The organism is Psychrobacter sp. Ps2 (assembly GCF_022129405.1).
Lineage (GTDB): Bacteria > Pseudomonadota > Gammaproteobacteria > Pseudomonadales > Moraxellaceae > Psychrobacter.
Window position 1 is genome coordinate 57,672 of sequence record NZ_JADQAM010000058.1, and the last position, 57,671, is coordinate 115,342.

Annotated in this window: 47 protein-coding genes and 1 pseudogene (1 of these 48 only partly in view); 17 read left to right on the top strand and 31 right to left on the bottom strand. The window is 41.3% G+C overall.

All coding sequences use genetic code 11. The features are described from left to right. Positions 1-81 carry the start of a methionyl-tRNA formyltransferase gene (fmt, locus tag I3254_RS09615; RefSeq protein ID WP_238052706.1) on the bottom strand. Its footprint begins 990 nt before the window's first position, so 81 of the gene's 1,071 nt are visible here — the first part of the coding sequence; its start codon is at positions 79-81; its stop codon lies off the left edge, out of view. A gap of 327 nt (positions 82-408) precedes the next feature. Between fmt and I3254_RS09620 the strand changes: the two genes are divergently transcribed. Then, positions 409-3,162, top strand: a complete 2,754-nt coding sequence (locus tag I3254_RS09620; protein WP_238052707.1) for a hybrid sensor histidine kinase/response regulator — start codon at positions 409-411, stop codon at positions 3,160-3,162. Positions 3,163-3,267: 105 nt separating this feature from the next. Here the strand turns inward: I3254_RS09620 and I3254_RS09625 are convergent, their stop codons facing one another. From I3254_RS09625 to rpmH, 8 genes are all read right to left on the bottom strand, one after another. Beyond that, positions 3,268-3,942, bottom strand: a complete 675-nt coding sequence (locus I3254_RS09625) for a riboflavin synthase (RefSeq protein ID WP_238052708.1) — start codon at positions 3,940-3,942, stop codon at positions 3,268-3,270. Positions 3,943-4,373: 431 nt separating this feature from the next. After that, positions 4,374-5,429: a bifunctional diaminohydroxyphosphoribosylaminopyrimidine deaminase/5-amino-6-(5-phosphoribosylamino)uracil reductase RibD gene (gene ribD / locus I3254_RS09630; RefSeq protein ID WP_238052709.1), complete on the bottom strand. Its 1,056-nt coding sequence runs from the start codon at positions 5,427-5,429 to the stop codon at positions 4,374-4,376. A gap of 126 nt (positions 5,430-5,555) precedes the next feature. Then, positions 5,556-6,014 carry a transcriptional regulator NrdR gene (gene nrdR / locus I3254_RS09635; protein ID WP_057762240.1) on the bottom strand — a complete coding sequence of 153 codons (459 nt, stop codon included), beginning with the start codon at positions 6,012-6,014 and terminating at the stop codon, positions 5,556-5,558. Positions 6,015-6,101: 87 nt separating this feature from the next. Then, on the bottom strand, positions 6,102-7,481 hold the full coding sequence (gene mnmE, locus I3254_RS09640; RefSeq protein ID WP_238052769.1) for a tRNA uridine-5-carboxymethylaminomethyl(34) synthesis GTPase MnmE: 1,380 nt from the start codon (positions 7,479-7,481) through the stop codon (positions 6,102-6,104). A gap of 289 nt (positions 7,482-7,770) precedes the next feature. Next, positions 7,771-9,453: a membrane protein insertase YidC gene (gene yidC / locus I3254_RS09645; RefSeq protein ID WP_160021025.1), complete on the bottom strand. Its 1,683-nt coding sequence runs from the start codon at positions 9,451-9,453 to the stop codon at positions 7,771-7,773. Between the two features lie 215 nt (positions 9,454-9,668). After that, positions 9,669-10,049, bottom strand: a complete 381-nt coding sequence (yidD, locus tag I3254_RS09650) for a membrane protein insertion efficiency factor YidD (protein ID WP_238052710.1) — start codon at positions 10,047-10,049, stop codon at positions 9,669-9,671. A 1-nt stretch (position 10,050) separates the two neighbouring features. Then, positions 10,051-10,422: a ribonuclease P protein component gene (gene rnpA / locus I3254_RS09655; protein ID WP_179798535.1), complete on the bottom strand. Its 372-nt coding sequence runs from the start codon at positions 10,420-10,422 to the stop codon at positions 10,051-10,053. 179 nt (positions 10,423-10,601) lie between these two features. Next, positions 10,602-10,736, bottom strand: a complete 135-nt coding sequence (rpmH, locus tag I3254_RS09660) for a 50S ribosomal protein L34 (RefSeq protein ID WP_007394757.1) — start codon at positions 10,734-10,736, stop codon at positions 10,602-10,604. Between the two features lie 590 nt (positions 10,737-11,326). On the opposite strand from rpmH, the gene dnaA reads away from it, so the two are divergent. From dnaA to I3254_RS09685, 5 genes are all read left to right on the top strand, one after another. Then, on the top strand, positions 11,327-12,766 hold the full coding sequence (gene dnaA, locus I3254_RS09665; protein WP_102094841.1) for a chromosomal replication initiator protein DnaA: 1,440 nt from the start codon (positions 11,327-11,329) through the stop codon (positions 12,764-12,766). Between the two features lie 160 nt (positions 12,767-12,926). Continuing rightward, complete coding sequence (gene dnaN / locus I3254_RS09670) at positions 12,927-14,102, top strand: DNA polymerase III subunit beta (protein ID WP_160021028.1); 1,176 nt, start codon at positions 12,927-12,929, stop codon at positions 14,100-14,102. Between the two features lie 138 nt (positions 14,103-14,240). After that, positions 14,241-15,452: a DNA replication and repair protein RecF gene (gene recF, locus I3254_RS09675; RefSeq protein ID WP_238052711.1), complete on the top strand. Its 1,212-nt coding sequence runs from the start codon at positions 14,241-14,243 to the stop codon at positions 15,450-15,452. A gap of 511 nt (positions 15,453-15,963) precedes the next feature. Beyond that, positions 15,964-18,579, top strand: coding sequence for a DNA topoisomerase (ATP-hydrolyzing) subunit B (gene gyrB, locus I3254_RS09680; protein ID WP_238052712.1), 2,616 nt, complete (start codon positions 15,964-15,966; stop codon positions 18,577-18,579). A gap of 126 nt (positions 18,580-18,705) precedes the next feature. After that, positions 18,706-19,332, top strand: coding sequence for a manganese efflux pump MntP family protein (locus I3254_RS09685; RefSeq protein ID WP_238052713.1), 627 nt, complete (start codon positions 18,706-18,708; stop codon positions 19,330-19,332). Between the two features lie 106 nt (positions 19,333-19,438). Here the strand turns inward: I3254_RS09685 and rlmF are convergent, their stop codons facing one another. Both rlmF and I3254_RS09695 read right to left on the bottom strand, forming a co-directional pair. Then, positions 19,439-20,476, bottom strand: coding sequence for a 23S rRNA (adenine(1618)-N(6))-methyltransferase RlmF (rlmF, locus tag I3254_RS09690; protein WP_102094836.1), 1,038 nt, complete (start codon positions 20,474-20,476; stop codon positions 19,439-19,441). Positions 20,477-20,563: 87 nt separating this feature from the next. After that, the gene (locus I3254_RS09695; protein WP_238052714.1) at positions 20,564-21,319 is read right to left on the bottom strand and encodes a LysE family transporter; all 756 of its coding nucleotides are present in this window, start codon (positions 21,317-21,319) and stop codon (positions 20,564-20,566) included. Positions 21,320-21,548: 229 nt separating this feature from the next. Here I3254_RS09695 and I3254_RS09700 point away from each other — a divergent pair, with 229 nt between their 5' ends. From I3254_RS09700 to I3254_RS09720, 5 genes are all read left to right on the top strand, one after another. Further along, entirely contained in the window at positions 21,549-22,349 is an 801-nt protein-coding gene (locus I3254_RS09700) for a crotonase/enoyl-CoA hydratase family protein (protein WP_201580433.1), read from the top strand. An 80-nt stretch (positions 22,350-22,429) separates the two neighbouring features. Further along, positions 22,430-24,217, top strand: a complete 1,788-nt coding sequence (locus tag I3254_RS09705; protein WP_238052715.1) for a hypothetical protein — start codon at positions 22,430-22,432, stop codon at positions 24,215-24,217. Positions 24,218-24,579: 362 nt separating this feature from the next. Then, positions 24,580-25,737 carry a MalY/PatB family protein gene (locus I3254_RS09710; RefSeq protein WP_238052716.1) on the top strand — a complete coding sequence of 386 codons (1,158 nt, stop codon included), beginning with the start codon at positions 24,580-24,582 and terminating at the stop codon, positions 25,735-25,737. Between the two features lie 241 nt (positions 25,738-25,978). Further along, entirely contained in the window at positions 25,979-27,589 is a 1,611-nt protein-coding gene (gene guaA / locus I3254_RS09715; protein ID WP_238052717.1) for a glutamine-hydrolyzing GMP synthase, read from the top strand. Between the two features lie 180 nt (positions 27,590-27,769). Further along, positions 27,770-28,810 (top strand): hypothetical protein, encoded by a 1,041-nt coding sequence (locus I3254_RS09720; RefSeq protein WP_238052718.1) that lies wholly within the window; start codon positions 27,770-27,772, stop codon positions 28,808-28,810. Positions 28,811-28,931: 121 nt separating this feature from the next. On the opposite strand, the gene I3254_RS09725 is transcribed toward I3254_RS09720, so the two are convergent. The 3 genes from I3254_RS09725 to I3254_RS09735 all read right to left on the bottom strand — a co-directional run bounded on the left by I3254_RS09725 (position 28,932) and on the right by I3254_RS09735 (position 31,596). After that, positions 28,932-29,936 carry an oxidoreductase gene (locus I3254_RS09725; protein ID WP_238052719.1) on the bottom strand — a complete coding sequence of 335 codons (1,005 nt, stop codon included), beginning with the start codon at positions 29,934-29,936 and terminating at the stop codon, positions 28,932-28,934. Positions 29,937-30,128: 192 nt separating this feature from the next. Beyond that, a complete protein-coding gene (locus tag I3254_RS09730; protein WP_238052720.1) occupies positions 30,129-31,106 on the bottom strand; it encodes a zinc-binding dehydrogenase in 978 nt (325 codons plus the stop codon). Positions 31,107-31,341: 235 nt separating this feature from the next. Further along, a complete protein-coding gene (locus tag I3254_RS09735; RefSeq protein ID WP_179798547.1) occupies positions 31,342-31,596 on the bottom strand; it encodes a DUF2798 domain-containing protein in 255 nt (84 codons plus the stop codon). A 293-nt stretch (positions 31,597-31,889) separates the two neighbouring features. Between I3254_RS09735 and I3254_RS09740 the strand changes: the two genes are divergently transcribed. Next, positions 31,890-32,609, top strand: coding sequence for an aspartate/glutamate racemase family protein (locus I3254_RS09740; RefSeq protein ID WP_238052721.1), 720 nt, complete (start codon positions 31,890-31,892; stop codon positions 32,607-32,609). A gap of 25 nt (positions 32,610-32,634) precedes the next feature. Here I3254_RS09740 and I3254_RS09745 read toward each other — a convergent pair whose 3' ends face one another. The 8 genes and pseudogenes from I3254_RS09745 to I3254_RS09780 all read right to left on the bottom strand — a co-directional run bounded on the left by I3254_RS09745 (position 32,635) and on the right by I3254_RS09780 (position 42,057). Then, on the bottom strand, positions 32,635-33,678 hold the full coding sequence (locus I3254_RS09745) for a nitronate monooxygenase (protein ID WP_238052722.1): 1,044 nt from the start codon (positions 33,676-33,678) through the stop codon (positions 32,635-32,637). A gap of 149 nt (positions 33,679-33,827) precedes the next feature. After that, complete coding sequence (locus I3254_RS09750; RefSeq protein ID WP_238052723.1) at positions 33,828-37,418, bottom strand: hypothetical protein; 3,591 nt, start codon at positions 37,416-37,418, stop codon at positions 33,828-33,830. Beyond that, positions 37,418-38,166, bottom strand: a pseudogene (locus I3254_RS09755) (IS5 family transposase). Before I3254_RS09755 ends, I3254_RS09750 begins: the two are co-directional and overlap by 1 nt. A 46-nt stretch (positions 38,167-38,212) precedes the next feature. Next, positions 38,213-38,704 carry an ATP-binding protein gene (locus tag I3254_RS09760; RefSeq protein ID WP_238052724.1) on the bottom strand — a complete coding sequence of 164 codons (492 nt, stop codon included), beginning with the start codon at positions 38,702-38,704 and terminating at the stop codon, positions 38,213-38,215. Between the two features lie 229 nt (positions 38,705-38,933). Beyond that, the gene (locus I3254_RS09765) at positions 38,934-39,311 is read right to left on the bottom strand and encodes a DsrE family protein (RefSeq protein WP_102078217.1); all 378 of its coding nucleotides are present in this window, start codon (positions 39,309-39,311) and stop codon (positions 38,934-38,936) included. Positions 39,312-39,488: 177 nt separating this feature from the next. Next, a complete protein-coding gene (locus I3254_RS09770; RefSeq protein WP_201606242.1) occupies positions 39,489-40,040 on the bottom strand; it encodes an acyl-CoA thioesterase in 552 nt (183 codons plus the stop codon). 59 nt (positions 40,041-40,099) lie between these two features. Beyond that, positions 40,100-41,197, bottom strand: a complete 1,098-nt coding sequence (locus I3254_RS09775; protein ID WP_238052725.1) for an alpha/beta fold hydrolase — start codon at positions 41,195-41,197, stop codon at positions 40,100-40,102. 257 nt (positions 41,198-41,454) lie between these two features. Further along, the gene (locus I3254_RS09780; RefSeq protein ID WP_238052726.1) at positions 41,455-42,057 is read right to left on the bottom strand and encodes a YigZ family protein; all 603 of its coding nucleotides are present in this window, start codon (positions 42,055-42,057) and stop codon (positions 41,455-41,457) included. Between the two features lie 196 nt (positions 42,058-42,253). On the opposite strand from I3254_RS09780, the gene I3254_RS09785 reads away from it, so the two are divergent. Further along, the gene (locus I3254_RS09785) at positions 42,254-42,958 is read left to right on the top strand and encodes a 16S rRNA pseudouridine(516) synthase (protein ID WP_102091327.1); all 705 of its coding nucleotides are present in this window, start codon (positions 42,254-42,256) and stop codon (positions 42,956-42,958) included. Between the two features lie 377 nt (positions 42,959-43,335). Beyond that, positions 43,336-44,400, top strand: a complete 1,065-nt coding sequence (locus I3254_RS09790; RefSeq protein WP_238052727.1) for a disulfide isomerase DsbC N-terminal domain-containing protein — start codon at positions 43,336-43,338, stop codon at positions 44,398-44,400. A gap of 154 nt (positions 44,401-44,554) precedes the next feature. Here the strand turns inward: I3254_RS09790 and I3254_RS09795 are convergent, their stop codons facing one another. Next, entirely contained in the window at positions 44,555-45,373 is an 819-nt protein-coding gene (locus tag I3254_RS09795; protein ID WP_238052728.1) for a DUF2939 domain-containing protein, read from the bottom strand. A gap of 255 nt (positions 45,374-45,628) precedes the next feature. Between I3254_RS09795 and dnaJ the strand changes: the two genes are divergently transcribed. The 3 genes from dnaJ (at position 45,629) to I3254_RS09810 (ending at position 48,773) form a co-directional block, all read left to right on the top strand. Next, positions 45,629-46,765, top strand: coding sequence for a molecular chaperone DnaJ (dnaJ, locus tag I3254_RS09800; RefSeq protein WP_057757637.1), 1,137 nt, complete (start codon positions 45,629-45,631; stop codon positions 46,763-46,765). A 173-nt stretch (positions 46,766-46,938) separates the two neighbouring features. Next, positions 46,939-47,769, top strand: a complete 831-nt coding sequence (dapB, locus tag I3254_RS09805; protein ID WP_238052729.1) for a 4-hydroxy-tetrahydrodipicolinate reductase — start codon at positions 46,939-46,941, stop codon at positions 47,767-47,769. Positions 47,770-47,846: 77 nt separating this feature from the next. Then, entirely contained in the window at positions 47,847-48,773 is a 927-nt protein-coding gene (locus I3254_RS09810) for a hypothetical protein (protein ID WP_238052730.1), read from the top strand. 83 nt (positions 48,774-48,856) lie between these two features. Here I3254_RS09810 and I3254_RS09815 read toward each other — a convergent pair whose 3' ends face one another. The 8 genes from I3254_RS09815 to erpA all read right to left on the bottom strand — a co-directional run bounded on the left by I3254_RS09815 (position 48,857) and on the right by erpA (position 57,237). Further along, a complete protein-coding gene (locus I3254_RS09815; protein ID WP_102078237.1) occupies positions 48,857-50,032 on the bottom strand; it encodes a type III PLP-dependent enzyme in 1,176 nt (391 codons plus the stop codon). 146 nt (positions 50,033-50,178) lie between these two features. Next, positions 50,179-50,733, bottom strand: coding sequence for a peptide deformylase (gene def / locus I3254_RS09820; RefSeq protein WP_057757649.1), 555 nt, complete (start codon positions 50,731-50,733; stop codon positions 50,179-50,181). A 211-nt stretch (positions 50,734-50,944) separates the two neighbouring features. Next, positions 50,945-51,199, bottom strand: a complete 255-nt coding sequence (locus I3254_RS09825; protein ID WP_057757652.1) for a GlsB/YeaQ/YmgE family stress response membrane protein — start codon at positions 51,197-51,199, stop codon at positions 50,945-50,947. Between the two features lie 341 nt (positions 51,200-51,540). Beyond that, positions 51,541-53,022 (bottom strand): UDP-N-acetylmuramate:L-alanyl-gamma-D-glutamyl-meso-diaminopimelate ligase, encoded by a 1,482-nt coding sequence (gene mpl, locus I3254_RS09830; RefSeq protein ID WP_238052731.1) that lies wholly within the window; start codon positions 53,020-53,022, stop codon positions 51,541-51,543. Positions 53,023-53,282: 260 nt separating this feature from the next. Continuing rightward, on the bottom strand, positions 53,283-53,921 hold the full coding sequence (locus I3254_RS09835; protein ID WP_102078207.1) for a copper resistance protein NlpE N-terminal domain-containing protein: 639 nt from the start codon (positions 53,919-53,921) through the stop codon (positions 53,283-53,285). 442 nt (positions 53,922-54,363) lie between these two features. Further along, positions 54,364-54,876, bottom strand: a complete 513-nt coding sequence (locus tag I3254_RS09840) for a disulfide bond formation protein B (RefSeq protein ID WP_238052732.1) — start codon at positions 54,874-54,876, stop codon at positions 54,364-54,366. Positions 54,877-54,928: 52 nt separating this feature from the next. Then, positions 54,929-56,503 carry a glutamate--cysteine ligase gene (gene gshA, locus I3254_RS09845; RefSeq protein ID WP_238052733.1) on the bottom strand — a complete coding sequence of 525 codons (1,575 nt, stop codon included), beginning with the start codon at positions 56,501-56,503 and terminating at the stop codon, positions 54,929-54,931. Positions 56,504-56,856: 353 nt separating this feature from the next. After that, on the bottom strand, positions 56,857-57,237 hold the full coding sequence (erpA, locus tag I3254_RS09850; RefSeq protein WP_057757666.1) for an iron-sulfur cluster insertion protein ErpA: 381 nt from the start codon (positions 57,235-57,237) through the stop codon (positions 56,857-56,859). Between the last annotated feature and the right edge of the window lie 434 nt (positions 57,238-57,671).

Consider the following 57,671-nt stretch of genomic DNA (forward strand, 5'->3'; position numbering starts at 1 on the left):
TACCCTTAATCGGTTAGTAGTTGGGTTATCATGGTCAGTAAGCGAGTTGGATGTATCAAAGGTAGGAGCAGTTGTAGTCATAATCATGCATTATATAAGGTTTATTTGTTCATTATAGGTGAGTTTACGGCGCAGTGCCATGATTGTAATGACCTCAGTTCATGATAACCAATGACATTATTTGCCTTTATAATATCAAGGACATCGAACGTTCTATTTATATTTTTTACAAAACAATTTGGCGTTAATAACCACTCTCTGTAAACAGTAAGCCGTTATTCTGCTATAAATAGAAGGTAACACTAAAAATTTTAGACAATTCAACTGTCGTATAATTCACCTACTATATGTAGAAACTTCGTTTTTATTTCACTATATTCTTTCGTGTCGAGATAGGGCCACGCTTTCATGCAACAGTTTCAGTCCTTACAGCGCTTATTGATTTTTTATGCCTTGTCTCTCACGGTTATGTTACTGCTGTACTATGTCACAATGTTTGATGGGATGAAAAAACATAGTGAGCAACATAGCATAGATACTTTTTATGCCCTACAGCACAGTATTATTGAGCATGCAGCGCCTGTAGATAGTGAAATAAAAAGAATCTTAGAACAGCCTACTTTTGATCACCTTAGCTATCAGCTGATTTTAATGATGCCTTCTGGGCAGACCTATATCCATCATAATACTCGTCCTAATGAATCTGCTTTTTCTACCGTTGCTTTCCCTACCATCGGTACATCAGCTTCTAGCAGCAGCGACCATAGCTCTTATACCGTCAATAGCAATGAACTAACAGGAATCATTACTCTAAAAAGCGGACATCAGATTTATATCGTATTACGCCATGAACCTTTTGTTGTCGACTGGATATCTTACCGTTATTGGCTCCCTTTGATGGTCGCCATCGTACTATTTTTCATGGCATTGCTTTATATGCTTAATCGTCGTACTAACTGGGAGCAACTACTGGTTTATACCGATAATTTGAGTAGCCGCGCAAAAGAATCTTATACGCCGCCGCCGTTTCTACAAAAGAAATCTACTACCGAGTTTATGCTGTTAGGTCATGCGCTAAGTCGCGTTAGCTACCAACTACATAATGACTATCGGCGTATAAAAACATTGACTCATCGGTTAGAACGTTTGGTTGATCAGGCACCCTTACCGATGTTGATGAGTATACGACATGGTCAAATTAGCTTCTATAATCAACGCTTTGAGCAAGTATTCACTCCTCCTACTCACAGAGAGCAGAGCTATGAGCTGACTGATTTTGTTGAAGGGAAAGATGAAGCCACTCAAATACTGTTAAAAACCATCTCAAGTCTACGCGTTACTCGCACACTCATAGTTTATGGCTTGGAAAACAAACAAGCCTACCAACTACACGTAACACCATGGTTCGGTGAACATGGGCAAGTTCACGGTTTCACTGTGATTTTTAATAATGTTGATGAGATTTTCCATCAATCTGAACAACTACAGCTGCACAACCAACAACTGCAATTACAAATTGATGAATCAAACGAAGCCCAAGCATTTATAGGTCGTAAGTTAAGGTTACCACTAGAGAAGATAATTGATTCGTTGGAACCCATCGACCCTTCAACATTGACGGCTCAAGGCAAAAAAACTCTAAATACATTGATTACAACCAGTCAAAGCATGTTGACTGTGCTCAATGAGACGCTAGCAACAGAGGAAGTTGAAGTCAGAAAAACACGTCTAAGTATCGAAACGGTTGATATTTATAAGGTAAGCAAAGAGGTTAGCAATTTAGTCACAAAAGAAATAAGACAACAAGGGTTAGAATTAATTTATTTCTTTGCGCCGGACTGTCCTCGTTACATCGAAACTGATTACATTCGACTGCACCATATCCTATTAAACTTATTGAAAAACGCTATTAGTTTTACAACATCAGGCTATGTCGCGCTCACTGTTGATCGTATACCTGAAGATAAAGTAACGCGAATAAGTAATCAGGATTTAACTCCTAACAATGACACGACAGTGCCTGCGCAGACATCTTATTGGATTCGATTTAGCGTAAAAGACACTGGAGTAACTATTACTCCTGAGAGACAAAATCAATTAGTCAATATCTTGAATCAAAGCAATCATAACTTAGTTGAAGACAGTAATATTGGCTTGAGTGATGCCAATAGCTTTGCTCAGTTACTCGGCGGTTTTATCGAACTAAGTAATACGGTGGATAAAGAGACGGTATTTAGCCTCTACCTTCCTTATCCTTATGCCACTTATCAATCGGTATATCATCGTTGTTCGCAGCTGCCCCATATTCACCTTATCGCTATCATCAATCAGCCTCTAGTAGCTGAACATTTACAACGTTTGTGCGAGTACTTAACGATATCCGTGACTATCTACAGCACTTTAGAAAGAGCCACTGTACAGCAGCTAAAAAATAAATTAAAACAAGATGAGCAAACCGTTATTCCTGTCTTGTTATTAGATTATGAGTACAGCCAATCCATTACCTTACCAGCTCATGCGAGCAACAAGTATAGCGAGCAACAAGAAGTGTTAAACGACCTAGTCGCTACGCCTTCACTACCGAAGATATTACTTAGCATGAAACTTGAAAGGCATATCCCTTCTACTTTACTAGGCCAATATGATGGATTTTTGACCAAACCCTTGGACGCAAGTTTACTACTTTCTGAACTGCTACGTTTAACCTTGTTTGCAAGGAAAACGCTAAACATACTGGTCAAACATCAATACGACAGCAGTCTATCTTTTGTAGAAGATACACCTAAGAAAGAAATCTTGTCTCCACTGATTATGGTCGTAGAAGACAGTCCTACTAACCAAAAGATAGCCTGTAAGATGTTAAGTAAGCTTGGTTATCGTAGTATTGTCGCAGAAGATGGACAGCAAGCACTTGAGAAACTCAAAAGCCAACGTGAAGAGATTTCTTTGATTTTGATGGACTGCAGAATGCCCGTTATGGATGGCTTACAAGCCACACAAGTGATTCGTTCACAAGGTGATAAAATACCGATTGTGGCGCTAACTGCAAATAATACAGAAGAAGATCGCGAGGCTTGTATGCAAGTTGGTATGAACGAGTTTTTATCCAAACCCATTAGCAAGAAAGACTTAGAATCCGTTTTGCAGAGTTTTATACAATAAATCTCTAATGCAAATAAAAAATGCCCCATCGATATCACTTAATCAAAGTAATATCGATAGGGTCAAAAACTTGGTACGAGGATAATATTTCGGTAAGCTTAATTGTTATTTCATAAACCCATTATCGGCCAAAAATGCTTCTGTGATTTGGCTTTGCGGGTTTGACGCATTCATATCGCCAGATTGAGATTTATTTAATAGACGCTCTAGATAACGGGCAACGATATCTACTTCAATATTAACTTTGTTACCTACTAACCAATGCTTAGCGATATTTGTCACTTGAGCAGTATGCGGAATGATATTTAGAGAGACAATATTGTCACGCACTAAATTGGTCGTCAGACTAATACCATCTACTGTAATAGAGCCTTTGGTCGCTGTATAGTGCGCTAGCTCTTGCGGTATCTCAATCTCAATATAGATAGAACGAGCATCTTGTTGTAATTTACTAACGACCCCTACTCCATCTACATGACCAGCTACTATATGACCACCAAAACGAGTTGTCGGTAGCATGGCTTTTTCTAGATTGACGGTATGACCTGCTTTTAACCCTTCTAATGCTGTTCTAGCAATAGTTTCACGTGAGACATCAACAGAGTAGTAGTTGCTTCCGAGCTCCACCACGGTTAAACAAATACCATTTGATGCAATAGAATCGCCTAGCTTCACGTCACTGAAATCCAAGTCATCAGACTCTACTGTCAAACGTATGTCACCGCCTGTCGCCTGTATAGATTTAACTTTTCCAACGCTTTCTATAATTCCAGTAAACATATTACCCTCATCTCATTACAGTATTGCCGTTATAGGCGAATATTTTAGTTTATCAAATCATCTATCAATTCTTTATCACAACTTGTTCAAATAACTGACAGTGCAACATCGTTAGACTTGACCGTTAATAGGATAAATTGTGGATAAGTAAGGATAAATCAATAGAGGTATAGCTAGAAGTCGCTATAAATACATAGTTATCCACAACAAATAAAAATTTCACATGAAACCTATTTATTTACAAATAGACTGTTAAAGTATTGATTTGTATAAATATTTATTAAAACAATCGAGATATAAACATCTTTTGTGTTTCATGTGAAACAAAGTTATACACAGTTCCATGTGAAACACGTAAATCGACAATTGATTTATCCATATTCTAAGCTTTTTTTTATAATTTGTGGAAAACCTACTTATACGAAGAATATCTATAAAGGTAATAAGGTTAATTTGAGATCTGGACCAAGCTGCTGATAATCTTCTATATCAAACCGTAACTGCTGAGCAAGAGACATAGGGTTGAAATCAACCATTGGACGAGCTTGCTCACCAAGTAAACAAGGTGCTTGATATACGATTAACTCATCTACCAACTGTTGACTCAAAAAGCTACCTGTAACACTAGCACCTGCTTCCACCAACACATCATAGCACTGGTGCTCACTAACCAGTTTCGCCAACAACGCCGACAAATCGTCTTCATGCCAATAGATAGTATCTGGATGCCGGCATAGCTGATAATCAGACTGTAGGCTGTGCTTTAAACGCTGACGCCTATCAAGTATGACTATTTTAGGATTAGGTATTTTCTCAGGTGGCACGTCCAATTGTTCTGAGCGCACATTGAGTTGTGGGTTATCAGTTATTACAGTTTCACTACCGGTGATAATCGCGCCACTTTGTGCTCGTAGTTTTTGTACGTCTTCACGAGCAGCTGTCGAGGTAATCCACTTTGATTCACCAGATGCCATCGCTGTACGGCCGTCTAAACTGGTCGCTATTTTCAATCGTACATAGGGCATCTGAGTGCGCATAGCTTTTAGAAACCCACGGTTTAGTGCCTCTGCCTGCTCTGTCAGGACACCGACTGTTACCTCAATACCAGCTTGCTCTAATAGTTTTACACCGCGACCTGCGACCTGCGGATTAGGATCTAGACCTGCAATCACAACGCGATTTACCTTAGCAGCAACCAGCGCCAGCGCACATGGTGGTGTACGTCCCGTATGACTACATGGCTCTAATGTAACGTAAGCAGTTGCCCCTGCTGCCTGTGTACCAGCATCTTTCAGCGCAAACACTTCTGCATGTGGCTCACCAGCTTTAGGGTGAAACCCTTGACCAAAAATCTGCTCTGCCTGAACAATAATGCAGCCTACTGCAGGATTGGGTCGAGTAGTATATAAACCGCGCTTCGCTTGTTCGATAGCAAGCATCATAAAGTAGCGGTCTTGTGCATCTTGAGCATGGCTTTGAGTAGACATAAGGCTAGGCTTAATAAATGATTGAGGGTTCTATATAAGAACATAAGGTTTGAAAGCTGATTGGTAATTCTGATTAGTAATTGGGAAACACTTATCAACTAGGGATTACTTAAAAGCTTACTTCGCTTACTTCTCATTTGGACGAATATTGGCAATCTCTTGATGAAATGCATCGATATCTTGAAAGTCTCGATACACGCTAGCAAAGCGTACATAGGCGACATCATCTAAAGTTTTTAGTTCACTCATGATGATTTCACCCAAGACTTTACTACTGATTTCTCGCTCGCCCATCTGCCTAACACGCTTTTCAATACGACTAATCATCGCCTCTTGTTCATCGATAGTGATAGGACGCTTTTGTAAGGGTAGTAAAATAGAACGGCGCAGCTTTTCATTGTCGTAAGGTTCAATCTTGTTGCTTGATTTGATAATCCTTGGCATGACAACTTCTACCATCTCAAAAGTCGTAAAACGTTCTTGGCAGCTGTTACACGAACGGCGTCGACGCACTTGTGCACCTTCCGCAGCAAGACGTGAGTCAATAACCTTGGTCTCTGACGCATTACAGTACGGACAGTGCATAGCATTTCCTTATTTTACGATTGAGAATAAGAACAGTGTTTCTAAGATAGTTTGGTTTGTTGGATAATAACAAAAATCACCTGCCAATTATTTACCAATACAAAAGCTTCCGAATATCTTACCTAATAAGTCATCGGCGCTGAACTCACCTGTAATTTCACTCAAACTCTGCTGTGCCTGACGCAAACTATCAGCAACTAATTCACCCGCTTCAAATACGGTTAATTGCTCATGGGCTTCTGCCAAGAAATTAGCAGTTCGTCTAAGCGCATCGAGATGTCTGGTACGAGCGATTAAGCTATTCTCTGGTGGATGGAAGCCTACTTTCTCACATAGTGCTTCAACTAAATTATCAATACCCACACCTGTTTCACATGAAACATTAACCTGCTGATAACCTCTATTCTTGATTTCAGCTTGGGTCATAGCCGCACTTTCTTCTCTATCATTATCGCTCAATAAGTCGCTCTTATTAGCAATGATTAGTAAGCGTTTAGCTTCTGGTAACTCACCAAATAACTGTTCAGCAAGCTGTAATGGTGTACTTTCTTCTTCAACATCGCGAGTCACATCGTAGACCATCAGTAGCATATCAGCCTGCGTGATAGCAGTACGGGCACGCTCAATTCCGATACGTTCCACAGTGTCTTCTGTCTCGCGTAGGCCTGCTGTGTCGGTCAAATGTAGCGTCAAACCATTGAGTACAACGGTCTCTTGCAGCGTATCACGTGTAGTACCAGCGACATCAGTCACGATAGCACGCTCTTGTCCTGCAAGACGGTTGAGCAAGCTAGATTTACCTGCGTTTGGCCTACCTGCTAGCACGACATGGATACCATCGCGCAAAAGCTGACCTTGCTTTGCCGTTGCTAGAACTTGTTGTATCTTATCTTGTGTCTGCTCAAGTTTGCTTTGTATGACTCCATCAGACAAAAAATCAACGTCTTCTTCATCAGGGAAATCAATCGCTGCTTCAACATGCAAACGAAGATGAATCAATTGTTCTAGTAGCTGGTTAATTTTCTGTGAAAACTCACCGCTTAGAGAGCGAATTGCACTACTAGCCGCAGCGGCACTGGTTGCGTCAATCGCATCGGCAATTGCTTCTGCCTGCACCAAGTCTATCTTATCATTATCAAAAGCACGGTAAGAGAACTCTCCTGCACTCGCTTGCTTGGCACCTAGCTCAAATACGCGCGCGAGCAATTGGTTTTGTAAAATAACACCACCATGCCCTTGTAGCTCAATAACGTCCTCACCTGTGAATGAATGCGGACCTTTGAAAAACAAGACCAATCCCTCATCAATAACAGTGCCATCAGCCTGATAAAAACGACAAAAGCTGGCCATTCGCGGCGTAAAAGCAGATTTACCTGTTAGAGCACATGCCATATCGTAAGCACGGCTGCCTGATAGACGTATGACACCCACACCCCCTCGCCCGAGCGGCGTTGCAATCGCAGCAATTGTGGCTAATCCAGATGTATTAGACTTTTCAGAAGAATTAGGTACGGCTAATGCTGTCTCTAAGGAATCCACAATGACTCTCAATGTTTAAAAGCTCCATTATAGACGTCTGGACTCATACTGACAAAGCAAACTTTGAAAGGTAGATGTATCAGACATATATTCGTTTCAATATTTATAAACTGTGGATAATGTTGATAAGCTGTGGATAACATTTACTACTTATCCACCACCTATAAAAAAACCACCGCTTGCGCGATGGTTTTTGGTGTTTCTAAAAAAGAACTAATTAATCGACCACTTTTACCGTACGACGCTTCTGCTCTTCATCAACTTTCTTATTGACGATATATTGCTGAGTCATACTAAACAAGTTGTTGACTGTCCAATATAGAACCAAACCTGCTGGGAAGAACAGCATGAATGCAGTAAAGATAATCGGCAAGAACTTCATTACTTTTGCTTGCATCGGATCTGCTGGCTGCGGGTTCAACTGCTGCTGCACAAACATCGACGCACCCATTAGCAATGGTAAGATAAACCATGGGTCCATCGCTGACAGATCTTGAATCCACAAAATCCATGGTGCATGACGCAGCTCAACACTCTCTACCAATACCCAATACAAGGCTAAGAAAATCGGCATCTGCATCAAGATTGGTAAACAACCTGCCATCGGATTGACTTTTTCTTCTTTGTATATCGCCATCATTTCTTGCGACATTTTCATCCGATCATCGCCATGCTCTTCTTTGAGCACTTTAAGTCTTGGCGCAATGGCACGCATTTTAGCCATCGAGTAATAGCTCTTATTAGAGAACCACATCAAGGCAATTTTTACTAAGATAGTCAGTAAAATAATTGACCAACCCCAGTTACCAACAACCTTATGCACACCTTCCAAGATAGCAAATAATACCTTTGATATTGGCCACAGCAGACCATAATCAACTGTTTTGTTAAGGCCTACCGCAACGTCTTTTAGCTCAGACTGAACTTTTGGACCTGCATACAGTGTTGCATTTAAAGTAACTTGTTTGTTTGGTGCTACGTTCACTGGTTGACTATTGAAGCCAATAAAGTAATCACTACCTGTTTCACGTGTAAAGAATTTGCCAGTGAAGTTTTCAGGTGTCCAAGCAGATACAAAGTAATGCTGTACGATACCAACCCAGCCTTTATCGCTAGTCGTCGTCAACTCACCATCACTAAAGTCGCCAAATTTCAGCTTATTATAAGGATCATCTGGTGTACCCCAAGCGCCGCCTAGATAAGTCGCCATGCTCAGCGCGCCTTTATCAGACATACCAGGATCTTTACTATCATCACGCTTTAATTGCGCAAACATCTGACCTTGCCAAGCATTGGTAGACGCGTTTTGGATCTGATAGCTAATATCGATTGGATATTTATTTTCAGTGAATGTGAACGTTTTGGTAATCGTCACACCGTCTTTTTTGTAAGTAAGCGGCACTGACAACGTTTGCTGTCCATCTTCCATCACATAATTGTTAGCAGTATGGTTATAAGTCGCTCTACCTTCTGCTGTATCAATACCGTTCTGACCAATAAGTCCAGATTGAGCCACATACACACGGTTACTGTTGTTTTCTAACAATACGAAAGGCTTATCGCTATCGAGCGTTGCGTCATACTGCTTGAGCGCAGCATAAACAATATCACCACCTTCTGGATTGATTTTTATATCATAGCGATCAGTTGTTACCGTGATTAGACCAGCGTTTTTCGCAGGAGTCGCTGTCACAGCACTATTATCCACAGGTAATGTCTGTACCGGGATATCACCTGCTGCACCAGTAGTAGAAGGAATGTCAGCACCTACCGAACTCGTAGTTTCTGGCACCGCATCTACAGCTGGAGCATCGGCATAATCATCTCGCCATGCCAAAATCAGCAGATAAGCGGTAATTAGCATCGCAATGATGATCATCACCCGAAATATCTTTTGCATAAACCTTTCCTAGATTAAAAAATTAGGGAATGAAAAATTAGGGCATGTGTCATGACTGTCCTACACAGCTGTCCTGTCACATTGCAACTGCATCAGTAGTCATTTACATAAAATGTGCATCATTTTACTAAAAATCTGTCTTAAATGATACCAAGAGTGTGGATAACTTGTGGGTAACTTAACAGAGTATCGATCTGAGACTAAAGAGGGCGACTTCATGTTGATTTCATCAAATAATTAAGCTGTGAAACATAGCTAGTATAGTCTCGATAGACACCCAAACTCTGGAGGTTATTATTTGATACATCAGTAAAAGATATGTATTGATAGCTATAGCAAGCTAAGGGTAAGGGTACAAAGTCTATACCGTGCCCACCTAAAGGGTGACACCTGCTAAGACGTTTTAACAACAACCAACCACCCTTACGGGTGCCATGCCATGTTAAAGCTTGTTTGCCATAATTTGAGCATGTTGGATAATAGCGACAACGAGCAGGTATTATAGGACTAACTATTTTTTGATAAAAAACAATCAAATTAAAAAATACTTTATAGAAAATTTTATTTATATTTTTTATTTTTAATAAAGTATTCATTTTATTTTTTTTCTATTTTCTTAAATATATTAATTATTTGATTTTTTATTTCTTTATTATCTATATCTTTAATAGATTTTTTGACAATAAAAACAATATCTTTATTTTCCATTTTAAAAGCTTTCGTACGGAACTCTTCACGCACATATCTTTTGATCAGATTACGAGCGACAGCAGTAGGTACTTTACGCTTAGTAACAGCCATACCGACTCGCGGCTGTGCATGCTCGTTAGCACGTACAAAAGCCATTAAATGACTCTGATGAATCTTGCGCTCAGGTGCGTCAAATACCTCACGAAAGGCTGCAGGAGTAAGCAGGCGTTGCTGTTTAGTGAAACTAGCTGCAGGTGTATCTGATAGAGTATTGGACATAGTACAACCTAGTAGAATAACGATAGGAGAAATAATAACAAATTATAGAGACAAAAAAAGCGCCGATGTAGGCGCTTTTAATATATGGCTAAGTGTCAGTTGTGATGATTGACTATCGCAATCTATAAACAATAAGAACACAACAAGCACTATTAGCCATGCTTATCGCAATCTACTGATTATACAGTAAGGCGATGACGTCCTTTAGCGCGGCGACGAGCTAAGACCTGACGGCCTTTTTTAGTTGCCATACGAGCACGGAAACCGTGAGTACGTTTACGCTTGATCACGCTTGGTTGGAATGTACGTTTCATAACTCACCTATCAAAATAATGGACTAAATTCGTAATAACGGAGGATTATACCATTCAGTATAGTTTTGGTCAATAAACTAATTTGCTTTGTCCCTAAATAGGAAATACCTCATACGAACTTAGTAGAGATATTTCCTTAAAAACTTATTTCTAGTAATCAAATTTTATAGTTATATATTCTATGATTTACAAGGTTATCCACAGCTAGACTGAAATACTATAATAATAATTAATTAATATAAATATAGTATTGTTATTATTGGGACCATGATTATCTGTGGTTAAGTCCATTTTCCTTTTTATTATCAAATTACTAGACTATGGGTAAGACTGTGGATAAACTGTGGGTTAAATATGGATAACTAGTTTATAAAAGTTATACACAAAATTATCCACAGTCTTATCCACAAAAAACGAGGTTTTATCCACAGGGTATCTGTGTTAAATTAGGCGCTACTTGATATACACCTTCGTATAGGGTGCTAGTACGAACTCTTTGGTTAGTTGTTACGTGTAATATCGAGGCTTAGGTAGCAAGTTATATTGCTAAAAAATAACTATTATTTCAGATCACAAGGTCAGTACTTTTCATGATAGACACAGCAAATATTTGGGATAAATGTCTAAACGATTTGCGTTACAACGTCAAAGACAACGTGTTTACTATGTGGCTGAGACCTCTGTCAGCTCATCAAGAAGCGCAAACTTTGATTATTCTTGCTCCCAATGATTATTTTGTGACGTATATCAAGAAGAATCATCTTCAAGATATTCAGCAGTTGGTGACCAAACACAGTCAAGGTAGTATTGAAGAGGTCGTCGTACGTGTTGATAATGCTGGCCGCAATGCAGAAGATAATAGTCAATCAGGTTCTTTGTTTATAGAAGACGAGGTCTCCCCTACCCCATTCGAACATAAATTTGAATCTATTCATCATAACAACGCAAAAGCAGATATCGACGCGAACATGCGTCATAATGAGCCAGTTGAGTCTGCTGATACAAAATCATTAAGCTACCTGAACCCCGAATTTACTTTTGAAACCTTTGTTACAGGTAAGTCCAATAACTTGGCTTACAAGGCTTGTTATGAACTTGGTAAGCGCCAATCGAAAAATCGTCATAATCCTTTATTTATATACGGCCCTTCTGGATTGGGAAAAACGCATTTAATGCATTCTGTAGCTCATCGCTATTTAAAAAATAATCAAAGTTTTTATTATTTCACTTCTGAAAAATTTATAAATCAATTAGTTTATTCCTTAAGAAATAATAAAATAGAAGATTTTAAAAAGAAAATAAAAAAAGTAGATTTGTTAATTGTAGATGATATTCATGTATTGGCAGGAAAGACTAAAAGTAGTAATGAGTTTCTAACATTATTTGCAGATTTTACTAGTGGTGATAAACAACTTATTTTAGCCTCTGATCGACATCCCTCCCAAATGACAGAATTTGATGAACGATTTAGATCACGGTTTTCTTGGGGGTTAACAGTCGCTGTTGATCCTCCTGAGATTGATACTCGAGTACAAATTCTGCAGAAAAAAGCAGCCTCCTACGGTATGGTATTACCAAAGGAATGTGCGCTATTCATTGCGCAAAATGTGGTGTCTAATGTCAGACGTTTAGAAGGTGCCCTAAATCAGGTGTTTGCCAATGCTAACTTAACAGGGGCACAGATTACCCTTGAGATGGTGCAATACGCACTAAAAGACATCGTTGCGATGCGTGTGCAGGCAGTGAATATGGATAACATCCGTAAGGTAGTGGCTGAGTACTATGATGTCACGGTCAAAGATATTATGGGGCGCAAACGTACGCGTAGTATTGCAAGACCACGTCAAATAGCGATGGCTTTGTCGCGTGAATTAACAGGCGATAGCTTCCCTGAAATTGGTCAGTCGTTCGGTGGACGCGACCATACGACGGTGATGCATGCTTGTGATAAAGTAAATGAGTTGAGAGCAGCAGATCCTGCATTTGATAAGGATTATAAAACCCTAGCTCTGATGTTACAGGCAGGATAAAAGCGCTAGATATCGTTGTATTCTAGTAGATACAGATGGTTTATAATATCGAAAATATAAGTCCACAGATGCTTTGTAGATTATCGTCAGCAGACAAGGTATTATTAAGTCATTACGATAAATATTTATAAAAAAATCATTCAAATAAGAGTAATTAAGCATGCAATTATCGATCAATCGAGAATCGTTACTAAAAGCTATCAACTTGATCGCCAAAGCCGCTGATAAACGCCACAATATGGTTATATTGGGTAATATCAAGCTACAGCTATCAGAATCTGAGCTTATCTTAACAGCGTCAGATTTAGAGGTAGAGCTGACATCGACATTGAAATTGCCTGCTGGTGCTTGTGTAGAAGCAGGTACAACGACACTTCCTGCAACCAAGCTAAAAGATATTTGTAAATCGCTACCTGCACAGGCTCAAGTTAATCTAGCAACTCAAGCAAATGAGCGTTGCTTATTAACTAGTGGTAAGAGTCGTTTTACATTAGGAACATTGCCAAGCGAAGACTATCCGAGCTTGGGTAACCCTGAGAATATCACACCTCTGACTATCAGCCGTAATCGTCTGACAGATTTGATTCACAAAACGCAGTTTGCGATGGCGATTCAAGATGTACGCTATTACTTAACAGGTATGTTGTTTGACGTTTCACAGCAGCAACTGACAACGGTAGCAACAGATGGCCATAGATTGGCATTAGCCCGTAGTGTTATCAATGTAAGCGCAGATCTCAATATGCAAGCTATCTTGCCACGTAAGGCAGTGATCGAACTTGAGCGTCTAGCTTCTGAGCTTGGTAAAATGTTGGGTGATCAGGACAACGCAGTTACCCTAAGTTTTGGCCGAGAGTTTTTACAAGTAAGTTTGCCGTTTGGTGATGTAGATAGTGCAGGGCAAGTTAGCCAAGATCTAATGGTGACGTTTACCGCACGTTTAATTGATGGTAAGTTCCCTGATTATCGCCGTGTGATGCCGAGCAATACTGATAAATTGGCTTTATTCAGTCAAGAAAAAATGACAGACGTACTACGTCGTGTTGCCATCTTGAGTAATGAAAAATCTCGTGGTGTGGTCTTTAATTTTGCTAGCGATGGTATGGTCGAAGTACGTGCTAATAATGCTGAGCAAGATGAAGCAGTTGAAATGATACAAGCTAAGTATCAAGGCGAGCCGATGGAGCTGTCGTTTAACGCTGCGTATCTGCAAGATGTATTGGGCGTTATCCAAGGCGATTTACAGATGCATATGAGCCAATCGAATGCCTCTGTATTGGTCAATCAACTAAATGATGAGTTCCATCAGTATGTCATTATGCCAATGCGTATATAGTGTGTTTTTCTTTGGCAATAAACAAAACTGAATAGAAATAGTACGTTTCAAAGAGCTTTGTTTTCAGTACTAAATATTGATTTTTAATGAACTTTTGCCCGCTAAGCTAGCAGGCTTTAATGGGCGGCTATCGATACTATGATTGAACGTCTACAAATATCCCACCTTAGAAACCTTACTCAAATTAGTTTAGAGCCTACTGCTTGCAACATCATTATCGGTGCAAATGGCAGTGGTAAAACCTCGTTGCTTGAAGCTATATTCTTGTTATCAAGAGGTAAGAGCTTTCGCCATCACCAGCCTAAACGTTATATCCAGCATCATCAGAATAACACGACTGTTCATGCTAAGATCAATGATAGTCGTACTTTAGCTATTCAAAAGCAAGCAGATGCTACGACTATACTACGCCTCAATCAAACCACTGTTTACAATCAAAGTATCTTGACAGAGCAGCTACCTACGTTACTGATAGATCCATCGTCAATGGATATGTTGGAGCAGGGAAGTGCGAGCCGTCGACAGTTGCTAGATTGGTTAGTGTTTCACATGAAACAAGGGTTTCATCCACAATGGATGGCTTATCAACGCCTCCTAAAACAGCGCAATAGTTTGCTAAAAAGCACTCGTCATTTAACCCAAGTACAGCTTGCTGAGCTGAAATCATGGGATAAAGGACTGAGTAACCATGCTGCCTTAATTCATCATTATCGCGAACAAGTATTTACTGAATGGCAGCCTTATTTTGCCAAGAGTATCGTACAGCTATTGCCTTCTTACGCTGAGCAACTGAGCCTGAGCTATAACGCTGGTTATGACACCAGTGTCGCGCTAGATGTGCAGCTTAATGAGCGGTTAGAGCAGGATTTGCAATTGGGATATACCCGTATAGGCAATCATCGTGCTGATATTCATGTGTATTGGCGTTCTGATGAGTCTGTGAACGATCAAACGACAGATGCCAGAACAGCAGCTTCAGCACATAGTGTTCAAACCAAATTACCGACTTTAAAAGAGCAGGCAGCAAATGTATTGTCTCGCGGTGAAAAGAAACTGCTCATTACTGCACTGCGCCTATCGCAACTACCACTGTTGCTAAACGATAAAGAGCGCAGTGACTCACTCAATGATGATTTATCATCGAGAGCGACACCTGTTGTGCTCCTAGATGATATCACTGCAGAATTGGATGATAGAGCTATAGAAATACTGCTATCGACCCTAGCTCAACTCCCTTGCCAAGTATTTATGACCAGTCTGACAGATGATATTTTACCTTTAGTTAATGAACTTTGGTCACAACCAAATGTGTTTCACGTGAAACAAGGAAAAATCTCATTTACTAACTAATATTTAATTCTTCTGCTTATACTTTTGATGATTACCCATCTATTTTCACCTCTCATTATTCAGTACACTAGCCACTACTATTTGTCCTAACAGTTACTATGTTAAGACGACCTTTCACAGACCCTAAAACTCTCAGTAAACAGTGACTTAGAAGCAAAAAAATGTTAAAATAACCCTTTATTTTTGTCCTGTGCTCAGCAATTTATTTGATAGCATCATAGAAAAGATTTCTATTTTTCAATTATTCATAAGTGTTTGATAAATTTGTATTTTATTTATTTCAATAGTTTTAACAAAGGTTAGAAAAACAAAGACTATTACTAATAAATAATTTACTAATTTTATCTCTGTGCGGCCTTTTTTGAGGCTACCGGTGGTTAGTGGTTTAGCTGCTCATATGCACTTTAGATTATGAATAATAGACGTTAATTCTAAGATGCCACTATGTAGCGGACTTTTTATAAGTGCGCTAATCGTAAATGGCTGATTATGGCTAGATTAAGGAATGTACATGAGTGATTCATTACCTATTGACCACGAGCAATTGATAGACGACAGTGCTACTGAAGCCACCGTGCCTACTGTAGTTTCAGAAGTATTGCCTTCTGATTATAGTTCTAAAGATATTCGCGTATTGCGTGGGTTAGAGGCCGTACGTGTGCGTCCTGGTATGTATATCGGCGATACCGATGATGGCACAGGCTTGCATCATATGGTCTTTGAGGTAGTGGATAACTCTATCGATGAGGCGCTTGCTGGTCACTGTGATCAGATTGATATCGTTATTCACGAAGATGAATCTGTCAGTGTGATGGATAACGGTCGCGGTGTGCCTGTTGATATTCATCCAGAAGAGGGTGTATCAGCGGCGCAGGTTATTATGACGGTCTTGCATGCAGGTGGTAAGTTCGATGACAATAGCTATAAAGTGTCAGGTGGCTTGCACGGTGTGGGGGTATCAGTAGTTAACGCTCTGTCTCAAAAACTTGAGATGAATATCTGGCGCGAAGGCTATCACTACCATCAGACTTATACTGATGGCGTACCTGATAGCGATATCCAACAGATGGAAGCAACCGATCAGACAGGTACCCAAATCCGCTTTTATCCTAGCAGTGATGTGTTCACCGGTACAATTTTTGAGTACGATATCTTAGCAAAACGCTTACGTGAGCTGTCATTTTTGAACTCTGGTGTGCGTATTGTTTTGACTGATGAGCGTATTGATAAGCGTCATGAGTTTGAGCATAAAGGTGGCTTGCTAGAGTTTGTTAGCTATATCAATGCTGGTAAAGACGGTATCAATGAAGTATTCCATTTTACTAGTCAGCAAGACGACGGTATCAGCGTAGAAGTCGCGCTACAGTGGACAGATACGTATAACGAAAAAGTACTGTGTTTCACTAACAACATCCCGCAAAAAGATGGTGGTACTCACTTATCTGGTTTCCGTTCAGCATTGACGCGTTGTTTGAACAGTTATATGGATCGTGAAAACTTATTCAAAAAAGAAAAGGTTGCTGCAACGGGTGATGATGCTCGTGAAGGGTTGACTGCAATTGTCTCTGTGAAAGTACCAGATCCAAAATTCTCAAGTCAGACCAAAGATAAGCTAGTATCAAGCGAAGTGAAATCTGCTGTTGAATCAGCGATGCATGATAAGTTCAATGACTATCTGTTAGAGAATCCAGGTGCTGGTAAAGCCATTGCGAATAAGATTATCGATGCAGCGCGTGCACGTGATGCGGCTCGTAAAGCACGTGAAATGACACGTCGCAAGACCACTTTGGATATTGCAGGTCTGCCTGGTAAGTTAGCCGATTGCCAAGAAAAAGATCCAGTATTATCTGAACTATACATTGTGGAGGGTGACTCTGCAGGTGGCTCAGCTAAACAAGGTCGTAGTCGTAAAACACAAGCAATCTTGCCACTAAAAGGTAAGATTCTGAACGTCGAGCGTGCTCGTTTTGATAAGATGCTATCATCTGCTGAAGTGGGTAACCTGATTACTGCATTAGGTTGTGGTATTGGTCCTGATGAGTATAATCCTGACAAAGTACGCTACCACAAAATCATCATCATGACCGATGCCGACGTTGATGGATCGCATATTCGTACGTTGCTATTGACGTTCTTCTTCCGTCAAACACCTGAGTTGATCGAGCGTGGTTATGTATATATTGCTCAGCCACCGCTATACAAAGTGAAAAAAGGTCGTCAAGAGTTATACTTAAAAGATGATGAAGCGCTTAAAGCGTATCTATTATCTTCAACGATTGATAATACTAAGCTACATATCAGTGCTGATGCGCCTGCGATTACTGGTCAAGCGCTTGAGACACTGCTCAATGACTACAACCAGACACAGTTGATCAAAGCACGTTTACAGATTCGCTTCCCAGCGGTCATTTTGGACGCATTGACGCATACGCCAAAACTTAGCACTGACATGACTTATGATGAGTCTGCCATGCAGGATTGGAAAGTAGCGATGCAGACTAAGCTGGATCACTTCGGTAGCGATCTAAGCCCTGAAATTGAATTAGTTAATATCCATGCGCCGCAGCCAAAAAATATGGACGCAGCCGCAGCAGATTTATTGGGTATGACGCCAGTAGTAGGTACTGAGGAAGGCGAAGCGTCAGATAGTGAGGCTTTATCTACCAAGGCACAGTGGCTACCACGCGTCACGGTATATGTGCATCAACTAGCACACCATTATCTGTTAGATGCTAGCTTTATCAACTCGGGTGAGTATGGCAAACTGCTACGTTTATCAAGTGAATGGAATACGTTGCTTGAGAGCGATGCCTTTATCCGCCGTGAAGCGTCTACGGGGACGACTAAAGACATCCCAGTACGCGACTTCGATTACCTATGGCAACAAATGATGCTGGATGCGCGTCGTGGTTTAGCTATCCAGCGTTACAAAGGTCTAGGCGAGATGAACGCCGACCAGCTATGGGATACAACGATGGACCCTGAAAATCGTCGTATGCTACGCGTCACCATCGAAGATGCTATCGCCGCTGACCATATGTTTACTTGTCTAATGGGTGATCACGTTGAACCGCGTCGTATCTTCATTGAAGAAAATGCACTAACAGTATCGAACTTAGATATCTAAATTTGAAACTGGTTACTGACAATTTATAAAAATACCGCTTTGATATTCAAGGCGGTATTTTTGTTTCACGTGAAACTCATTTGTTAGCGTTTCTATTACCTAATAATTATAATTTGTGGGAATCAAATGGTTGAAGTAATTTTACTCGCTATTGCTTTAGCAATGGATGCGTTTGCAGTGTCAATAGGGTTGGGTGCTAAGGCTCAAAAATATAGTCATCAATATGTACTGCGCTTGGCTATCTATGCTGCGCTTTACTTTGGTATAGCCCAGGGTGTCATGCCTCTTATTGGATACTTATTAGGTGCGGCAATGTTGGGTTGGTTGGCCGCTGCTGCACCTTGGATTGGCGGCACTATATTGATTGCTCTAGGTAGCAAAATGCTTTATGAAGTGTTTACTGCTGATGAGTCAGATGATGACAGTGATGATCTGGACGTCAATGATGATGCTATTAACACTGATAGTGATACAGTAACAGCCACGAGTAAGCATGGACATATCAATCACCGCACTATGTTTACGTTAGCGGTTGCAACTAGTATTGATGCAATGGCGGCAGGGTTTACGCTGAATTTATTGGCACTGAATGCGTGGTTAGCTTGCTTAATTATCGCTGTAGTAACTGCTATATTTGGCTGGCTCGGGGTCTATTTGGGACGTCGCTCAGGCACATGGCTAGAGGATAAAGCTGAAGCATTAGGTGGATTGGTGCTTATTGCGATTGGTCTAAAAGTGATGTTTTTTAGCTAATTTATTTAGATTCTTACTGAGTACTCATAAAAAAGCACCGCTTTGAATATCAAAACGGTGCTTTTTTGTTTCACGTGAAACTCAAGTTAGTAGTTTTGCTTAGTGGTTACTCTTCGTCACTGTCAAAGCGCCAAGCTAGTACGCGAGTGCTTTTTTGACCTTGGCTCATCTCGATGATACGCATTTGAGCGACGTTTAGCTGCTTTAATAATAATTGCAATGGCTTAACGTTTTCAGATTTCGACACTAAGGTAGTGAACCAACCAACGTGTTCTGCAAAGCTCTGGCTTTCTTTAGCCATTTTGGTTAAGAAGGCAATCTCGCCACCTTCACTCCATAGCTCTTTGTGCTGACCGCCGAAGTTTAAGTTTTGTGCAGCGTTGCCTGATTTGGTTGAACTACGGCTGATTTGCTCGCTTTCATTCTTACCACGATGGCGCTGCAAGTTATGTTGCTTTCGGCTATTGGCTTCCATCGCTTCTTCTAATGAAGCATGAAACGGAGGGTTACAAACCACGACATCAAAATAGTCTTGACGACCAATGATGTTTTTAAAGATAAATTTAGGCTCAGGCTGTAGCTTTACTTTAACAGCACTCTTTAGCTTTGGATTGGCTTCACAAATTAGCGCTGCGGTATTGACCGAGATAGGGTCAATGTCACTTGCTGTAAAGCGCCAGCCATAGCTCTGACTACCAACGATAGGATAGATAGCACTGGCACCAGTACCGATATCAAGGGCATGAATCTCTTTACCCGTTGGCGGTGTGTTATCGGCATTTACGTGAGTAGTTTGCGCCAATAAGTCCGCAATATAGTGAATATAATCGGCACGTCCAGGAATAGGCGGGCATAGATAGCCTTCAGGAATGTCCCAAAACTTAACCCCGTAATAATTCGCCAACAGTGCTTTATTTAGCACGCGAACAGCCTGATGATCCGAGAAGTTAATCGTCGACTCACCTTTAGGGTTGGTAATAGTATGGTCAGCAAGCTCAGGTAAAGCTCGAGTCAGTACGGCAAAGTCATAACGACCTTGGTGCGGGTTACGTGGGTGCAGCTGACCGAGTTTCTTTGCGGTCGCAGGAGATCTGTTTCTGTGTTTACTATTTGCAGGGTTACGGGTCATGGGCTTACTTGTCATAATGTCAGGCTACGATATATGGATATAAGTAACCAGTGTAGCAGATTTCGCAGGTTGCTAATTGTTTATCCGCGCTTTATCGGTCGCTTATCGGTGACGTAATATCAAGTTAAGTCCCAATACTATCATCGCTGTACCCAATACGCGGTCTATCCAATGTTCAAAACGCTGAAAGCGGCGATGAATCGCAGGGATAGAAAGCAGCATCACGACGGTACTAAACCAAGCCATCTGTAAGACCATCATCCATACGCCATAAATAGCCAATTGCCACAGCGGTATGTCAGGTGATAATACGAGTGTGAATATCGCCACAAAATACACGGGCGCTTTTGGATTGAATACATTACAAAAAAAGCCACGGCGCATGGTGGCAAACGTTGATTCGTTATTGCTAGGCGATTTTTTGATAGAGGTTTCTTTGGTTGTAGGTGTGGTCTGGCTAGTAAGCGAATCTTGCGAAACGTGAGCACTTGAACCTACTTGTGAATCTGCTTTTTCTAAAGGATGTGTTTTTTCTAAAAGGTGAGCTGTGTCTAAATCTGCTGGTTTTTTAGGCTTAGCTTGGATACCTTGCCAACCTAAGTAAATCAGATAGCCGCCCCCCAACCATTTAATAGTAGTCAATAATGGCTGCGAATGAGCAATGACAGTCGCCAGTCCTAATACAGAATAGATAATATGGACGGCAAGACCCAAGGTAATACCGAGACTACAAATCAAACCTGTGCGTCGGCCTTTTGCTAATGTCTGCTGCGAGACTAAGACAAAATCAGGGCCAGGTGAGGCCGCAGCCAATAGATGTACGCTAGTGATGAGTAAAAAACCGTGCCAAAATTCCATAAAATACTCTTAACCATATTTAGACCTGCAACATAGTTGCACTTATCGTAAATGAGGTCAACTTTTATCGATTTTTGCACTATGCGAGTCATCTCTATTGCTTGTGTTATAGAACAAGGGTGTCTATATTAAAGGTGACTTCTCACTCAATCTCTACCGATAAATTATTGAGATTCGACTATATAACCACTCATTATATGCCAATGATTACTTTAACAAGGATGGAACCATGACTACGGATAGTAACGCCACAGAGAACCGCATCACTTATAACACACAAGGCCATGTTTGCCTTGTCGGGCTAAACCGTGCCAACAAACGCAACGCCTTTGACAGTCATATGATTGCCCAACTGTCTGACGCCATGACTCGCTACGAGCAAGACGACAACTTACGCTGTGCATTAATATTTGCCCATGGAGATCACTTCACTGCTGGGCTAGATTTGGTAGAGCTACAAGACAAGCTAAACGATGGCGTGTTTGAGTTTAATGACGAACAAATCGACCCATGGGGTATCAGTGGAAAACTGCGTACCAAACCAGTGGTCGTCGCGGTAAAAGGTACTTGCTTCACTGTGGCTATCGAGCTGATGCTAAATAGTGATGTGGTCATCGCTAGTGATAACTGCAACTTTGCTCAAATGGAAGTCCAGCGCGGTATCATGCCATTTGGCGGGGCAACGGTACGCTTTGTCGCAGCGGCAGGCTGGCAAAAAGCCATGCCATATCTGCTTACTGGTAAAGCATTCGATGCGCAAACGGCAGATAGACTGAATTTGGTCAGTGAAGTGGTGGCAAATGGGACTGAGTATGAGCGTGCATTAACGCTTGCCCAAGAGATCTGTAAAGCTGCACCTTTAGGTGTCAGAGGCGCATTGTCGTCAGCGCAAGATGCTAGCCGTAATGGCGCAGCGACTGCATTGGCTAATATCCATAGCTATCTACCACCGCTGTTTCATTCAGAAGATGCGAAAGAGGGTGTAATGGCGATGGTTGAGAGACGTGAGGCTGAGTTTAAGGGGCGTTAGAATTAGATTCTATAATAGTAAATCTTAAGAAGTATAACCACGTTTTGGTAATTAATTAGAGTTGGCATAGGTCGCTTAATATGGGTATGGAAACGACAGGAAGCGTCAAAGAGATTAGAGATGTTGTAGTAGAAGTCGGTCAGTTTATTACTAATTTTGTTGGTAAAGACTATCAAAAATTTGCTACCAAATACAACTTTGCTTTGAGTGACTACTTAAAAGCTAAGTTGGTCAATCTATCTAAAGTGAAAATGGCATTTTTCTCTTCGCAAGTTGTTGAACTTAATGATATTTATGTTGCACAATATATTTCATTAGGCAATAAGCTGTACTCACAGGAAAGTTTCTTCGAATCACTCTTACAACATAAGAAAATGGTAGTGAGTGCTACAGCAGGTTCAGGGAAATCCTGTCTTTTAAAGAGTATGTTTATAAGTGTAATAAAAGACAGAAGTGATCTATTACCTCTATTTCTAGAACTTAGAAAGGTGAATGAGACTAATGATTCTATTTTCGAAACACTTAGGACTGATATAGCGATATATAATGAAAAATTTGATAAAGCCAATTTAAATTACTTACTTGATAGAGATGGAACGATAGTTTTTTTAGATGGTTTTGATGAAGTGAACCATGATTTAAAAGACAAATTCACGAAAGAAATTAATAGTTTAGCAGATAAATATCCAAATCTTATTATCGTGGTTTCATCAAGACCAGAATACAATTTATTCTCTGATTGGTCGCTGTATGACGTCGCTCGTATTCAACCTCTGATCTTATCTCAAGCAGTAGATGTGATAAAGAAATTAGATTACGATAGCGAGGTAAGAGCGAGGTTCATACTAGCGTTAGAGACTACACTTTTTAGTAAGCATGAAAGTTTTTCTAGTAATCCTTTGCTACTCACAATTATGTTAGTGACATATGAGCAGTTTGGCGATATACCTGACAGAGTCTATATATTTTATGATCTTGCTTATCACGCACTATTTAATAAACATGACGTATCGAAACAGGGTTTTCTAAGAAAAAGTTCAACCAATTTAGATATGTACGAGTTAAGAGATATATTTGCTCTGTTTAGCTTATTTACATATAGTAAACAAATGTTTGATATGACAGAGGATGAAATCCATACATTTTTGAAAAAATGTTTAGTACATTCAAAATCTGAGGTTATTGACAAGGATTTAAAGTTAGAGCTATTAAATAATGTGCCTTTATTAATGAGAGACGGCTTAAATTATTGCTTTACCCATCGTTCATTTCAAGAATATTTTACTGCATATTACATAGTAAATCATGCAGTTAAAGAACAAGTTTTTGAACGTGTATGTGGACGATATTATTCAGACAATGTTGTTGATATGGCATTTTCTATGAATAAAGACATAATAGAAGACAAGTGGATACTTCCAAAAATTAACAAAATTTTAGAATTAAAACCAGTCGATATTACAACTACAAATCGTAAAATAACGTTAATATCAGCGTTCTTTAACCGAATTGAAGAGGTCAAAGATAGAGGAAAAAAGGAAATAGGGTTCATACATAATGAAAACTCTAATTTTCTCTACTATCTAATCCAAAAATATGATTGTCACAGTCAAATTATTTATTTGAATAACAAATATCACTCTCATGATTTTACTTATGAAGAAACAGATTTTTTTGAATTAGTCTTAAACGATAAGCCGTCTATAATCCTTGAAGAGTTGAACGATTTTGAGAAAAATTTAGTTTGTCGTATGGGTAGTTCGCGTTATGGAGAGTGGAGTTTTGAGTTAATTGAATATATTAAGAGCTTGATTCTGACTAATAGAAATGACTCTCTAGATGATATTGAAAATTTCATTTTTGATTAAACATAACCTTAGTTTTTCTATAGAGGTTGCCTTGAAGCGTGGTTGAGCCCTGACAGTAGCGGCTATCCTGCTTGAATAGGCGTGTTGCGAAGGCTAGGTTTTGGGGCAGTCTCGTGACTAAACAGGAATACCCCAAACCGTGGCCGCGCCACGCCTAGATAAGCAGATAATAGCGGATGGCAGGATTGGCTACTATTTCCCTCAACGCCAACCCAACCGTTAACCCACCTTTTTAGTATTTCACCGCCTCAATCACACTTTACCCACATCGCGTATCGATACAACCACCATAAAGCGATTGGCGGCTATGGCATTCATGTTGTACCCTAAACCATTATTTTTTTTACTTTAGGAGAGTGCCAATGTCGTACAACTTTGATGAAATAATCGACAGACGCGACACCGGCTCACTCAAGTGGCACTATAGCGATGACACGATTGCGCTATGGGTAGCAGATATGGATTTTAAGGCTGCCGCACCGATATTAAGTGCGGTTGAGCAAGTCATGCAGCATGGCATCTTGGGTTATACCAAACCTACTGACGCTTTATATAACTCGATTATTAACTGGCATGGTAAGCGTTATGACTTGCGGTTAGAGAAGCAGAATATCTTATTTTCCCCGGGTGTCGTGCCAAGCCTAGCGCTGATGATGAATGTCTTTACCAAGGTAGGTGAGGCGGTAATGGTCAACGATCCTATCTATACGCCTTTTATGACTAAGGTTGAGCAAAATGGTCGCAAGCTTGTGCTCTCTGCATTAAAGGAAGTCGAAGGTAAATATCATCTAGATTTGGCTGATATCGAAGCCAAAATCATCAAGCATGAGGTTAAGCTTTATCTACTGTGCAATCCACACAATCCTGGCGGGCGTGTATGGACGAGGGACGAACTAAAAGCGCTACTTGCCATTTGCAAAAAGCATAATGTGGCGATTGTTAGTGATGAGATTCATCAGGATTTGACCTTGACTGGTCACACGTTTACGCCGTTTCTGACGCTGGCAAAAGGCTATGAGCACAACGTCGTCAGCCTGACCTCAATGACCAAAACCTTTAATATCGCAGGTATCAAAGGCTCTATGATATTTGTAACAGACGAGGCATTAGTTAAAAAAATTAGCCAGCAGCAGCACTTAAATGATGAGTACGAGCTGAACCTATTTGCGTATACAGCCATGCGTGTGGCTTATGAGCAAGGTGGTGAGTGGTTGGCGCGGGCGCTTGCTTATATCGACGCCAATATTGATTTGACGGTGCAGTTTTTAGAAGCGCATCTGCCGAAGATTAAGGTCATGCGTCCAGAAGCCTCGTATTTAATTTGGGTAGATTGCTCAGCGTATGCTGAAGACGATCAAGCACTGTATGACACCCTTCGCGCTGCCAAGGTTGAGTTGAGTGCGGGGTTCAAATATGGTGAGGAAGGGCATCTTAAAATGCGGATTAATGTTGCATGTCCTAGAGCATTGCTATTAGAAGGGTTGACTCGTATGCATGCAGCGTTGGGTGATGCTACGTAGTAAGTGCAGTAAGTAGTACGGGTCCTTGCTAAATGGAGAGGCAGATAGTCTGTTTGTCACTGGGCTTATGATTGGGCTTACTGTCTCTTCTGTTCTTATTTTTAGCCTATTTAGACGACTATCGAGTGAATTGAAGGTACGCCCTAATAATAATCGCGAATAATTCATCATCTAATAGCCAATAGAGTGCGTAAACTTGTTAAAATAGGGCACCAATTTATCTATTGATGGATATCGATTTATGACCACTGCTGCTGCCACTCCTGCAATCAAAGAAGATCGCATCTTAATCCTCGATTTTGGCTCGCAATACAGTCAGTTAATCGCCCGCCGTGTGCGCGATTCTGGGGTATTTTGTGAGATGTTCCCTTATGACATCGACACTCAGCGTATCATCGATTTTGGCGCAAAAGGCGTCATCTTATCGGGTGGCCCTGAGAGCGTCCATGCAGATAACAGCCCGCGTATCAATGACGCGGTGTTTGACCTAGGCGTGCCTGTATTGGGTATTTGCTACGGTATGCAAGCGATGGCAGATCGTTTTGGCGGGCAGGTTCATGCCAGTGATATTCATGAGTTTGGTGCGGCGACCATCGAAGTAAATGGTCACTCGCAGCTGACTGACGGTATCGAAGACAGCAAGACTGACGGCGCGGCTGCCAAGCTAAACGTTTGGATGAGCCATGGTGACAAGGTCATCGAAGCGCCGCAAGGCTTTGATATCATCGCCAGCACACCAAGCTGCCCGATTGCCATTATGGCCAATGATGACAAGCAATACTACGGCCTACAGTTCCACCCAGAAGTGACGCATACGCTACAAGGTCAAGAGCTGCTTGGCCGTTTCGTGCATCAAATCTGCGAATGTGCAGGTGAGTGGACGCCAGACAATATCGCTGATATGCGTATCGCACAGTTAAAAGAGCAAATCGGTGATAAGCAAGTATTGCTAGGTTTATCGGGCGGTGTCGATAGTTCAGTCGTTGCCGCGCTATTGCACAAAGCAATCGGCGATCAGCTGACTTGTGTGTTCGTCGATAACGGTCTATTGCGTCTGCACGAAGGCGATCAAGTGATGCAAATCTTTGCAGAAAATATGGGTGTAAAAGTCATCCGTGTCGATGCCGAAGATTTGTTCTTAGATGCGCTAGCAGGCGAGTCTGATCCAGAGAAAAAACGTAAAATTATCGGCAAAACCTTCATCGACGTATTCGCTGATAGCGCGCGTCAAGTGAGTGAGCAGAGCGATGGAAAAGTCGTTGAGTTCTTGGCACAGGGTACGATCTACCCAGACGTTATCGAATCTGCTAAATCACATCAAGGCAAAGCACACGTGATTAAGAGCCACCATAACGTAGGCGGTTTGCCAGATGATTTGGCATTTAAACTGATTGAGCCGTTACGTGATTTGTTCAAAGACGAAGTGCGCAAGCTTGGTATTACGCTAGGGTTGCCAGCCAAAATGATCTATCGTCATCCGTTCCCAGGTCCAGGTTTGGGCGTGCGTATCCTTGGCGAAGTCAAAAAAGAATATGCTGATATCCTACGTTTGGCAGATGCTATCTTTATGCAAGAGCTTGAGCGCTCAGGCTGGTATGACAAGACGGCACAAGCATTTGCGGTATTCCAACCAATCAAATCTGTCGGTGTGGTCGGCGATGGCCGCCGCTATGCATGGGTAATCGCGCTACGTGCGGTGGAAACCGTAGACTTTATGACGGCTCGCTTTGCACATCTGCCGTATGATTTGATCGAGACTGTATCGAACCGCATTATGAATGAAATCGCTGAAGTATCACGCGTGACTTATGATGTTTCGAGCAAGCCACCTGCAACGATTGAGTGGGAATAGCATCAAGCCAAAAATCTGATTAGTTCAATATAGTAATAAAAAAGCACTCAACTTAGTTGGGTGCTTTTTTTGGTTTGAATATTTAAAACTGAAATTTAGTTGATTAAGTAATTAATAGTCCTCAAATACTAATTACTTTTAATGGTTTTTCATAGTTAGCTGAAAAAAGGATATACGTAAATGGATAAGAAACAGCTTGAGGATGTGATTGAACCGTCAATAATGCAAAGTTTTAATGAAATCCAAAAACAGATAGACCCTCTATACAAAGCTAAAAACTCATTAAATATGTTGGCAGTAGCTAGTCAATATGAATATATAAGATCGACTTCTAGTGTTGGAGAAATTGCTAGAAAAGCATTTCAACAGTCAGGTTTAGATTTTTCCAGCTTTGAAAATCAAAGCATAGCAGTAAGATTTTCTCAGCTACAAGCTGAAAAAGTAGTAGACTTTCAGTCTTTAGGTCTAGAAGTGACAAAAAGATTGAGTGCTTGCGATGATATTATGTCTACGATTGCAATACCTTTAGGTTTAGTTGATTCAGCCCTTTTGACTGCACAGCGTAATGGTATAGCTTCGCAATCTATTTCTTCGATATATGAACGAGGTAATATAGAAAAAATACTAAGTGATGCTAATATCGCCACGCGTTTTCCTAATTTAATGTATGAACAACTAGACATTGCAAGTCGATATAAAGATTTATTTCCACTGAGTATTGCTGACTCCCTTACAGTTAAACAGGCAGTCGTCTTTCAACAGTTTGGCCAGTTTAGCGTTCTTGAGTCTTTTAAAGCTTTATCTAGATTGGAGAATTTTCCTTTCAACAGTATTGCAACAACTGAGTCCGACAGTATTCCAAATTTAGAAGAGAATGCTGGTATAACTGTATTGGAATTAGATTCGAAAATAAGCGATGAGCTATCTACTGTAGATGATTTCAATCAATTATCAGAAGAGAGACGTATCATATTAATCAATTTATATCGAGATTATTACTATCCTTTGATATTGAACAGTTTAGTGATACTTATGTGTTTACAAGATTTCTTAGAACAAAAGTTAGACCTAACAAATAATACATTCATCTTTGTTGGAAAATCAAAAGAAAAGCTATCTCATGTTAGCAATGTATATCGACCAAACCCATCAGCAATCATGGATAGTATAGTTGCAAGTTCCATAATGCTCTTAATAGCTAAGTTTTTAGGTTTTAGCTAAAATCTTAGTATGAAAACAATGGCGAAAATTTACATGAATATAGAAATAGCTTCCTAAACCAAAAAACAGCAGCACCTCAAAAGAAATGCTGCCTTTTATTTATAATGCTAACTCTTAAAACCTAACCCTTCACATTCACCACATAACGCCCAACCACTTTGCTAGACATAAAGCGATCTAGGTATTCTGGCGTTTGTTCTAACGTAATCTCTTCGCCATAGCTCTCAAGGTTAGCCAGTTTCATATCGGTGGCGACACGTTTCCAAATAGCTTCTTTATCAGCCAGTGGAATGTAGACCGAGTCGATACCCAATAGCGACACAGCGCGGGTGATAAAAGGTATTACCGACATCGAAAAATCAGCGCCGCTTGCTAGACCACAGCTCGTCACCGCGCCGCCTGCTTTGGTTTGCTTAAGCAAGTTGGCAAGGTAGTCGCCACCGATGGTATCAATGGCGTTGGCCCATAGCTCACGGCCGACAGGTTTATTGCCGATTTCATTGATGGTATCGCGATGACGTACTTCGCTCGCGCCAAGCTCTTTTAGATGCTCGCTTTGTTCTGGCTTACCTGAGAATGCAATCACCTCATAGCCGAGCTGCTTTAAGATAGCGATACTGATCGTACCCACGCCGCCTGTTGCACCAGTCACAGCGACTGGGCCATCACTGGGTTTTGCACCCATTTTCTCTAACTTTTGCACACTCAGTGCTGCGGTTAGGCCGCCGGTACCATAGGTCATCGCTTCTTTTAGCGTCAGCGTCTCTGGGCACGCCAGCGCCCAATCTGCTGGTATAGAGATCATTTGACCGAGACCACCATCGGTATTCATACCAAGATCATAGCCGAATACCAATACTTCTTGACCTGGGCTAAACGTGCCTGACTTGTCACTAACGACCACGCCCGCTGCATCGATACCAGGCGTATGCGGATACTCTCTAGTGATTCGCTTATTGCCTGACACCGACATTGCATCTTTAAAGTTCAATGACGAGTAGTGTACTTCGATGAGTAGGTCGTTCTCTGGCAGGTCGCTGACTTTGCGCTCTTGAATGCTTTTTTTGAATTCGCCATCGCTGGTTTCTTCGACAACTAAGGCTTTGAATGTTGTATCGTTTGACATAGCTATATCCTTATTAAATATTATTATTTGGGTTGATAGGTAACTGCTGATGAAACTAATTACTTTGAAATCATCATGACAACAGCATGGTTAAAATAAAAAAGCCCATAGTATTATCTAACGAGTAATACAAATGGACTTTTCATATTTATGATGCCTTCAATGACAATCAATGCAAGATTAGAGTATCGCTTAAGGCTTTAGAATAACTTTGCCTTTTTTACTTGATTGTACTTTTCCAGAGACCGCGGTTGTGATGTCATCTAGACTATAGATAGCTTCGATCGGTAGCTTCAAATCGCCATTCGATGCGCGTTCTAGCAATTCAGTGATCAGGCGTTGTTTGTTGTCTAGATCCATTTCTTGGCTGGTTTTGCTGCCCCAGAATCCTTTGACAGTCGCTTGCTTAAAGATCAAGCTGCCAGCGTCTAGTGCCATTGGCTTGCCTGACATGATACCAAATGAGACCAGCGTGCCTTTGCTGCCAAGTAATGATAGTAGCTCGTTGCTCGACTCACCACCGACTGAATCGACAGCTGCTGTGATCTTATCATCACCAATGATAGCGCGAACTTGGTCTTTCCAGTCATCGTCAGCGGTGACGACATTGTTTTTGATACCGAGCGAGGTCAGCTCTTCTATCGCGTCTTTGCTACGTACGAGGTTAATCGTATTCACGCCGCGCGCTGCTGCTAGCATGGCAAGCGTTTTACCCACTGCGCCGTTTGCCGCGTTATGAATAATCCATTGACCTTTATCTACTTCTAGGAACTCTAATAGCATTAGGGCAGACAACGGCATCGCAATCAGCTGGGCAGCCAACTCGTCTTCAATACTATCAGGCATGTTAAATACCATATTGGCAGGTGCAACAAAATACTCCGCCCACGTCTCGTGCACACTGGCACAAGCCACACGTTGACCAACACTTAGATCTGTCACATCATCGCCCACGGCATCGATAATACCTAGCGCTTCACTACCACCGATGGCTGGCATCTCAGGCTTATAGCCGTATTGACCACTTACGGTTAGCAAGTCATGGTTATGAATAGGGGAGAGAATGGTTTTGATACGGACTTCGTTGGCAGCAGGCTGCGGCATGGGACTGTCGCCAACGCTCAATACGTCAGAAGGTTTGCCAAAGCTGTTATGAATAGCACTACGCATGATGATTTCCTTTGTTTATTTTTAATAATCGTATTCTAGTTATTTGATTGTCTGTCAGTGATGGACACTTGAAGAAAGCGTGCAATCAGCTAACAACAGTAGCAACTTTGACGGATTGTTATCAGTACTTTTTTGGTTAAGTAACGTTGTTGCTTACTGATGAGGACATTGCACAATCATGGCAAATTCAAGACAACGATATTATTGGGAAATATGCTGTAGTGCGCAGGAATATTTAATAAAACTCTATCCTGCTCAGTACATGCTCTTGTATTAGATAGGCGCAGATGTACGCACTTGGCCATGCAAACATAAAGGCCAATCCCCAAGAATGCATCAATTCTGCAAAAAAGCCATCAACGTAGCCTACTTTTACCAATAATAGCGCTGACGAGATAATAAGCGACATCATCATCGCCATCAGACCTGTAAAGATAAGGCGATAGAGCTTGCGACGAATGCGTATTCTGATAGTGGGAAAGTTGGTCATAGTATTTGGTGTCCTGAATGGTGCTAATGACACTTCACTTATGAAGTGAGTGTCGGTTTTATATAATAAATAGTGGTAGTGGCCGTTAGGATTTGCCATTGAGTACTATCATATCGCGTGCTGACCGATGAATAAAATGGTTATTATAAATGCTTAGATTCAGTATTGCTTTACGATAGCCACTTTTACTGTAGGACATTTTTTATAGCAGGACAGTATAAAGAAATAACGCACTAAACTGGGTTAATTTTGCTACGATAAAGTCAATCACAGCAAACACATAGGAGCATGAAATGGCAGCTCAAGAACAACGATGGTCTCAACAAAAAACATTAGGAATCATCGGTGGTATGAGCTGGGAGAGTACCGAGAGCTATTATCGTCTGATTAACGAAGGTGTCAAGCATCAGCTTGGCGGACTACATTCAGCAGATTTGTTGATTCATAGTGTGGATTTTGCGTTGATCAATACGCTACAGGAGCAAGGCAGATGGGACGAGCTAGGTGTAATAATGGCTAACAGTGCTCAGCGTCTACAAGCAGCTGGCGTACAAGGAATCATGATTGCCTCTAACACGATGCACAAACTGGTCGATGACGTGCGCTCCGCCACAGACTTGCCGTTGACTCATATCGCTGATGCGACTACTGATGCTATCAAAAAACAAAATCTTACCAAAATAGCCTTACTTGGTACTCAGTTTACGATGACTCAAGATTTCTATAAGCAGCGTCTGATTGATGCGGGTTTACAAGTATTGATACCAGAAGATGAGGCAAGAGCAGAAGTACATCGCATTATCAAAAAAGAGCTGTGTGTCGGTGAGTTTAAAGACAGCTCACGAGCGTATTATCGTCAAGTGATTAAAGATTTGGCAGCGCAAGGGGCAGAGGGTGTGATCTTGGGCTGCACAGAGATTGGTTTACTTATCAAACAGGCTGATAGCCCTATACCTGTATTTGATACCACAGCTATTCATGCAGCTGCGGCGGTAGATTTTTTATTAGAGTAGTGCGAACTGATAAAAATATTTAAGCCTATAACGTTTTTATCAGTCGCTCAAGCAGTTCAAGCGTGCTTTCTTGTTTGACCAAAGTTACCCCTTGTCCTGCCCATAAAGATTGATGTTCTGCATCCATATTTTTAGAGGCATGAGCTCGCATAGATTTGGACATGGCATTTAATTGTGGGTAGGGCGGTAGCTCATCAGCGCTTTCAAATTGAGCAAAATCACGCAGATAATCGTTTAATAAACCACGAGCGAGCTTACCTGAAAATAATCGAGTTAAGCGTGTCTCTGAGCTGCGTCTGCTGTGACTGGCATCGAGTAAGGCTTGCTTATAAGTATCATTGATACCGCATTGGTCAGTGGTCAAAAACGCCGTCCCCATTTGTGCAAGCTCAGCACCTGCCGCTTGTATTGCTTTGATATCTTGTCCAGTCATAATGCCACCTGCTGCAATCAAAGGAATATCAGTACAGGCGCGGGTTTGGGCAATCAAAGTCAATAATCCCAATGGATCGCTTGCACTTTGCGGTAACCAACCACCACGATGACCTCCTGCTTCGACCCCTTGTACACATACCGCATCTGCGCCAATTTCGCTCCATGCTTTCGCTTCTAGTGGATGATTGGCGGTGCCGATGACGCGTGTGCCGAAACTTTGCAGACGCTGAACTTGCTCAGCACTGATAATGCCAAAGGTAAAACTGGCAACGGGAACGGGATTGTCATAGAGCACTTTTAGCTGCTCTGCGAAGCTCTGCGCTGGGCGTTCAGGTAGTGCAATTTCGATACTATTGTTTTGATAGTATTGACTCAGCCAAGCGGGAATTTCGGTATCAAAGGTTGTAGATTCTTGCTCAGACAATACCATGAGATTGATCATAAACGGACGGTCGGTGAGCGATTTAATGGTATCAATTTGGCTGGTCAAAGCATTTGGCGCAGTCATGCCAGATCCTAATGAGCCCAGTCCACCAAAGTTACTGACCATCGCTGCCAGTTCAGGTGTGGTTGCTCCTGCCATTGGCGCTTGAACGATAGGGTAGGTTAAGTTTAGAGTATTAAGTAAGGTCATGATGGGTAGCCTTTTATTAAGGTGTTTGCATGGCTTACTGTAGCAGAGGTAGGCAGTGCGCGTGTTAGATAGTGTTTATTTAGTTGCTGAATAGGTGATGATTTTTGACTATAAATTTGTAGTTAAAATAGTTAGCTATGGATTTGTAGTTAAGTATCTTCAAGTGATAAATCCATCACAAATACATCTATACCTTGTTTGTATTTATCTTCAATACAGACAGACAAATACTCTTGAAGTTGCAGAGCATTTTGCGGTTTATATTTACTATTTCCTTTAGGTTTCTTAGTCACATTTTCACCAAAATAAAATATTAAATAAATACCTTGTCCTTGAGACTGGTACTCTTTGAGATATAAGTCACCTAATTGGTCGTTCATGGCTGTCCATAAATCATCGTGCCATTGTCCTTTGACTTCTATAGGCAACTGCATTTCACTGCTATTACATACTAAATCAGCGCGTTTATCATCTGGCATATCTTTTTCAGTATCTAATCTAAACTGATAAGGTTCAATATAAGGCTTTAATAAATCAGCTAATCTATCTCTACAATAGTTTTCGCCATGAGGCTTTTTAGGATTTTTACTTTTGCCATCTTCATAGAACATTTTATAGCTGTCAAGTTCACTGGATTTGACCTTGCTTTGTATTTCGGCAAGCAATTCTAAAATTAAGGATTTTAAATCTTTACAATTATCAGGTGCTCTATTTTGAAATATATTTAGTAAGTCAGTAAGCATTGGTGCTTGATAATTGGTATCTCTAATATTGTTAGCTTGTTCTGCTAGCAGGTTAGTAATGAATACTGTATAACTTGAATGAACACAGTTTTTGAGCTTTCTAAGCTCTGTTTGAGCCTCAAAGGTAGTAGTATTACTAATTTCTGATAAGCAAAAACTGATGAATTCACTTGCCTGCCACCCATTCCTACTTCCAGAGCTTACGCCTTTAGGTCTATCAATATCAGGAAATGGATAGCCAAAACGATAAGCAATCCAAGACATTAACGTTAGACTCATCTTAGGATTCTTGGTTAAGCGGGATTCATGATAATTCTCTTTTAGCTGCCAAAATATTGACTGTGGGTATTGAGCACATCTTAGATAATGTATGAAGCTTTTGTCATCAATAATGCTTAATAGCGATAACCATCTACTGTTGGTCTCGATATTTTCATCAATATTGGTTATCGCTTTTACGTTAGTAGTAATTAAGTCATTTATTCTCGTTAGTGCATCATTATTGATAAGAGTGTCAATAAATCTATCTTTCGTCTCATTGCGCATTTTAGGGTAGGTATTCAGTAAATAAACAATCGTGTCGATTGAAAGCTCATCTACATCTTCGCCGTAAACCCAATGTATACCTTGTATTAATGCACCATCGATTTGAAACTGTGGAACAAAAAAATCATCAATAACTGTCTTTTTTAACCCTCTTGATATTATTTCATCCCTGATTGCTTCGCAAACATTAGGACGCTTATCCTCATGAAATCTAAAGCCTAGATAGCTGTCATAGTCTAAGACAACAGAGCAAGCTAAAATAATGTCATCAGACAAGTCATTAAGAGACTCATGTCTTAATAATCGACAATAAATACCAGCTAGCAATACAGGCTCAATTGGGTATTTATTTTGTATGAGTTCAGGGATGGTAGGCACTGAGCCGTGCAGACTGGCTTCAAACCCTTTTATAGCAGAGGCCGTTAGACTGTCTTTTAATATGTATTTAACTTTATCAAACACTTCTAAGTCATCAGGAATGTCAGTATATTTGTACAGCAAGGTTCTAGCAGGGAAATTACAAAATTTAGTATCACCTGCTTCTAGTGCTGCTTGATGCGGGTACAAATCGTTTCTAAGTTTTTGAAACCGTAATTTTTCATCTAGTTTCCTCCGCAGACTGCGACGTCTGTTTTTTATTTCCCATTCAAAAACAATAGGTTTCTTCTTACCATCTAAATATGCTAAAAGCTTGTTGCTTTGAGCATAAGGTAATGCGAGTAGATAAATCTCATTAGAGATAGCGTCTCTACCACAATATAAATCTATAAGGTGTTTCCATCTATCAGTATTATGTTCTGTCGCACTTTCCGATTGAATATATAGTAATAATTTTTCTATATCTTTATGAGATGGCATGAGTGAAGATAAAATAGTTTGGCCAAACAAATAAAAATTAAAATGCTCACTTGGTTGTTCTAAATAATACCTCTGAATTTTTATTCTTTCCCTTGGATTTTCTTGAAAGTAATTCATTAGGAATGTATAAGCATCTCTATCTGTTGAAGAAGTATAGAACTGATCAAAGATTGAGATGCTTTGATAGAAAATGAGTGAATCTATGGCCTGTTGACTCTCAGAAACATATCTTTGTATAAGGGTTATTATTAGGTCATTAATGTCTTTGACTGATTCATGATTATAGTCATATTTGTCAATATTTAGTGCGAGAATATTTTTTCTAATATTCTTTAAAAGTGTAGGAATTCTATCAATTGGATATTGTGAAAAGTAATAATAACTGCCATTCTGAGGTGCAAAATTGTCTTCTCGCTTTGAATCAGAAAGCTTGAAACTATATGATTTCATGATCAATGAAATAACTTGCTCATCTGTTATCAGACCAAACCCATACCTCTTAGCATACTCGAAAACTAATCTTAAAGATGAATGAGTACCTTGTTCTATTAAAGGAGTGAAGTTAGCAGAGGTGTTAATCAAGCTGTTATCATGGAGTAACATCAAAGAATCAAATCGAGCAGAATAATACCAATCGTCATCGTAAGTTATTGAGAACAAGTCGTTGGCTAACTCTTCAATAAAATCAGCATCTTGTAGTGCTTCAAGTACAGTTGTTAAGAAATGAAAGTTACCTTCTTTATTGCTTAGTATGTCTTTATATTTTTTAAGAAGTGAACGGCTAACCAGCCCTCCGGCTTTCGTTTTTTTCCAATAGCTGTTTTTACGAAACCAAGGGTTTTCTATAGTTAGCTTTTCTAAAGCATCGAATAATAAAATACTGTCAGTATCTGAAAAATAGTTAGTATCGCCATACTCTATCAGCCCATAAGGGTCAGTCTTGATTACAATTTCAGATAAATTAGGGTTAAAGGTTGGTAACCAAGCAAAAATACCTCTCAACGAAGCAATCACACCATTATCTACCACTAAATAAGAAAGAATATGACGTTTAACGATAGGGCTAGACATTGCTTTTGCTAGCCACTTAGCACCCAGATATTCTGCAATGCTTCTATGCCATGGCTTAAATAAGTCATCTTCTACTGACTGAAACAACCTTGACTGTATCGTTGCTTCTAATGTTTCACTATTTGTAAGGTCAGTTAAAGAGTAGATGTTTATTGAATGATCAGGTGTAGTGGAGGTCATGCCTTTATAAATAAATTGTTTTCCTGCTAATAGATAAGTAGCAAAGAATAAACCTGCACACTCAATAACTTGTTCTTGATACATTCGTCCAAGTGCATTCTGTGCTTCTGGATTTATCTCTTGCCAGAGCCTTTCAGTTGCTAAATTAAATAATTTAGCTTTCGTTTTAGGTATAGGATGAACTGAAAAGTCAATTTCTGCTAATAGGGCTAAATTTCTAGGATTTTCATAAAAAGAGGATAGGCTGTTTTCGTCTAATTGACTGATAAGCTGAGAGATTTGTTGTGTAGATAAACCTTGAGATAATAAGAACTGTTTAGCATCTTCTCTAGGGCATGTCATCAATTAAGCCAAATGACACAAGAAACTAGATGAATCGCACTTAGGAAATGACTGGCTAACTTATCATAGCGAGTAGCAATCGCACGATAATGCTTAATCTTGGCAAAAAAATTCTCGATCAGGTGCCTCGCTTTATAAAGCTCTTTATCCAAGTCTCTTGGCTGCAGTCGGTGACACTTGGATGGTATGACTGCATGGCCTTGTACCGCTTTAATCGGTTCAATAACGCGGGCATCAGCATCGTAAGCTCTATCAGCAATCCAAGTTTGGCTAATACTGACATCAAGCAGTTCATCTGAGCCACATAGGTCATGAGCTGCGCCACCTGTTAGATAAAAGCCAGTAGGATTGCCTAGCGAATCTGTACGAGTATGTATCTTAGTGGTCAGTCCACCTTTGCTACGTCCAATGGCTTGATCCCTTTTTTTCCAGCACTGTGCTGATGGGCTTTAACAATGGTGGCATCTAGCATGGCATATTCATCATCTGATTGTTCGGACAGCTGATTAAAAACCTGCTCCCATACGCCTTTTTTTGACCAGCGACTAAAACGAGTGTGAATCACTCTAAAGTCGCCAAAGCGTTCAGGTAGGTCACGCCAAGGAATGCCGGTCTTATAGCGGTACAGGACAGCTTCTACAAACAAGCGGTTATCCTTTGCAGTAACACCAACGTCACCTGGTTGACCGGGCAGAAAGTCTTTAATTCTCTCCCATTGGTCATCACGTAGGGCATGTCGTCTTGTCATAGTGGCTAATCTCAGATTTATAGAAACACAATGAGTATAGCTTATTCTAAAATAACTGTTCTATTTGATGACACACCCTAGATAGATTTGTTAAGTTGGTAGTCAATATACCTTTGTAGTCATTCTGAATTTCGTTATTGTTACTACTATTCCATTCAATACTCCGACAAGTTAATACAAATTTTGGATAGCCTAGCTTGGCAAGTTTGTTCAAAACACTATCAATACCACTGCTATCATTAGTAGAAGGTATCTCATCAAAAGCATCAATTAACAAAATTTCATCAGACTGAATGTTGAGCCTTTCGATTGATTTTTGAACTAACGCTGAAGCACTTAAAAATCTTGTTCTTATAGTACCTGACTCAGCTAGTTTTTCCATTAATAGAGTTTTACCCATACCTGCATCAGCAAGAATGACAACAGGTTTAGAATGGGCTATATCTAATAGTTGTGAGTCCTCTACAACTATAGTTTCGAATGTCCCTTCATCATTCTTAATCTCGTATTTGAGCTTTCTATCAATGTAGCTTTGCATTTTTTATTGTCTATAGGTATTAGTTATCCTTAATCTATCATCAATATTTGTGCATAAGCAACTTAAGTCTAGACTCTATTTTCTCTTAATTATTTACTCAAATTAATTTCGGAGGTAACACAAAACTAAGTCATCAAAGCAAAAAAAAGCCAATTATCTAAGTCACCAAAACGATGACTGAGAAAACTGACCCAATTTCATAACTTTATCAACTAACTTTGCTTATCTTTTAATTCAACTGCAACGACCCTTTCGCATTCATCAGTAGCTCAACCACATCATCACCGCTAATTACTTCAAAGCGCTTGTCGATATCTGACTCTTCTACACCGTTGTGTTTCATACAAGCGCCGCAGACCAATACTTGACCACCTTTTTCAATAAAGGCTTCTAGTAACTCACCAGCTGGCTCAAACGGATCGCCGATATCTACATTGTCTAGCGCGTTTGGTTTTGCCAGATGCACGGCATCCACCATTAATATCACAGTAGCAGAATGGCCTTTTTTCAGTGCCACGCCTGCCATGGTAAACGCTAAAGTAATTTTGCTTGGGTTTGATTCGCTATTATCAAATAACGTACCGACATAATCTGTTGTATTAGCCATATTATTCTCCTTATAAGACTATATTTGTTCTGTCTGAGTATGTACTCACTACTATCCTAACATTTATTATATGTATTTATATAATGAGTTGTTATGAAATAGTAGCTATAAGGTTGCTTGCTTGTACTATCTGTTAAATAAGCTAAAAGTAATGGATTTCTAGCTTATAAAGTTAAGTTAGTCAGCTGTATCGACAGGCGGCCACGGACGATCAGCATCACTTTTGATCCACTCAGCCACGTAACCCGTTGGCGGTAGATCCCATTCAGACTGACCCAACGCAGCCAGTACTTGTGCCGTGTCGATCACTCTACCACCCTTGGTCACACCAGTACGCAGTAGTCCAGATGAGCAAGGCTGTCCTTTGACCCACATTGATTGCTCTATATACAACCAGCGCGCATCAATACCGACGATTTTGGTCTTGAGCGTGACTTTTTGAAAGGCGCGAATACGCTTACGGTATTGAATAGTGCTGCCAGCGATGACCAAACCCCAGCGTTGTTTTAACAATTGCTTGCCAAGCCCAGTCCGTACCGCAAAGTCCATACGACCCAAATCATAAAGCGTAAATACGCGGCCGTTATTCATCTCCAAAAAATTATCTATATCGGATAAGCGGCAGCGAAACTGAATCTCACTGGTGTCCTTAAACGTCAGTGTGTCGCCCTTTTTTGCTTTTAGAGCAGCATGAGCGATGGTGCTAGCATAACGGATAAATGGGTACATAAAACACTCTCAAAAGGTTATAAACGTTGGCGTTATTATTTTGTCATTGATGACAGTGATTATTTATTGTCAGAGCCCATATCCTGAGAAGGTTCGCTAGTAGAAGCCACACCAATCCAATTAAAATAAGCGCTGACCGTTTCAGGTATCCAGTTGATATCGAATTTTGAAGTCTTGGACTCTTTATCATTGGTGATAGACGATTTGCTTTTGGAATGCCCGTTGTCTGAGCGATACCTCAGATAACCGATGTGTCCACCATGCTCAGTATCTAAGATAGTGACACTCTCAGAGACATCATTTGGCGTAGCAGTAAAGCCAATGAAAGGATCATCTTTTGCACTGATTAATAGCAGAGGGTGAGTGACGTTGCGCAAATACGGCATGGCGGATGCAGTATGGTAATAGTCGTTTTTGGAGCGATATCCGTGACGCGGCGCGGTAAAGATATCATCGAAATCACTGATACGATTGGCAGCTTTGATAGAATTGATCTCATCTTGCGTGAGATCGTTTGCCAATGCTTTTTTGATAATTGGGTTAAGCAGATAAGGCGTATAGATACGATGACTCAAGAAGCTGTGCATAGTAATGGCAGCTGAAGACATATCGACTGGCGCGGAGATAACAACGGCACCTTTACAAAGGACTTTGTCCTCATATTCGCCCATGTATTTGGCCAGTGCATTGCCACCTAATGAGACGCCAACGGCATAGATATTGGCATACTGCTCACGCAAATTTTGTAGCGCATGATGCACTTCATCAGTGTCGCCGGCATTATAAAATACTGTACCACTAGCAGGAATACCACCGCAACTGCGGAAATGTGCCACCACAAAATGCCAGCCTTGCGTGTGCATTTGATATGCCAGCGCGCGAGCATAATGACTGTCACTACTACCTTCCATACCGTGGAATAGTACAATCAATGGGGTTTGCTCAAGCTCGCCATCTTTTGATACTTCTACAGGATGCGCATCATAAAAGTCATAGGCAATATCGCTCTCGTCCAGTGAGTCTTTTTCGACCACACGGCGGTAGGTCGGTGCCTTTGGCGCAAAAAACTTGGGTAAGATGCTTTGTAGATGGGGATTGATCAGCCAAAATGGCGGCTTAAAAGGTGCTGGAGAAAAAGGCTTGGTTGAAGTTGACATATATTGGTCTTATTTAATAATTGTGGAAAAGCAAATAGAGTAGTGTGATAAGGGTTTTTTATCATAACGCCAGTACCTGTGAAAACCAATAATTTTCAGTGAACGCATGATTACTGAAAACAGCTACTGGAAATTAGCTACTGAGAAGTAGCTGCTAAAAATTATTAACCGAGAAACAGTTACTGAAAAAGCTAACAAATAAATATATTGAAAAGAGAACTATCTGAAACGGCCGATAAGTAGTTAGTCAGAATTTTTTAGTCTTCTGAATTGTTCAATACTCGACCATCCATCGCAAGTCGCGCTTTTAAATTTTCGACATCTGCTTTAGCGAGTGTGGCGGTTAAGGTCACTTGCTTACTATAGGCAACATCGTCGATATGACCGCCAAGGCTCTCTATCATATAGCGGCATTGCGCTTCAGTCGCAAATTCTGCCAGTATCTGAATCTGGGTCATCGGTACATAAGGGTTTAGTATCATCTCGTCGACGGCCGCTTGAGCAGAGCCCGCGTAAGCACGAGTGAGACCGCCAGCACCCAATTTGATACCACCGAAGTAACGTACTACGACGATAATCACATTGCCGATCGACTTATGCTGAAGGACATTTAATATTGGCCTGCCTGCCGTACCACTTGGCTCGCCATCATCATCAAAACCAGCACTAGTGGTATTATCTGGATCACCGATGATGTATGCCCAACAAAAATGCCGTGCATCGGCATATTGCTCGCGAAGTTGTTCCACGTGAAACATTGATTGCTCGCGAGAGGTCACCGGATAGGCATAAGCAATAAACTCAGATTTTTTAATTTCGAGTCGCGTGGTAACGGCACGTTTTAACGTTTGATAGCTCATATTTCATCAGGCTTAGGTTGGATATGTTAAACTGGTCTGACTTTCACTGGCTTTGTATTGGGCACAGTGTTCATTTAATTTTTCATTATAGTACCATTTCTAACCATCGAAGATAATGAGCCGCTCACGGCTGAGTGCTGGCGTCGTTAATTTCTGATTTAGGGCTGGTATAATAAAACCGATGGTAGTAAATAGTATGCGTTTAGATAAATTCATTAGTAAAGCCACCGAGCTGTCGCGTAAAGAGTCAAAAAAGATCATGCACGCCGGCGAAATCACCGTAAACGATCAAGTAGTCAAAGATCCTGGCCTACATGTCGATGTGGTCAATGATGATGTGATGTGGGCAGGCGAGCCGTTGTCGGTCGCTGCGGGTAATCGCTATATCTTATTGTATAAGCCTGAAGGCTTCGAGTGCACGCTAAAAGTTAAAGAATATCCAATCGTCACTGAACTGATTGCTGTACCAGAATTGGGCAGCTTGCGTATCGCTGGGCGTCTCGATGTCGATACCACTGGCGCATTGCTGATGAGTGATGATGGCGGCTGGCTGCACCGTGTCACCAGTCCTAAGCACGAGCATGCAAAGGTGTACGAGCTGACTTTGGCAGATGCAATGGATAGTGATGCACAAGAAAAAGCCGTGAAGAAAGTGGCTGAAGGCATCTTGCTTGAAGGTGATTATGAGCCAACCAAGCCTGCTATTCTTGAGTTCATTGATGAAAAACATGCACGCCTAACATTAGAGCAGGGCAAATACCATCAGGTCAAACGTATGATGGGCTACTTTGGTAATCGAGTCACAGAACTGCACCGCGCCAGTATCGGTCATATCAATTTAGAAGGGCTAGAAAAAGGCGACAGTCGTTTCTTAACGCCAGAAGAAGTTGCCAAGTTTTAATCAATGAGCACTGAAATTATTAAGCTTTGGCATTAGTATTTGTCTTGAAACTATCGTTTTAAACCCATTAGCAGCCGCTACTTAGTGTGCTGCTTTTTGCGGTCTGCTATATTGTATTTATGTCTACTACCTACCTGTGTTGCCTATCTCTTAAAGCTAAGTAGCAGTTTTGCGACATTAGCCATTAAGTGCTTTGCAAAACTATCCCATATGCTACAGTCTTTTTTATCTATATTTTTATGACAGACAACCCTTAAACCAACTCTAAAAATCTGACTAATCAGAAAATGTATTGCTACCTTTCAGTTAGTTGTAGATTTGGAATTGGTCTTAATATTGAAAACTGCCATTATTAAAAACCAGATAGGAATCTCTCTGTGACATTACCTGTATTACAGTCCACTAGCCTGATCAGCGTCATACTATTAGCAACGACTGCTTGCGCTCAGCCAAGTTCAGCGGATGCTAATAGTAATAACGTAACGCAAAACACTACAAATTCGCAAGCAGCTGAAGCAGTGAGTGCGACTGTCGATAAGCGGTTGCGCCAAGTACTGACCCAAGCAGGCATCAAAACACAGATTACTTCTATTGTGCCATCCAAACTGCCCAATATGTACCAAGTGAATTTGGCCGGACAACTGCCGCTGCACATCAGCGAAGATGGTCGTTACGTCATTCAGGGTGAGCTACAGAATAATCCGAGTAAGCAAGTTATCACTAAAATGCCAGTACGTAGCACGAGTGCGCAGGTAGGCGAACCTGTCAGTGCTTCAGTCAAGTCTGACATGCTAGCAAATATGGCTGCGCTTAAGAACATGAGCGCTAAAACGCCATTCTTTTATACCGCAGTACCGGGTGTTATCTGGGGAGCAACGCTAGAAGGCGTGCCGTTTTTACTATCGGACGATGCGCAGTATATTACCGATGGTGAAATATCAGTCATCGAAAACGGTCAATTTATCGGACTCGATGAGAACTTTGACAAACGCAAAAACCAGTCTGTGTTTGCGTCATTGGACAAAAGCCAACTGATTACTTATCCAGCAACCACTACTGAGAGAGCCGTTATCTATGTGGCGGATGATGTGAACTGCCCTTACTGCCGCCGATTACATCAGCAAGTGCCATCACTCAATGCGAAAGGTGTGACAGTCAATGTCATCGGCTACCCGATATATGAGGCGTCACCGAAGCAGATGCGTGGTATCTGGTGCCAAGCGGATGCAGACAGTCGTCGTCAGGCATTTGACAGGGCAATGCTACAGGGTGAAATGACACCTGCATCAGCAAGTTGTACAGTTGACCATGTGACACCCAATCGTGAAAAAGCAGCTGGACTTGCGGTGATGGCGACGCCTGCCATCTACCGTGAAGATGGCGTACTATATCAGGCGAGTTTTGAGAGTCCAGAATTTCTAGAATTCTTGGGCGTTGAATAATCGACTGGTATGGTTAAGTGTTTCAATAATTCAAAACTTTAAGGTATTGGACTGCTAAACAACGTAAAAAAACCGCCTTATGAATCAGTTCATAAGGCGGTTTTTTATGGTTCTATTCAGACATTTTTGCATCTCAAAAGCTGTCTTAAATAATTTATGGTAAGACGATATCAACGATTTTCCAATTGATAAGCCCTTCACGCTGCATCTCGATAGTGAGAGGGTAGCCTTTTACCTGACCACTAATACTAAAGCAATTAATACCGCAGTAGCTAAGCGTTGGCTTTTCACTGTCATTGCCTTGGGCTACTTGCTGCTCAAGTTCTGCCGCTTGTTTTTTCATGACTTGCTGTATTTGGCTTTTGACCACGGCATCGACATCACCGCGCTGAATGATTAAGCTTTGAATTAGGTTTTTCAAGTCAACTTGATCGCTAGCGATGGCCCATGCTGCGGCTAGCTCTTTGGTTGCTGTATTGGCTTGACCTTGGGTATTAATCACCTTTTCGATATTCTGCGGCGTGATGGCCCCTTCAACTGCCTGCGCGATAAAACCATTCGCGGCTTCGGTCAACGGCTCACCACCCAATTCAGAAATTAATGGATACTTAGTCATTGTCGTCGCAAATTGGCTGGTTAGCTGATTTTGGACGCTTGGTCGCACTTGCTCATAATCAATAGCCGCTGCGATAGTGGCACCGTCTTTATCATCATAAGCGTTTTTGAGCTGATAAGCGCTGTAATAAGGCGAGCCTGCATACACTGCTACCGCAATGATGATTAATAGAATAACCAGCTTTTTCATAAGACTTGATACCTTGTCGCAATCGTCATCAATATGAGTATAAATGACCGTAGATGTGGCGGTAAATATTAGCACGACTGGGCACTGCTCAGGTACGAAAAGCTTTGCAGTAACCTTAATGAATCGTTTGGCTTTTGCCGCAGCGATGCCAACTGCTAATTTCGTCATTTAAGAGCTTGATAAATCAGCAGACCATCTCCATAAATAGCGCAAACTTTTTATAATTGATTTGGCTAAGCAGCCTTCACCGTATTTGTTGGTTAAGTCTAAGCATTATGGTTCTATAGCATGGTGAGTTGTTGTGTTTCATGTGAAACGTTATACATATCCATTAGCTAAGAACCACGAATAAGATTAAGACAATTATCAATTGAGCTGATGACTTGACGAGCCGGTGTGGCTGTAAAGACGATAGGAGAGAGCATGAGTAAGCGCGATTTTTATGAAATATTAGGTGTCAGCAAGACCGCTGACAGCAAAGAAATTAAGCGAGCCTACCGTAAGCTTGCCATGAAATACCATCCAGATCGCAACTCTGATGATCCTGATTCGGAAGACAAATTCAAAGAAGCTTCAATGGCTTATGAAGTATTGAGCGACGAAGAGAAACGTTCAGCCTACGACCGTATGGGCCATGCAGCCTTTGAAAACGGCATGGGTGGCGGCGGCTTCGGCGGCGCAGGTGGCGGCAACTTCCAAGATATCTTTGGCGATATCTTTGGTAACTTCGGTGATATCTTCGGTCAGCAACGTGGCGGCGGCGGTGGGCGTTCGCGTCGCGGCTCTGACTTGCGTTATGTGATTGAGCTGACATTAGAAGAAGCTGTACGTGGCTGCAAAAAAGAAATCAGTTTCACGGCTCCTGCGCCTTGTGATACCTGTGATGGTAAAGGGGCAAAAAATGCGTCTGATGTGGTTACCTGTCAGACTTGTCATGGCCAAGGTCAAGTACGTATGCAGCAAGGTTTCTTTGCGGTACAGCAAGCTTGTCCTCATTGCGGCGGTACTGGTAAACAGATCAAAAACCCTTGTTCGGACTGTCATGGCAATGGCGTAAAAGACAAATCACGCACGTTAGAAGTCTCTATCCCTGCAGGCGTCGATGATGGTGATCGCGTTCGTCTAGCAGGTGAGGGCGAAGCGGGCGGCGCTGGCGTGCAAAATGGCGATCTATATGTCGAAGTACGGGTCAAACAGCACAATGTATTCACCCGTCAAGGTGCTGACCTATATATGGATGTACCAGTAAGTATCACTGATGCAGCATTGGGTAAAGAAGTCGAAATCCCAACCTTAGATGGCAAAGTAAAAATCAAAGTGGCAGAAGGTACGCAAAGCGGTAAGTTACTGCGTGTACGCGGCAAAGGTGTGACGCCAGTCCGTACTACTATGAAAGGTGACTTGATTTGCCGTGTGGTTATCGAAACGCCAGTAAATCTGACTCGTGAGCAAAAAGACTTGCTACGCCAATTCCAAGACACGTTGGATGATGACAGCAAGCATCAACAGTCGCCACATAAGAAGTCATTCTTCAAAAAAATCGGCGATTTGTTCGATTAAGAAACAGTCTACCTAAGTAGCTAATATTAAACCAAGCCCAAAGGTTTCACATGAAACCTTTGGGCTTTTTATTGATGGTATAAAAAGCCATTCATGTGATGATATTTGCTAAACTTACGATAAATGATAGTCAAAAATAATTTCACCAAATATAAAGCATCTAAGGTAAAAGTATGAGCGAACAAGTAAATAATAAATCTATCAATATTGGGGTAATCGGTGCAGGCGGACGTATGGGTCGTATGCTTATTGAGGCAGTACAGAATAACCCGCAAACTACATTAAAAGCAGCGATTGAGCGTCAAGGCTCTAGTCTAGTCGGTGCTGATGCAGGCGAAGTTGCTGCTATCGGTCATTTGAATGTACAAATCGTTGATGACTTAGCCGCTGTGATTAATGATATCGATGTGCTGATTGATTTTAGCTTGCCTGACGCTACTGAAAAAAACATGCAAGTTTGTGCTGAGCATAACGTCGCTATGGTCATCGGGACGACAGGATTCAATGAACAGCAAGAACGAGTACTGGCAAAAGCAAGTGAGAAAATCACTATCGTATATGCGGGTAACTATTCGACAGGCGTTAATTTATCATTGAAGCTACTCGGTATGGCTGCCAAAGCGTTTGGTAATGATGCTGATGTAGAAATCATCGAAGCCCATCATAAACACAAAATTGATGCGCCTTCTGGTACGGCATATATGATGGCCGAAGCCGTCGCAGAAGCACGCGGACAAAACCTAAAAGACGTTGCTATTTATGGCCGCGAAGGACAAACGGGCGAGCGCGAATCTGGGACAATCGGTATCCACGCGGTACGCGGTGGCGAAATCGTAGGCGACCATACTGTGATGTTTATCGCAGATGGCGAAGTGGTCGAGATTACCCATCGTGCACGCGCGCGCATGACATTTGCCGCTGGTGCAGTACGTGCCGCAACGTGGGTCGTTGAGCAGGAAGTAGGTCAGTACAACATGCAAGATGTACTTGGATTAAGTGACTAATAACTACTTATGGTTGACGATCAAGTTTAGCGTTATAACTGGTGGCTCGATGACTTAATAGCAGCAAGGGAGTAGGTATGAATAGCATTAAACGTTATATTAGTCATAGACTGATTGGTGCTGTTTGTACCATCAATCTTGCAAGCCTATCAGCCTTTGCACTGAGTCTAGCGGTTCTACCAATTACCGTACAAGCCAGCACCTCTCAAACTTATGTCATCCATACTTATGGCGGGGCTAGTTTGTTACCTGCAGTAAGGCAGCTATTAAGTAGTAGCGCAGACGGTGGCACGATGACTACCTATCAAGATAAATTGGTACTGCGAACGACGGCACGCAATTATGAGGCGGTACAGCAGTTATTGTCTCAGATTGACCGTCAGCCACAGGCATTGACGGTCGCTGTACGTGTTGGCAATAGTAGTAGCGAGCAAGGTAATATTCAGCAAAGTCAGGTCATTATTACCAATCGTGGTATCCAAGGTGCAGGGGTCATTAGTCAGCGTAGCAGCCAGCAGCAGGGTAAGAATCTATATCAAGTACAAACATTGTCTGGCAGTGCGGCGAGTATCAGCACAGGTACGCTCTACTCGCTAACTCAAACCTATAATGCTAATAACCATTTAACTTATCATCGTTCAGCTAACGATAACTTCAAACCACAGATTGTGATTCAACAGCAAATACTACTGCCAACGACACAAGGGATTGCCGTCACACCAAGATTGCTGCCTAGCGGGGAGGTAGAAGTACAACTTTCCCAAGTGGAAGAAAGTTTAGTGCAGCCGAATTCACCTTATAATCAAATGAGTTCTACTGACAATTCTACTAGCAGTGCTAGTAATCCTGTTCGAGGTCAAAGATTGAACAGTACGATGATCGTGCCACGTGGACAGTGGATGACGATTGGACAGATTTCACAAAACTCAAGCAGTAGTACCAGTAACGGTAGCCGAACTATTAATAACAATAATAGCGTGCCTGTTTCTTTGCGAGTTGACTAGTTGAACAATCAAGTCGTTAAGCACAAAAAAGCGCGACACGGGTATTAACCGTGCCGCGCTTTTTTGTGGAGCAATATTAAGTACTAGTCAATATAGACCACTTCTAGCGGTGGAAAACCATTGAACTCTACCGATGAGTACGAGTTGGTATAAGCACCAGTGGTGAGCCAATAGATTTTATCACCAATCTCAAGCTCTTCTGGTAGCTGATAGCCAGCTTCTTCATACATAATATCAGTTGAATCACAAGTTGGACCTGCCAGTACTACTGTGCCTTCACTAGTAGACGTTTCCATCTTAGGCGTATAGACAGGGTACTTGATGGCTTCACCTAGCGTCTCGATTAAGCCTTGGAATAGACCAACATCGGTATATACCCAACGAGTCAAATCGGTATCAGACTTACGAGAGATCAGTACCACGTCACTGACCAACACGCCTGAACCACCAACCAACGAACGACCCGGCTCTAAAATAATCTCCGGCATTTCGTCATCATTATAGTCATCAGTCAGATAGCTAGTAATCTCTTCTGCATAGACTTTAATAGGGTTGACTTCGCTGATGTAATTGGTCGGGAAGCCGCCGCCCAAATTAATCATTTGTAGCTTGATACCTTCTTCATTCTTCATCCAGTCAAACATATATTTAACTTTGGATAATGCATCATCCCATGCAGCGACGTCTTTTTGCTGGCTACCGACGTGGAACGAGATACCATAAGGCACCAAGCCCAACTCACGTGCTTGAACCAGTAGGTCGATTGCCATATTAGGATGGCAACCAAACTTACGTGACAATGGCCATTCTGCTGTCTCTGAGCCTTGAACCAAGATACGCACAAATACTTTAGAACCTGGAGCGTGTTTGGCAATGTTTTTTAGATCTGCTTCTGAGTCAGTCGCATATAGATCGATGCCTTTCTCAAAAGCATATTTAACATGCTCAGCTTTTTTGATGGTGTTGCCATACGAGATACGAGATGGCTCAACGCCGCAACCAAGCACGCGATCAAGCTCATAAATAGAGGCACAGTCAAAGTTAGAACCAAGGTTTGCTAGTAAATCGATTACTTCCACCGCAGGGCTAGCTTTCATTGCATAATGCAGTTTTGCATTAGGAAACAGACTTACCATTTCATGGTATTTGGTTTCGATTCGACTAAGGTCAACTACCAAGAAAGGCGTCTCGCGACCTTCAGCAGCCTTGGTAAATTTCTGCCAGCTGGCAGGTTCAAAATATTGGTCAATTTTGATCATTGTCATAGTAGTAAACCTTTTGTGGAAACTGTATCGGTTAGAAAAATTATCGCCAAACGGTGAATGCTAAATATTAACACTCACTGTGACGTAACTATGTGAAGGATAAAGACGAAATAAAAAAGATAAGAATAAAGAGTAGGGCTTTAAGAATTGACGGCTTGTGTCTGTTTTTCTGCTGATTGAGCTTCTTGCTTTTCGCGTATTTTAAGAACTTTGCGAACTTTATCACGAGCACGAGTCTGTTTAAGACGAGACAAGTAGTCAACGAAGATTACGCCATTTAGGTGATCCATTTCATGCTGGATACAAACAGCAAGCAGTCCTTCGACTACTTCGTCGATGACCTCACCGTTACCGTCTAACGCTTCAATACGGACTTTATTAGGACGTTCGACTTTGTCATAGACATCAGGTACAGATAAGCAGCCTTCTTCATACGGTTGCTTTTCTTCTACCAGTGGCGTGACTTTTGGGTTGATAAAAACTCTAGGAGAGCTTTTGTCTTCAGACAAATCCATAACGATAAGCTGAATATGATGATCCACTTGACTGGCTGCAAGCCCGATGCCTTGAGCATCATACATCGTCTCGATCATGTCTGCGATTAAGGTTTTGATTTCAGCAGTCACTTCCTTGACAGGCTTGGCGATGGTACGCAAGCGAGGATCTGGGTAACTTAAGATAGGGAGTAGTGCCATAACGCTCACCTCAATGATAAGGACAAAATAGGGTTGATATTATAAGATAAATGGGGACAAAAGTAATGCTTATCAATACTTTCGCAGTCATATGATGCTATATGTATATAGAAAGACTAAATTTCGATGATAAATGGCATAAAAAAGCCCTGCTTAACGCAAGGCTTTGTTTATATAGTATTTTAATTAGCTAGTAATCATTTATGACCAATTATGCACGGCGTTTGTTTACAATCATTTCATATAGGAACAGTAGGATAATTGCACCAATCACTGAGAATATAAGACCAGTGAAACCACCATCAGCGTTAATACCGATTAAGCCAGCTAGGAAACCACCTAGCATTGCACCAACGATACCCAATACGATAGTCATAATCCAACCCATAGGGTCGTTGCCCGGCTTAATTGCACGTGCTAATAAACCTGCAACTAAACCTACAATAATCATCCAAATGAAGCTCATGTTATTCTCCTAATATTATTAATATTTATAATGTGTTACAAGTTTTGATAAATCTATTGTAAACACTCCCTGAACGCAAAAGTAAGCATAAAATGTTACTACTGTAGGGGCTATGTGAGGAAAAAGTCCGATTTGCTATTGAGTAAGGGCAATAAGTAAACGAAAGGTTACAGAGGTAGCAGTGGTGCTAACGGCGTTTGTCAATGTGGTACCTGTAGTACTGAACTCATATAGTGAAGTTATATAAATATTAGAAATAAAAAACGCAGCCATCTATTAGATGAGCTGCGTTTGTATAGAGAAAAATAAGAAAAGCTATTTCTTGATTCTAGCTAAAAGCGTTAGCCATTATGCAATGCGGTTAATAAACGCTGATGAATCCCTTCAAAACCGCCATTTGACATAACCACAATCGCATCACCTGCTTTTGCATGACCGCTGATATGCTCAATGATAGCATCAATGCTTGATAGCACTTGTTGGTTGCCGATAGAGTCGCTAGTAGACTTAGCTTGTTCGATGACCTCTTTTAAGCCCCATTCCAAACCGGTAGGCTCGTACCATAATGTGTAGTCAGCAAGTGCCGCTGATTGAGCCAAGCTGTCTTGATGAATACCCATTTTCATAGTGTTGCTACGCGGCTCAATGATAGCCCAAATGCGTCTATCAGACAGCTTCTTTTTGGCACCATCCAATGTGGTTGTAATAGCTGTTGGATGATGGGCAAAATCATCAAAGACTAAAATGTCATTGACGTCGCCAATCAGTTCCATCCGGCGCTTGATACCAGCGAAATCTGATAAAGCAGCACAAGCAGTCTCAACACTGACACCAACATCATAGGCCGCAGCTACAGCAACTAACGCGTTATTGACGTTATGGATGCCGCTCATTGACCAGTTTACGATAGCAGAGGCATCTTCATTAGCGGCAAAACTGACTTTGAACTTACTACCGTCTTCTTGAATCAGCTCAGCCTGCCAATCGCTACTATCTTTTAGAGCACGCGCATTTTCGCTGGTATCAGCTAAAGTAGAGTCGATGACAGCAGTACGCCAAATAGGTGTCCAAACCCCTTTCGCTAGCGTATCTTCTAAACTGATGGTCGCGGCTGGCATGATAATTTTGCCAGTGCTTGGAATCATACGCACCATATGGTGGAACTGAGTTTGTATCGCATTAAGATCTGCGAAGATATCTGCATGATCAAACTCAAGGTTATTCAAAATAGCAGTACGCGGACGATAGTGAACGAACTTCGAACGCTTATCAAAGAAGGCAGAATCGTACTCATCTGCTTCAATCACAAAATAACCAGATTTATCATCATCGCTTTTATCAGCACCCAAATAGCTGCTATGGGCAAACACTTGCTGTAAGTGCTCGTCAGTCGTATCAACCAATGGCACACCGCCAATCAAAAACCCTGCATCAATACCAGCATAATGTAATATCCACGCAAGCATAGTCGTGGTTGTGGTCTTACCATGCGTACCTGCAACGGCGATTACGTGGCGTGACTGCAATACTTGCTCAGATAAGAACTGCGGACCTGAGGTATAGCGCAAGCCATTATCTAGCATATACTCAATCACATCCATGCCGCGCTTCATCGCGTTCCCAACGACAACTAAGTCTGGCGTTGGTTGCAAGTGCTCTACCAGGTAGCCCTCTTCGATAGTCACGCCAGCATTTTCGAGTTGAGTGGACATAGGAGGATAGACATTGGCATCTGAACCTGTGACCGTATGCCCAAGCGCACGTGCTAGCAATGCCAGTGAGCCCATAAAAGTACCACAAATACCAAGGATATGAATATGCATAGACGTTCCGTACGCGCTTGAATGAAAAGAATAGAGAGCTGATAAAATAAAGTGTGAAGTGCCTAGCTGTCGTCAGTAAAAATAACCACTTTGATAAACAATGATCAACCTATCAGCTTGGCAAACAAGCAATCATTGTAAAGTAAACCCTGTTCGATGACCAATAAAAAACGCCTAACAAGTAGGCGTTATGTAGCTAATGTAATTTGGCTGTTTTAGTATGTAGAGATACGCCACTAACAGTCAGCATGATGACGTTTTTATTTGCGAGATAACGTATAGTCATCCTCTAAATTATCGTGCTCATCGATCCGTATCAAATGATTGTCTTGGATATGGTAGGTCTCGATATTTTTCCCTTCATAGACAATGGTGATTTTATCATTGTCTTGTCGGTAGATGCCCGATTCGAGTAGAGGTGTTTTTGGTTTTTCAGGATTATGATAATAACTTGTTTTTAGTACGGAACCATCAGCGAATAAGTTCAATGTGACATCGATACTGTCGCAATCTGTACAAGAGACCATGCCGCCATAATCGCCCATCAATGTTGCTTGCAGCATACTGCTTTTCGCTTCTGATCGCTCCATAGAGCTGTCTGCATAGGTATCTTTATTTGACTGAGCAGCAGCAATTAATGATTGCCCTTCCACCATTTCGCCTGTTTCATCATCATTCGCTAGCTCAGCATTTCTAGCATTGTCATCTTGCAATGATTGTGAAGCCTCCTGTGATTCAGAACCAGTCGACGCGAACGTCGATACCATGTCTTTATCGGTATTGGACGAGGCACTATCACAGCCTACGAGTAGCACGCATAGTGATGCTACCAGTAACGAAGGACGCCACCGTTTTACGATAGCAAGCGTAGTAGAGCGAACGGGAGCAAAATATATCATGGTCATACCAAAAACAGTTTTTAACAAGTATTTTTCAAGCTCATCTATACTATCGACAACGTAAAGCCATTGTCAAAGATAAGGATAATAAGGCATGGGCGCGTAGTAATAATATAAATTAAGAACTTGATAGCATTATCTTATATTCAAAATACAGATAGCTTATGAGTAGAAAGCGACAAATATCTAATGCTTATCCGTTTATAAGGTAAGCTGACTAAAGATATCAAAGGCTTGAAAATATCTCTGTGGGCTTTTTGTTGTTGGCCTTATATCTAAAAGGCATAAGTTGACATTAGCGATACCTGTTGGTAACGCTAATATGGGTTGTAAGGGCGGGTTAATAGTAGACAAAAAAATAGACATTGTATCGAAGATAGCAATGTCTATTTTAAAAGCGGAACTAGGAAAGAAACCTAACGTCTTATTGAGTCATAAGATACTACTTGGAAGATTTTACGATACGCATTAATATTAAGACATGTACGATCAGCAGCACACTGAATAGAATCAACGACTGCTCAGGGATACTTAATCCCATAAGCGTCCAATCAACAGAGGCGCATTCGCCAGAACCTGCAAATACTTCTTTGAGCACTTGCAACATAGGCAAGGTATCTAGCCAATAGTCCAAGCCTGGGCCGCATGACGGTACTTGATCGGCAGGTAGGTGCTGTAGCCAAACATGGCGTATAGCCACAGCAGTAGACCAGCCAATACCTGCCAAACTACCAAGCCATAATAGCAACTTCACCACTTTGGATTTTGGACTAAACAATGCTGATATCAGGGCAAAACCGCCCATGACTATTAGACCAATACGCTGAAAAATACAGAGCGGGCAAGGCGAAAGCCCTAGATGCCGCTGTAAATAAAACAGTGCAAAGCTCATGCCTATTATGGCCATCAATACTAAAAATATTTGTAAGTTACGGTAAGTGGTCAGCTGTCGCATGGTGCGTTACTCTTATGGTTTCATCTATACAGAGGTTAGGATGCAATCAGGTTTAGCGATACTGCTGTAAAAAGTCCATAAAGTCTTCTGTCTCAGACTTCTCAATCTCAGCCTGCTGCAAGATAGACTTTTCTGCCAATACTTCGTATTTCGCTTGGGTGTTTGGACTGAGAGTCTGCTGCAATAATGACTCGCGATGCTGCTGCGCTAATGTAAAACCAAGCTGCCATAGACTACCTAAGCGTTTGCTGTCGGAATTTACTTGTGCAGAGATAGTCGACTCAGAATGTCCGGCTTTGCCTTGCATCAATGCCACTGCAGCACGGTAGTCATTGCCACCATAATGAGCATCTAGCAATGCAGCAAGTGGCTGCATACGCTCCAAATGCATCAGCATCCAGCCCTCAAGCGATTGCTCTTGACCGTTATTGATGATGTGCAGACCTTCACGGCGACCTTCGTTGACCACACGCTCTAGGTTAATAGCGAGTGCTTCTTCTTCTTCAGGCAGCAAATCAGGTGAATCGCTGAATAGACAGTAGAGCGCCATCACTTCTAAAAAGCAAGCACTAGAGAGACGAATACCAACATCGCTATAAGGATCAAGATCAATCGCACGAAACTCAACGTAAGCAATACCGCGACGCTCAAGCGCTTCGGTTGGTGTCTCACCACTCATCGCAATTTGCTTAGGACGGATAGGGCTATAGTATTCATTTTCTATCTGAAGGATATGATTATTGATCTGAATTGGGTTGCCATCTTCATCTTCCAGACCAAGCTTGGCAAAGCTCTCATGCGGTGTTTGGATCGCGCGGCGTAGTCCAGCGACATACTCTGGCAAATAGTTATAACGAATATCTAGCTGCTCTTGCACGCTATTGGTGTAGCCAAGCTTACCCATACGCAGACTGGTGGCAGTCGGTTTATAGTAGGTTGAGTCGTTCAATAGCTCTAAATCGTGCTCACGCCCTGCCAAGAAACAAGGACAAACGCTTGGACTGGCACCTAGCAAATACAAAACAAGGCTGGTCAGACGTTTAAAGTTACGAATCAACCCTAGGTATTTTTCGTTTTTGAACTCTGTCAATGTTTGGCTTTGTGCGGTCGGCGTTTTGGCTTGCCATGTCTCAAACAACGTATCACCAAAAGATAAGTTGTAATGTAGACCAGCAATCGTCTGCATGCGGCGACCATAGCGGATACCAAGGCCACTACGATATAGGGTTTTTAGCTTACCCGTATTAGAGCTACCATAATCAGCTAGTGGGATATCTTCGTCTTTAGAAGACAACATGCAAGGCATCGATAATGGCCACATCAACTCACCTTCAGGTATGCCCTGATAGACCAATACGTGCAATTGGCGCAGCATATTAAGGGTTTCTTTTGGTGAGGATTTTGGTTCAGTGATGAGCTCAAGCAGGCTTTCTGAGTAATCGGTAGTAATAAAAGGATGGGTAAGTTTTGACCCAAGTTTGGCTGGATGCGGGGTCTGTGCCAAGAAACCATCAGGCTTTACTCGCAGGCCCTCTTTTTCAATACCGCGGAGCATACCCGTTAAGTGTTGGCTATCAAACCAATTAGGGATCTCGAAATTAACAAAGCTACTCGCAAAATTACTCATAATAGTCATCTATTGTTATTTATTATGGTGGATCAAAACACGATAAGCGTTTGTCCATAAAATAGGTAAATGTTAGGTCAATAATTCCGTCAGTTTAGCTCAAAGCTGTCTTGAAAACCACGGACAATTACAAATACGATAAGCTTTAGGCAAAGCGATTTGTGAGGGTTTTGACCCTGTTTTTAATACAAATTCATCTTGAATATAGCGTTATTCTGGCCAGACAGTTTGATAAAAAAAGCATCTACCTGAGAGATAGATGCTTTGTTCATTATGCCTACAAGCCATTTGACATAGTATTGGCACACTATCGCATTATCTGAATAATCATAGCGCGACCGCGTCTATTTGGCTTATATAGAGAATGACGAACCGCAGCCGCAAGTGGTCGTGGCATTTGGATTGGTCACGACAAAACGTGCCCCTTCCAGTCCTTCAGTATAATCAACGGTCGAGCCTTGCAAGTATTGATAGCTTAGCGAATCGACGACTAACGTCACATCACCATTATCAAAATTGGCATCGTCTTCGTTTAGATCGTTGGCAAAGTTAAACCCGTAAGAGAAACCAGAACAACCGCCACCTGTCACATAGACACGTAACATAAGATCGCTATCGCCTTCTTCTTCGCGTAGACGGCGTACTTTTTGCGCCGCACTATCAGTTAGGCTTAATACGGTTGGGTCTACTGGTTGGCTTGAGCTTGGACTAAATTGGTTGGCTGATTCGTTCATATCTACCTCAGTTGCTAGGATCAAATGCGGTCGTCGTCCTGTTTGGGTTTGCAATAGGGTACTTGCAAATAAAGATACGCACGGCGTTTGATTTAATTGGGTGCTGTCATTATGGCAAAGCTATTGGTGCATTATAAGCTGTTTGTGCAATTTCAAAATAGTATTTGTGCCACCACAATATTTTATTGGCTCTATTGATAGTGGGCACTTATCTTTTAGCAGTATATCATAATGGGGGTGCTGATTCGTTTGTCAAGAGTGATGCAACTATTGAATTATTACTAGGGCGTGTCCTCATTTTAAAAATGGTGATAAAAATGAGATAAATTGCCGTCAAACGAGGAAAATAGTGCAGATAATATCGAGATATTGACCAACTATTTGACGATGTTTGGCAAAATTTAGCTGTTTTTAGCCCATTTAGAGGGCACTCG

Excerpts from the sequence above, each read along its gene's own strand:
- dnaN (WP_160021028.1), top strand. The coding sequence starts at position 12,927 with ATGCAATTATCGATCAATCGAGAATCGTTACTAAAAGCTATCAACTTG.
- I3254_RS09740 (WP_238052721.1), top strand. The coding sequence starts at position 31,890 with ATGGCAGCTCAAGAACAACGATGGTCTCAACAAAAAACATTAGGAATC.
- I3254_RS09730 (WP_238052720.1), bottom strand. The coding sequence starts at position 31,106 with ATGCGTAGTGCTATTCATAACAGCTTTGGCAAACCTTCTGACGTATTG.
- I3254_RS09825 (WP_057757652.1), bottom strand. The coding sequence starts at position 51,199 with ATGAGCTTCATTTGGATGATTATTGTAGGTTTAGTTGCAGGTTTATTA.
- I3254_RS09795 (WP_238052728.1), bottom strand. The coding sequence starts at position 45,373 with ATGACGAAATTAGCAGTTGGCATCGCTGCGGCAAAAGCCAAACGATTC.
- rlmF (WP_102094836.1), bottom strand. The coding sequence starts at position 20,476 with ATGACAAGTAAGCCCATGACCCGTAACCCTGCAAATAGTAAACACAGA.
- erpA (WP_057757666.1), bottom strand. The coding sequence starts at position 57,237 with ATGAACGAATCAGCCAACCAATTTAGTCCAAGCTCAAGCCAACCAGTA.
- recF (WP_238052711.1), top strand. The coding sequence starts at position 14,241 with ATGATTGAACGTCTACAAATATCCCACCTTAGAAACCTTACTCAAATT.
- I3254_RS09735 (WP_179798547.1), bottom strand. The coding sequence starts at position 31,596 with ATGACCAACTTTCCCACTATCAGAATACGCATTCGTCGCAAGCTCTAT.
- I3254_RS09810 (WP_238052730.1), top strand. The coding sequence starts at position 47,847 with ATGAATAGCATTAAACGTTATATTAGTCATAGACTGATTGGTGCTGTT.
- I3254_RS09760 (WP_238052724.1), bottom strand. The coding sequence starts at position 38,704 with ATGCAAAGCTACATTGATAGAAAGCTCAAATACGAGATTAAGAATGAT.
- gyrB (WP_238052712.1), top strand. The coding sequence starts at position 15,964 with ATGAGTGATTCATTACCTATTGACCACGAGCAATTGATAGACGACAGT.
- dapB (WP_238052729.1), top strand. The coding sequence starts at position 46,939 with ATGAGCGAACAAGTAAATAATAAATCTATCAATATTGGGGTAATCGGT.
- I3254_RS09785 (WP_102091327.1), top strand. The coding sequence starts at position 42,254 with ATGCGTTTAGATAAATTCATTAGTAAAGCCACCGAGCTGTCGCGTAAA.
- I3254_RS09720 (WP_238052718.1), top strand. The coding sequence starts at position 27,770 with ATGGATAAGAAACAGCTTGAGGATGTGATTGAACCGTCAATAATGCAA.
- I3254_RS09770 (WP_201606242.1), bottom strand. The coding sequence starts at position 40,040 with ATGTACCCATTTATCCGTTATGCTAGCACCATCGCTCATGCTGCTCTA.
- guaA (WP_238052717.1), top strand. The coding sequence starts at position 25,979 with ATGACCACTGCTGCTGCCACTCCTGCAATCAAAGAAGATCGCATCTTA.
- I3254_RS09815 (WP_102078237.1), bottom strand. The coding sequence starts at position 50,032 with ATGATCAAAATTGACCAATATTTTGAACCTGCCAGCTGGCAGAAATTT.
- I3254_RS09625 (WP_238052708.1), bottom strand. The coding sequence starts at position 3,942 with ATGTTTACTGGAATTATAGAAAGCGTTGGAAAAGTTAAATCTATACAG.
- I3254_RS09745 (WP_238052722.1), bottom strand. The coding sequence starts at position 33,678 with ATGACCTTACTTAATACTCTAAACTTAACCTACCCTATCGTTCAAGCG.
- I3254_RS09765 (WP_102078217.1), bottom strand. The coding sequence starts at position 39,311 with ATGGCTAATACAACAGATTATGTCGGTACGTTATTTGATAATAGCGAA.
- gshA (WP_238052733.1), bottom strand. The coding sequence starts at position 56,503 with ATGAGTAATTTTGCGAGTAGCTTTGTTAATTTCGAGATCCCTAATTGG.
- I3254_RS09705 (WP_238052715.1), top strand. The coding sequence starts at position 22,430 with ATGGGTATGGAAACGACAGGAAGCGTCAAAGAGATTAGAGATGTTGTA.
- ribD (WP_238052709.1), bottom strand. The coding sequence starts at position 5,429 with ATGTCTACTCAAAGCCATGCTCAAGATGCACAAGACCGCTACTTTATG.
- I3254_RS09835 (WP_102078207.1), bottom strand. The coding sequence starts at position 53,921 with ATGATATATTTTGCTCCCGTTCGCTCTACTACGCTTGCTATCGTAAAA.
- I3254_RS09840 (WP_238052732.1), bottom strand. The coding sequence starts at position 54,876 with ATGCGACAGCTGACCACTTACCGTAACTTACAAATATTTTTAGTATTG.
- rnpA (WP_179798535.1), bottom strand. The coding sequence starts at position 10,422 with ATGTCCAATACTCTATCAGATACACCTGCAGCTAGTTTCACTAAACAG.
- rpmH (WP_007394757.1), bottom strand. The coding sequence starts at position 10,736 with ATGAAACGTACATTCCAACCAAGCGTGATCAAGCGTAAACGTACTCAC.
- nrdR (WP_057762240.1), bottom strand. The coding sequence starts at position 6,014 with ATGCACTGTCCGTACTGTAATGCGTCAGAGACCAAGGTTATTGACTCA.
- dnaJ (WP_057757637.1), top strand. The coding sequence starts at position 45,629 with ATGAGTAAGCGCGATTTTTATGAAATATTAGGTGTCAGCAAGACCGCT.
- I3254_RS09780 (WP_238052726.1), bottom strand. The coding sequence starts at position 42,057 with ATGAGCTATCAAACGTTAAAACGTGCCGTTACCACGCGACTCGAAATT.
- dnaA (WP_102094841.1), top strand. The coding sequence starts at position 11,327 with ATGATAGACACAGCAAATATTTGGGATAAATGTCTAAACGATTTGCGT.
- I3254_RS09685 (WP_238052713.1), top strand. The coding sequence starts at position 18,706 with ATGGTTGAAGTAATTTTACTCGCTATTGCTTTAGCAATGGATGCGTTT.
- yidD (WP_238052710.1), bottom strand. The coding sequence starts at position 10,049 with ATGAATACTTTATTAAAAATAAAAAATATAAATAAAATTTTCTATAAA.
- I3254_RS09700 (WP_201580433.1), top strand. The coding sequence starts at position 21,549 with ATGACTACGGATAGTAACGCCACAGAGAACCGCATCACTTATAACACA.
- def (WP_057757649.1), bottom strand. The coding sequence starts at position 50,733 with ATGGCACTACTCCCTATCTTAAGTTACCCAGATCCTCGCTTGCGTACC.
- yidC (WP_160021025.1), bottom strand. The coding sequence starts at position 9,453 with ATGCAAAAGATATTTCGGGTGATGATCATCATTGCGATGCTAATTACC.
- I3254_RS09695 (WP_238052714.1), bottom strand. The coding sequence starts at position 21,319 with ATGGAATTTTGGCACGGTTTTTTACTCATCACTAGCGTACATCTATTG.
- I3254_RS09750 (WP_238052723.1), bottom strand. The coding sequence starts at position 37,418 with ATGACATGCCCTAGAGAAGATGCTAAACAGTTCTTATTATCTCAAGGT.
- I3254_RS09775 (WP_238052725.1), bottom strand. The coding sequence starts at position 41,197 with ATGTCAACTTCAACCAAGCCTTTTTCTCCAGCACCTTTTAAGCCGCCA.
- mpl (WP_238052731.1), bottom strand. The coding sequence starts at position 53,022 with ATGCATATTCATATCCTTGGTATTTGTGGTACTTTTATGGGCTCACTG.
- I3254_RS09725 (WP_238052719.1), bottom strand. The coding sequence starts at position 29,936 with ATGTCAAACGATACAACATTCAAAGCCTTAGTTGTCGAAGAAACCAGC.
- I3254_RS09620 (WP_238052707.1), top strand. The coding sequence starts at position 409 with ATGCAACAGTTTCAGTCCTTACAGCGCTTATTGATTTTTTATGCCTTG.
- I3254_RS09710 (WP_238052716.1), top strand. The coding sequence starts at position 24,580 with ATGTCGTACAACTTTGATGAAATAATCGACAGACGCGACACCGGCTCA.